Genomic DNA, 48,053 nt, shown 5'->3' on the forward strand with positions numbered 1-48,053 from the left:
GGTCAATTCACAACGTTAATTTTTTAAGATTCAGCATACTTTAAGATTAGGATTGGTTAATCTTTGCACCTCAAGGTGGGTCAGTATTAACCATTAATCCCGGGTCAGTTTTAAGTATAAATCAACAGATGTGAAAACATGTTGGGTTCTCTTTCTCGTGCAGTGCACGCTGTGTAATCCAGCGGTGACAGATTTCACCAATCAAGGATAGGTTGAGCAAAGAATCCTACCTAGTCCTGCCACTACCGTTGCCAGTGTTTGGACATCGTGCCGGCCAAAGTGGATTTACCACCTTGTCTAAACGGCACTCACCCCCTTGGGGTTCAAATCCCTCTCAGAAAACTGTGAATATAAAAAACACCCTTTCGGGTGTTAACGTCAAAATTAATGGCGGAGAGAGAGGGATTTGAACCCTCGGTACGCTTGTGACGCACACACGCTTTCCAGGCGTGCTCCTTCGGCCGCTCGGACATCTCTCCTTGTTGGTTGTCGCAGAATATTATTATACATAGGTATATCCTTAATGTCAATCCCAATGGTATAATTGTGTTGGAAATCAGGATTAAAAAACCATTTAGGAGGAGTTCAGATGTCTTTGATCAAAAAAGTTCAAATTGGCATTCATTTTTTTGTGGGGTTGGGTGCGTTGTTTGGCGGGTATACTGCAATTTCTGACCCAACGGGTAAATCTATAGGTTTAGATGCTGAGGTGGCTTTAAGGTATGGGCCGTTTGACGATTTCTTGATCCCTGGTTTGTTCCTGTTTGTAATAATTGGTTTGGGGAATTTATTCGTTGGGTATTTAGGTATTGGAAAAAGCAGGTTATTTTCATTTGCATCCTTTGCTCAAGGAGCGGTATTGGTTTCATGGATAGTGATACAATGTTTGATTCTTGCTGATGTCAACGTTCTTCATGGAATATTTTTTGTCATTGGAGGCGGCATGGTGTTTTTCGGTGCAAAAGAAATGCTGTCAAAGAAATAGAACAATGGACGCTGGTTGATTGCTACGGATTTTTCTTGCAATTTGAGATTTATATGGTACAATTCTTATGTGGCGTAAGCCGCCGGTATAGTTTGTGACCCCTAGGGGTTTACATACATTTTTGCCGTGCTAGATGGGGAGTTAGCGGTGCCCTGTACCTGCAATCCGCTACAGCAGGATTGAATTCCCGTCAGAGGTTGTTTCAATGAATGTTCGTTTCGTCTTAAGTGGTGTTGAGAGTTGGGCCCTGTGCAATAGATACTTGTGAACCCCGTCAGGTCCGGAAGGAAGCAGCGGTAAGCAGGGATTCTATGTGCCGCAGGTCTACCTGGCTTGAGCCAACTGATTCGGTACGCTTCATTGGGACATTCGAAGACGGGTGCACGGCTTTTATTTAAAGAACTCGAGAAGTTCTTTTTTTGTATTTAAGGGAAAGAATAATTCAAATACATTTAAGGAGCTATTAACCTTTGGATGTTATAATGTTATAATATTTTCAATAGTTGACAAGGAGCGGATTGATGGATTACATAGCTTTATACAGAAAGTACCGTCCAAAAACCTTCAGTGACATGATTGGCCAGGGGAACGTAGTGTCGATCTTGAAAAATCAGATCATCATGAATAAAATAGCTCATGCATACTTGTTCAGTGGGACCAGGGGGACAGGCAAAACTTCGGCTGCCAAAATATTCGCAAGGGGAGTAAATTGCCCTGAATCTGTAGACGGAGAACCATGCAACAATTGCAAGACCTGTCTGGAACTTGAATCCAACAGTGTGATGGATATAATTGAAATCGATGCAGCCAGCAACAGGGGCGTCGACGAAATCAGAGATTTAAGGGACAAAGTCAAGTATATGCCGGCAGTTGGCAAATACAAGGTCTATATTATAGACGAGGTGCACATGCTCACGGCAGAAGCATTCAATGCGTTGCTTAAAACTCTGGAAGAGCCACCGCCTCACGCAATTTTTATATTGGCGACCACTGAACCCAATAAACTTCCGGCTACCATATTGTCAAGATGTCAGAGATTCAACTTCAAGAGACTCACTGCGGATGAAATCAAGAGTCGAATGACTTACGTTGCCAATGACGTCGGGATCCAGATCGAAGAGGAGGCTTTGGAACTTATTGCAAAAAATGCAGACGGCGCAATGAGAGATGCCTTGAGCATATTGGATCAATGCATAGCCATAAGCAGTGATAGTCTGATAGAATATGAAGAGGTCAAGGCGACACTCGGGATAACGGATAACGAAATCGTATATTCCATGATTGAAGCGGTATTGAATAAAGATGCGACAAGGGCCCTGGAAAATCTCGAGTCTGCATATAATGCGGGAAAAGAAATGACACAGCTGATACATCAACTTATTGCAGGGTTCAGGGATGTTTTGATCTACGGAATAACCGACGACTCAAATTTAATGATGGAGCTGAAAGACCAAAGTCTGAATTTGTTCAAGGATATAAAGTCGCTTGATCTTGATCTGATCGGAAGGATCATAGAGATACTGGCGGACAGAGAGAATAAACTTAAATACACATCATTACCCAAGATACTTATGGAAGTTACATTGATAAGATTGTGTACCCTAGAAAATAGCGGCAACAGAGAATTGGAAAGGGATCGATCAATTAATAGCCGATCTGATTTCAGTAAGGATAACAACAAAAGAACAAACATCGGACACAATATAAATGAAAACCGAAAACCCTATGCAACAGACAAACCTGTTGCAAAAAACAAGGGAGTCACAGGGAATCCGGATAATATCGAGTCAAATCCATCGAGTTCCAAAAAACTTTCAAAAGAGGAATATCAGTCATTTTTGAAGCACATCAGCAAAGAGAAGAAAATTGCGGGTATGTCCCTGAGTGTTGGAAAACCAAGTATAACTGATGCTGTTATAACTATATCTTTTGCAGAATCTGAAGATTTTCACTATACAAATGTTCTCAATGAATCGGATTATCTGCAAGCGGAAGCAAGAAAAATATTCGGAAACGATGTAAAAATCAAATTTGTATTGTCAGCCAGTGATGATTATCTGGTAAAGGAATTGCCGATAGATCTTTTTGGTGAAGACAAGGTTGAATTTAAATAATTATCTTAGGAGGAAATTAACATGGCAAGAAATAAATTCCCGGGTGGAGCGGGCAACATGAACAACATGATGAAGCAGGTACAAAAAATGCAGCAGGAAATGCAAAGAGTACAGGCTGAAGTACAGGAAAGAGAAGTGGAGGCTACAGCAGGAGGGGGCGCCGTCAAAGCAGTTGCAACCGGTAAAAAAGAGTTGGTTTCAATAAAAATCGATCCTGAAGTAGTTGATGAAGACGATGTCGAAATGCTTGAGGACATGGTCCTTGCAGCTGTAAATGAAGCACTGAGAAAAGCTGAAGAAATGGTATCTCAGGAAATGGGAAAAGTTACAGGTGGAATGAATATTCCAGGATTGTTTTAACGGCAAATAGAACTTTTCAGAGGTGAAAAATGGACTATTATTCAGATTCTTTGACTAAATTGATAAACGAACTTTCAAGACTTCCCGGAATAGGGAACAAAACCGCTCAAAGGCTGGCCATGCACTTGCTGAAGGTTCCCAAAGAAGAGTCAGAAGCCCTGGCTAATTCAATAATCGAAGCAAAAAATAAGGTGAGATACTGTAAAATATGTTTTAATATAACTGATAAGGAAACATGCAGGTTTTGCAGCGATGAAAAAAGAGACGAGAAGACTATTTGCGTGGTTCAAGAACCCAGGGACATAATAGCCATTGAAAAAACCAGGGACTACCGGGGAAAATATCATGTGCTCCAGGGTGCCATCTCTCCGATGGACGGGATAGGGCCCAACGACATTAGGATCAAGGAACTTCTCGTCAGACTGCAGGAAGTGGAAATCGATGAAGTAATAGTTGCCACCAACCCAACCATTGAAGGTGAGGCAACGGCCATGTACCTATCCAAACTGATAAAACCTTCGGGTATCAAAGTGACCAGGATAGCTCACGGAATCCCCGTAGGTGGAGATTTAGAGTATGCCGACGAGGTGACGCTGGCAAAATCTTTCGAAGGCAGACACGAAATATAACAGGACAATAACGACACTTAGCGACTCCGCCCGAATAAACACAAGGACGGAGTCGTACTTTTAAGTCATGGATTTTGGATTCCATGTTGTAAATTAGGGGTGAAAATATGAATAAATTTGTAGTCACTTCGGATTACGAACCGAAGGGCGATCAGATAAATGCAATTAAAGAGCTGGCAAAAGGATTGGAAGACGATCTGAAATATCAAACTCTTCTGGGAGTAACCGGTTCAGGAAAGACATACACCATGGCAAAGGTAATTGAAAAAGTTCAAAGACCCACATTGATACTGGCACACAACAAAACGCTGGCCGCCCAGTTGTATAGTGAGTTCAAGACTTTTTTTCAGGAAAACGCAGTTGAATATTTTGTAAGTTATTACGATTATTATCAGCCTGAGGCATACGTGCCCCAGTCGGACTTATATATAGAGAAAGATTCTTCAATAAACGATGAAATCGACAAACTCCGCCACTCAGCTACTGCAGCCCTGTTTGAGAGGCGGGATGTGATAATAGTTGCAAGTGTATCTTGTATTTACGGTCTGGGTAGCCCGATCGACTATGAAAATCTTGTGGTTTCCTTGAGACCGGGCATGGAAAAGGACAGAGACGAAGTAATAAGGAAATTAGTTGACATTCAATATGCAAGAAATGACATGAGTTTTACCAGGGGAACTTTCAGAGTCAGAGGGGACGTTCTGGAAATTTTTCCGGCTGCCTCCAGCGATAGTGCAGTTAGAGTAGAATTTTTTGGTGATGAAATTGAAAGGATAACTGAAATAGATGTTTTGACGGGTGAAATCAAAGGCGTCAGAAATCATATATCCGTATTTCCCGCGTCTCATTATGCGACCACTGAAGAAAATCTGAAGGTTGCCATAGATTCCATAAGAAAGGAACTTTCGGAAAGACATCAGGAGCTTTTGGATGAAAATAAATTGGTGGAGGCACAAAGACTTCTCCAACGTACAAATTATGACATGGAAATGCTGAAGGAAATGGGATTTTGCAATGGAATAGAAAATTACTCCAGGCACATCACCGGACTTCCGCCGGGCAGTCCACCTTTTACTTTGATAGATTATTTTCCGAAAGATTTTCTGTTGATCGTGGACGAGTCTCATGTTACCATACCGCAGGTCAGGGGAATGTATGCCGGAGACAGGTCTAGAAAGCAAAACCTGGTGGATTACGGGTTTAGGTTGCCTTCTGCATTAGACAACAGACCTTTGAATTTTCAAGAATTTGAAGGAAAGATCGATCAGGTGATTTTCACCACTGCTACACCCGGCCCATATGAGAATGAAAAGAGTCAGAAACTGGTGGAACAGATCATCAGACCAACAGGGTTGGTGGATCCGGTGATCATGGTCAGACCTACAGAGCATCAGATAGACGATTTGATAGGAGAAATCAACAAAAAAATTGATAAAAAACAGCGTGTGCTGGTGACCACATTGACAAAGAAAATGGCGGAAGATCTATCTGACTATATGAAAAACGTTGGAATTAAAGCAAAGTACCTGCATTCCGACATAGATACGCTTGAAAGAATAAAGATCATAAGGCAATTGAGATTGGGTGAATTTGACGTATTGATCGGCATAAACCTGCTTCGAGAGGGTTTGGATATACCAGAAGTGGGCTTGATTGGAATTTTGGATGCGGACAAAGAAGGTTTTTTAAGGTCGGAAACTTCACTTATTCAAACCATAGGCAGAGCGGCCCGTAATGTAGATGGTATCGTAATAATGTATGCCGACAAGTTTACGCCTTCCATGGACAAGGCTATAGGCGAGACTGAAAGAAGAAGAAAAATCCAGGAAGCTTACAATAAAGAACATGGGATCACACCTCAGTCCATTTCAAAAAAGATACATGACGAAATTCATGCGACTAAAGCGGCAGAGGAACAGGCTGGGTATCAAACCATAGAGGAAGCCATGGAGACCGGAGAAAAAACCATAGAGGATCTTCAGGAAGAAATGATGCTTGCGGCGGAAAATCTGGAGTTTGAAAAAGCTGCAAAGATTAGGGATCAGATAATCAAGATCCAAAAATCAAAGGGCTGAGAAAGGAAAAACAAATGGACAGAATAAATATAGTTGGCGCTAAAGAGCACAACTTGAAAAATATAAATATTACGTTGCCCAGGGATAAATTTATAGTGTTTACCGGTTTGAGCGGTTCAGGAAAATCATCTTTGGCATTTGACACCATATACGCAGAGGGACAGAGGAGATACGTAGAATCACTGTCTTCTTATGCCAGACAATTTTTAGGGCAAATGAACAAACCGGACGTAGATTACATAGAGGGACTTTCTCCGGCGATTTCGATAGACCAAAAGACTACAAATAGAAATCCAAGATCCACTGTAGGTACCGTAACGGAGATCTATGACCACTTGAGACTTCTGTACGCCCGAATGGGTATTCCACATTGTCCAAAGTGCGGGAAAGAAATATCGTCTCAATCGGTGGATCAGATTGTTGAGTCAGTTCTGAACCTTCCGGAAGGTGAAAAGTTTCTGATACTGGCACCGATTGTCAGAGGGGAAAAGGGTCAGCATAAGAAGCTTATTAACGCCATAAAGAGAGACGGATTTATAAGGGTGGTGGCAGACGGAGAGTTATACGACCTTAATGAAGAAGAAATTGAACTGGACAAAAACAAGAAGCACAATATTGAAATAGTGGTGGACAGGCTCAAAAACAGGGAAGGCATATCAAAGCGGTTGACCGATTCGATAGAAACTGCACTGAAACTTGCAGACGGTATGGTATACATCGATGTTGTAGACGGAGAAAGACAGATCTACAGCGAAAAATTTGCCTGCCCCGATTGCAACATAGCCATAGACAAGCTGGAGCCCAGAATGTTTTCTTTCAACAATCCCTTTGGAATGTGTACGCACTGTAACGGCCTGGGTAGTCACAAACAAGTTGATCCCGATATGCTCATAAGAGACAAAAGCCTTTCCATAAACAAGGGTGCATTGAATTTTTTCGGTGCAAGTGATGAGAGCACATATTACAATGCGATAGTTTCGGAATTGGCCAGGCTTTATGATTTTTCGATGGACGAACCTATCGGGGATGCTCCTGAAGATTTTATGAATGCTTTACTCTACGGTGATGAACGTCCGCTTAATATAAATTTCAACTCATATTTTGGAGGTTGGAAGGAACGAGAAGTTTATTTTGAAGGTCTTATAAACAATATGGAGAGAAGATACAAGGAATCTTCGTCAGATTACATAAGAGACAAGATCGAAAAATACATGTCGGACACCCCGTGTAACGTATGCAAGGGAAAAAGACTTAATGAAAATAGCCTTGCTGTGACGATAAAGGGAAAAAACATCATAGAGACAACAGATTTATCCATAAGTGAATGTTATGGATTTTTCGACAAGATCCAGTTGACACCCAGGGAAGCAATAATATCTGAACAGGTATTGAAAGAGATAAAAAGCAGGATCAAGTTTCTCATGGATGTAGGTTTGGATTACCTTACATTGTCCAGAAATGCGGGTACTCTTTCAGGAGGCGAGTCACAAAGGATAAGGCTGGCCACGCAGATAGGATCAGCACTGGTAGGGGTATTGTATGTATTGGACGAACCCAGCATAGGCCTTCATCAAAGAGACAACAATAGACTTCTTGCCACACTAAGGAATCTTACCAATTTGGGCAACACTCTAATAGTGGTTGAACATGATGAAGATACCATAAAAGAAGCAGATCACGTAGTGGACATCGGCCCCGGTGCAGGGATCCATGGGGGAGAGATCATTGCTGAAGGAACCTGGGAAGAAATCATGAAAAACAAAAAATCAATTACCGGCCAGTACCTTTCAGGGGAGAGATCCATTCATGTTCCCGAAAAAAGGAGAGAAGGAAACGGTGAATTCATAGAAATCATCGGCGCCGCTGAAAATAATTTAAAAAATATCAACGTGAGTATCCCATTGGGCAAGTTCGTTGCAGTCACGGGTGTTTCCGGTTCAGGAAAAAGTACACTGATCAATGAAATTTTGTACAAGGGTGTAAATCAAAAGATAAACAGATCTTGGACAAAAGTTGGGAAACACGAAGAGATAAGGGGGATCGAACACGTAGATAAAATAATCGACATCGATCAATCACCCATAGGGCGAACCCCAAGATCGAATCCTGCTACTTACACGGGTGTGTTCGATTTTATCAGAGATCTATTTTCCCAGACGCCTGAAGCAAAAACAAGAGGTTACAAAAAAGGACGATTCAGTTTCAATGTGAAAGGTGGAAGGTGCGAAAACTGCAGCGGAGACGGTATCATTAAAATCGAAATGCACTTTCTTCCCGACGTGTACGTTCCATGCGAGGTCTGCAAAGGAAAGCGTTACAACAAGGAAACCCTTCAGGTCAAGTACAAAGGAAAAAACATATCGGAAATTTTGGAAATGTCGGTGGAAGAGGGGGTTGACTTCTTTCAGAATATCACCAAGATCAAAAACAAGCTCCAAACTCTATACGATGTTGGCTTGGGATACATTAAACTGGGGCAACCATCCACTCAGCTATCCGGCGGAGAAGCACAAAGGATCAAACTGGCTACAGAATTGAGCAAACGGGGGACGGGAAAGACATTGTACATATTGGACGAACCGACTACCGGACTTCACATGGCAGATGTGGACAAGCTTATAACTGTTTTGAACAAGCTGGCTGATGCAGGAAATACCATAGTGGTAATCGAACATAATCTGGATGTAATAAAAGTAGCGGATCATGTGATCGATCTGGGCCCCGAGGGTGGATTCAGAGGCGGCAATGTGATAGCTGAAGGAACGCCTGAAAAAATTTCAGAAAATAACGAATCATTCACGGGACAATTCCTTAAGAAGATGTTACAATAGTTGACACTGTATCTTGGGAGGATCAATAAATGGAAATGAATAATATTGGTGAAAAATTAAAAAGTTTTGTCGCTGCAAAAAAAGTATGGGTGGTAATCGTTGTTGCAGCATTGTTGATATCGGCTGCAGTGATGGCTCCTATGATTATCAACAGAATCAAGTTCAACGAATTGGGACTGGAAAAAACAAAAAGCGTAACATTTTTGACTTATTCGAAAGATCCGTTCAGCTCAAGCGTGATTTCTTCTAAAATTTTGGGAAGCAAGGGCAAAAGTCTTGAGCTTTCCAAAGCAGTTATGAACGGTCGGATCCCTCTGTACAAAAAGGGCACAAAGGGAAGAGAACTGCTGTTTTTCCATCTTAAAGACGGGAAAAGTGTCAGTGCTTACGTCGATGGCGAATGGCTGGGATTCAATTATGGAAGATTGTGGATAGAAGCGGAAGGGTTGGATACCTATTACAAGTTGATGGAAGAAGAAGAATTGGTTGAGATAAAAGAATTGACTTACGAATAAACATAAATCCTGAGGTTTGATTTTTCAAAGCCTTATATGATATAATGTTTTGGTTAACGCTGTTGATTAAGAAGAAATATATACAAATATATAAATTTAGGAGGATTATTATGGGTTCGAGTGTTGAAAAAATCGAAAAAAGTGTAGTAACGATGAAGATAGAGGTTTCTGCCGAGGATTTCAAAAAAGCCGTAACTAAAGCTTATCAGAAAAACAAGGGCAAATTCTATATCGACGGATTCAGAAAAGGAAAGGCACCACAAAAAATTATTGAACAAAGATATGGGAAAGAAGTATTTTATGAGGACGCTCTGGATTTTGCATTTCCTGATGCTTATCTGAAAGCCATCGAAGAAAACAAGATAGATGCGGTTTCCAGACCATCGATGGAAAGTATCGACAAGATCGGAGAAGACGGACTTGAAATGACCATTTCAGTTGCGATCATGCCGGAAGTGGAATTGGGAGAATACAAGGGATTCGACCCGGGAGATCTTGCTTATGAACCGACAGAGGAAGACATAAATGTAGAAATCGAGAAAATGCAGGATCAGAATTCAAGATTGGTTTCAGCAGCTGAAGGAGAAAAAGCAAAATCAGGGGACACTGCAATAATCGATTTTGAAGGTTTCAAGGACGGAGTTGCTTTTGAAGGCGGCAAAGCTGAGGACCACAGTCTTGTTCTTGGAAGCGGAATGTTCATCCCCGGTTTTGAAGATCAATTGATAGGAACTGCTAAGGGAGATGAAGTCGAAGTAAACGTGACATTCCCTGAAGAATACCAAGCTGAAGATTTGGCCGGACAGGATGTTGTGTTCAAAGTTGCAATAAAAGACATCAAGACAAAAGAAGTGCCGGAACTTGATGATGAATTTGCAAAAGACGTCAGCGAATTCGATACTTTGGAAGAACTAAAAGAAGACTTGAAGAAAAAAATCAAGGACGACAAGGAAAAGGAATTGTTGGAGATCGCAAAGGTAAAAGCTGTTGATGCAGCTGTTGAAAATGCGAAAATGGAGATCCCGGATCAAATGATTCAAGAAGAAGTAGACAAATCTTTGCGTGACTTTGAATATCAGCTTAAGATGCAGGGTATAAGTATGGAAGACTACTTTACATACACCAACATGAGTGAAGAAACTTTGATTGGACAAGTCAAAGAAGATTCACACAAGAAACTTTCAAGAGATCTTGTTTTGACCAAAATTACAGAGACTGAAGTAATCGAAGCTTCAGAAGACGAAATCACAGCAGAAATCGAAGAACAGGCAGCCATGTACAATATGGATGTGGAGAAGTTCAAAAGCACTGTTACAGAAGATCAAAAGAAGTATTTTGCCGACTCTGTAAAAAGAAAGAAAACCATTGAGTTTCTTGTAGACAATACAAAAAAATAATAAATTAACGTGAGGAGTGATTTTATGGAAATGAATTTAGTACCTATGGTAGTCGAACAGACCGGCAGAGGTGAAAGGTCATACGATATATACTCCAGATTGCTTAAAGAAAGAATTATTTTCCTAAATGGAGAAGTAAATGATGTAAGTGCAAGCCTTACAGTGGCGCAACTCTTGTTTTTGGAAGCTGAAGACGCTGACAAGGATGTACAAATTTACATCAACAGTCCCGGTGGTTCAATAACTGCGGGAATGGCTATATACGATACAATGAATTTTATCAAGTGTGATGTATCCACTATTTGCATAGGGATGGCGGCTTCCATGGGAGCATTCCTGCTTGCAGCAGGTAAAAAGGGAAAAAGATACGCCCTTCCAAACAGCGAAGTCATGATACACCAGCCATTAGGCGGTGCTCAAGGCCAGTCTGTAGATGTGCAGATATATGCCAATAGATTGATAAAAACTAGAGAAACGATCAATAAAATTTTAAGTGAAAGAACCGGTCAGCCAATTGAAGTGATAAACAAGGATACTGACAGAGACTTCTTTATGTCTGCTTCTGAAGCGAAGGAATACGGCATAATCGACAAGGTGATTACCTCAAGAAAATAGCAACCGGTTGCGAGAGGTGAAATAATGTCAAAAAATGATGACGGTAAACAGCAGATAAGGTGTTCTTTCTGCGGAAAGACCCAAAGCCAGGTCAAGCGTATGGTGGCTGGACCCGGAGTATACATATGCAACGAGTGCATAGAACTTTGCCAGGAAATTATCGAAGAGGAGTTTATTCCGGATCAGTTCTTTGAAATGACAGATGTACCTACTCCGCAGGAAATCAAGAATTATCTGGATGAATACGTGATTTCCCAGGAAAGAGCAAAAAAATCTCTGGCTGTGGCAGTTTATAACCATTACAAGAGAATCAACCTGAAGGAAGAGTCGGAAGACGTTGAAATCCAAAAAAGCAATATACTTCTTTTAGGCCCGACGGGCTCGGGAAAGACTCTGTTGGCACAAACATTGGCTAGAATGCTCAATGTACCATTCGCCATCGCAGATGCCACTTCGCTGACGGAAGCCGGCTATGTAGGTGAAGATGTGGAAAACATCTTATTAAAACTGATCCAGGCTGCTGATTACGATATAGAGAAAGCTCAGCGGGGGATAATCTACATAGACGAGATAGACAAAATCGCAAGAAAGAGCGAGAATCCATCCATAACAAGAGATGTAAGCGGAGAAGGAGTTCAACAGGCTTTATTGAAGATCCTTGAAGGGACTACGGCCAATGTACCACCCCAGGGTGGAAGAAAGCATCCACATCAGGAATTTCTTCAAATCGACACTACAAATATCCTATTCATAGTAGGTGGGGCATTTGACGGTATCGAAAGGATAATCTCCAAGAGGACCGGAAACAAGGCCATGGGTTTCAATGCTGAGATAAAAAGCAAAAAGAATTTTGATTCCAGTGCACTGTTGAAGCAGATAGAACCGAGAGATCTTTTGCAATTCGGATTGATACCGGAATTTGTTGGAAGGATCCCGGTTATTACGACCTTGGAACCGTTGGATGTCGATGCGCTCATAAGGATATTGACTGAACCTAAAAATGCGCTTCTAAAACAATATCAAAAGATGCTTGAAGCTGACGGCGTTGAACTGGTTTTCGAAAAAGATGCGCTTAAGGCAATAGCCCAGAAGACCATCAAGCATGAAACTGGAGCCAGAGGATTAAGAGGCATCCTTGAGAATTTGATGCTGGATGTAATGTACGATATCCCTTCAAAAAAGGATATTGTAAAATGCGTCATTTCCAAGGATACCGTGAACAAGGGGAAAGAGCCACTTTTGGTTTACAAAGACAAAAAAGACGACAAGGACGCCAACGAAGAGAGCGTATCCTGACAATTTGAACTGCAAGATTAAAAGCAATCATGCCTAATGATTGCTTTTTCTTTAAAATTCCTTTAAATGTAAATTTAATTTGATGACTCGATTGAAAAAAACATATACAATGGTATAATGATTAAACCACAATAACCTTAGCGAAAGCGGGGAGGAGAAATAATGAACAAACCTGATACGCAAATAAATCCTATACATTTGGATAAGATCGATGAACTTCCTCTCATTCCACTGAGAGGATTGATCCTTTTTCCTGAAATGATCATCCATTTTGATGTAGGCCGAGATAAATCCATAAAAGCTTTGGAGGCAGCCATGACCCTAAATCAAGAAGTGGTGCTGGTTGCACAAAAAGACTTGGAGGTGGAGGACCCTAAACCTGAAGATATCTACCCGATAGGGACTAGAGCCACCGTGAAGCAGTTGTTAAAGATGCCGGGCAACTTGACCAGGGTTCTGGTTGAGGTTCAAAACAGGGTTAAAATTGAAGAATATCTAAGTCAGGAACCTTATTTTGAAGTCAAGGTGGAGGATGTTTTACCGATGCCGGTACAAAACAAAGAAACCAAAGCCTTGATGCGCATGGTAAGACAGGCGTTCCTGGAATATATAAACCTTACCAGAAAAGCCACGCCTGATTTGATGATGGGTATTGAAGGCATTGACAGTCCCGATGAATTGGTGGACATGGTAGGAGCAAATCTTCTACTTGAGATTGAAGAAAGCCAAGACATACTTCAGGAAATGCACCCGATAACCAGATTGGAAAAAACATACGAGTACCTTGTCAAGGAACTTGAACTATTGGAAATCGAGAAAGATATCGACGACAAAGTAAAAAACCAAATGGACAAGCAGCAAAAAGAGTATTTTTTGCGAGAACAGATAAGGGTCATTCAGGAGGAGTTGGGAGAAGGCCACGGCGGTGCTACAGGAATCGTGGAAACCTATCTAAAAAAACTCTACAAGTTGAATTTGGCGGACGATATAAAGAAAAAGGTGGAAGACGAGATCTTCAAACTGAACAAGATACCTTCAGGAAGTTCTGAAGCGGGTGTTGTTCAAACATACGTTGAATGGGTTTTGGATCTGCCATGGAACAAGGAAACAAAAGAAACCATCGATATTAAAAAGGCTAGAGAAATTCTTGACAAGGATCATTACGCTTTATACAAGGTAAAGGAGAGGGTGCTGGAGTATCTGGCAGTCCTGAAATTGTCAAATCAGTTGAAAGGACCCATTTTGTGTCTGGTGGGGCCGCCGGGAGTCGGCAAGACTTCCATAGCCAAATCCATAGCCAAAGCTTTGGGAAGAAAATTTGCAAGAATGTCTCTTGGTGGGATGAGAGATGAAGCAGAAATCAGAGGGCACAGAAGAACTTACGTTGGAGCAATTCCAGGTCGCATAATATATAACATGAAGCAGGCTGGAAGCAGAAACCCGTTGTTCCTTCTGGATGAAATCGACAAGATGAGCCAGGATTTCAGGGGAGACCCTGCATCTGCACTGTTGGAGGTTTTAGATCCCGAACAAAATTCCACATTCACGGACAATTACCTGGAGCTTCCATTCGACTTGTCAAAGGTCATGTTCGTCACCACGGCGAATACGGTTTCCACAATACCCAGACCATTGCTTGACAGAATGGAAATAATAGAAGTGTCTGGATACATTGAAGAGGAAAAACTGAATATTGCAACAAAATACCTATTGCCAAAGCAATTGAAGAATCACGGATTAAAAAAGAGCAATATAAGCATAAGCGACGAAACAATCCGGGATGTTATAAATTATTACACAAGGGAGTCTGGAGTCAGGGAACTTGAGAGACAGTTGGCCAGGATCTGCAGAGTTGTGGCGAAAGAAATCGTTGAAGAAGATAAAAAGCGCGTTACAATAAACCCCAAAAACATAGAAAAATTCCTAGGTCTGAAAAAATTCAGATATGAAAAAGTTGAAGGAGAAGCAGAAATCGGATTGGTGAACGGCCTTGCGTGGACGTCTGTAGGTGGAGATACTTTGCAAATAGAAGCTGTATCCATGCCTGGGAAAGGCACTCTGGATCTTACGGGACAACTTGGAGATGTTATGAAGGAATCTGCAAAAGCCGGAATAAGCTATATAAGATCCAAAGCGGCGGAATTCGATCTGGACCCGGACTTTTATAAAAACCTGGATATACACCTGCACGTCCCGGAGGGAGCCATACCCAAAGATGGTCCTTCTGCTGGTATTACCATGACAACTGCACTGTTTTCGCTTTTGACCAAAAAACCGGTGCCGCAAAACCTGGCTATGACCGGAGAAATAACCTTGAGAGGACGAGTCCTTCCCATAGGAGGGGTCAAAGAAAAACTTCTTGCAGCGCACAGAGCTGGGATAACCAACATAATCATACCCAAGGAAAACGAGAAGGATCTTGAAGAAATCCCAGGAGATATCCTTGAAAAGTTGACTATCAATACGGTGTCTTCCATGGAAGAAGTTATCAAGATAGTGTTTGGCGGTAGCAAAAAATGAAAATAAACAATGTAAGCATTATTACCAGTGCCGTCAGACCGGAACATTATCCTGAACACGATTTGCCGGAGATACTGCTTTTGGGAAGATCTAATGTGGGCAAGTCCTCTTTCATCAATACCATCATAAATAGAAAGGCTTTGGCAAGGACAAGCTCCCAACCCGGAAAAACAAGAACGGTCAACTTTTACAATGTGGAAGACAGGTTTTGTTTTGTGGACATGCCAGGGTATGGATACGCAAAGGTTTCCAAATCTGAGAGGCAACAATTCAAGAAAATGATCCAAGACTACATAGAAACTCGGGACAACTTGGTTATGGTGGTCCAATTGATAGACTTCAGACACAAGCCTACCGAAGACGACCAGGCTATCAACGATTGGTTGTACGACAATGACATAGTTCCACTGGTTGTAGCGACCAAGTTGGACAAGGTCGGAAAGAATCAAAGAAGCAAGAATCTGAATCAGATAATCAAAACATTTGAGCTGGAAGACGGTTCAGACATCGTTCTATTTTCGGCGGAGACAAAAGAAGGCAAAGACACAGTAGAGAATATTATCGAAGAAGTGTTGGAAGTTCTGGAATCAGAACAGGAAGACTGAGAACTGACCTCGCCGGGGATTTTGACCTTGAGCGAGGTTGTTTTAATTTATAGCTTTCGGATATAATTAAGTATACGGGAAATTGCGGAAAGGTGATGGGGATGGATTTTTTCGAGACTGCTTTCAAGATAGCAAAAAACCATGGATTTGAAATGACCGGAGCCTATTCGCCTGAGAAGGAGACATTTTTGGCAAACAAATTTTCAGAGAGAAAGAAAAAGGGTCACATAGTCTTTTTAGGTTCCGAAAATGAAAATATAATGTTTGATCCCAAAAAATACTGGGGAAAATGCAAGTCGGTGATATCTCTTGCTTTATCGTACAATATAATTCCAAAATGCACTGAAACAAACGACTCGGGAATGATGTCGAAGGTTTCATCGGGGATCGATTATCATCACGTGATTGGAGATAAATTGAAAGCGGTTGTACGTGAGTTGAAAGACATATACCCCCATTTTGATTGTGTATTCCAGGTCGATGTGGGTCCTTTGAGCGACAGGGCGGCTGCTTGGCACTCCGGTTTGGGGTTTTATGGGAAAAACAGTTTTGTGATCAATCCTGATTATGGCAGCTGGATTTTTCTCGCACAAATACTTACTGATCAAGAATATCAACTTGAAAGTGTAAAAATCCCTGATGGATGCAAAGAGTGTAAAAATTGTATAAAAGCTTGTCCAACAGGCGCCATAAAAGAAAATTATGATTTTAATGGAAAACTTTGCATTTCATATCTTACCCAGAAAAAGGAAACGTTGACGCTGAGCGAGAGAAGAGCAATGGGCAAGCACTTGTATGGCTGCGACATTTGCCAAGAGGTGTGTCCCTATAATAAAAAGTCCAAAGAAGGAAAAGAAAAAAGTTTTTTTTCAGATTGTTCAAAAAGATATCCTGAATTGAAATACGTGCTAAAGCTAGATAAAAACAGCTATGAAAATTATTACAAGAAGACTTCGTCGGCATGGAGAGGAAGAAGATTGCTCCAGAGAAATGCAGTGATCGTCTGCGGAAATATTAGAAACAAGGAAAATCTCGAACTTTTACACCAAACCGTTAAAGATCCCAGACCTGAGATAAGATTATATTCCTTGTTCTCTCTGGCTGAATACGGGGAAGATCAAAAGCCCCTTATAGAAAGACAACTTGGGCAAGAAGATGAAGATTTTAAAATCAAATATAATGATTACAAGTGAGGGGGTGTGCCTGTGAGCAGCATAGTCATAGAAACTATAATGGGACAAAACAGGATAGCTGTGGTGGGAGACGAAAAACCCGGTCAGATAGATTATTTTTTTACAGAAAGAGAGAGCGACTGGAACAGTTACGGTGAAATCCATATGGGAAGGGTCGAACAAATAAAACCGGGCATGCAAGTCGCATTTGTAAATTTTGGAGCTGAAAAAAACGGGCTTTTGCATGTCTCCGACATTCATGGCAATTACGAAAAAATGCCCGTAGAAAAATTGCTCAAAAGCGGACAGGAGATAATAGTCCAAATCAAAAAGGAAGCAGTAGGAACCAAGGGAGCTAGATTGACTACAAAATATTGGCTGCCAGGACACTATACTGTATTGTTGCCAACTGACGACAGAGTATACGTTTCAAAAAAAATCAGACGCAAAGACGTTTCAGAAAATTTGAAGGAATTTGCCGAAAGCGTAATCCCGGAGGGAATGGGTTTGATACTCCGGACCGAAGCAAAAGACGGAACCCATGAAGTGATTCAAAAAGAAATAGAATACTTGTGTTCGAAGTGGAGAAATATAAACAGAAACATACATATGGCGCCGAAACTTTTGTACAAGGATAGAGGTCCCGTCATAAATGCCATAAGAGATTACTACACGGTCAATACAGAAGAGATCGTATTAAACAGTGAAGTTTACCTGGAAGATATAAGGGAATATTTTAAATTTTATTTTCCGGAGGACATCCACAAGATTCGTATGGCGGGAAAATTGAACATATTTGAAGAGTTGAACCTTGAAAAGCAGATAAATGAATTATATGCGAGAAAAGTATGGCTGAAAAGCGGAGGATACATAATAATCGATCATACCGAAGCCTTCCACGTCATAGATGTCAACAGCGGCAAATTTACAGGAGGCAAAGATCCCGAAGAGACGGTGCTAAAGATAAATCTCGAGGCCACTGAAACAATTGCAGATCAGATGAGGTTAAGAAACCTGAGTGGGATAATCCTCATCGATTATATAAATATCGAAAGCGAAGAAGCAAAAAAAGCGATAATTAAAAAATGGCATCAGATGTTGAAACGGGACAAGGTAAGATTCAAAGTGGTAGGGTTTACGGAACTTAGCATACTTCAGATCACAAGGAAGCAGCAAGGGAAGTCCATAGCCAACATCAACAGGCATATATGTCCGGTTTGCAACGGAACAGGGGAGATTTACAATCAAGAGGCTTTCTTCTATAAATGCCTGTCGAAGCTTGAAAGTGATATGGAACTCCTTGAACATAATATATTCAAGATATTGATAAGTCCCCACCTCAAAGCGGTTATGGATGACATTGAGTATTTTGGGACGGGTCTGACATTTAACCGAATGTTGGAAGATTTTTACGGCGTAAAGGTCAATTTGGAGGTCGACATAAACAACGAGTTTGACCAGATTTTAATTTTGCCGCAAATCGATTGACTTGAAGGGTCCAAGGTGGTATACTGTTACGGTGTATGAAGCCGCTCTGAAGAGGTTGTAACTTCCTTCGGGAGACCTATGAAGGCGAGACTGGATTGAGGAGGTGTAAGTAATGTATGCTGTTATAAAAACAGGTGGAAAGCAATATTGTGTAAAAGAAGGCGATGTTATTCAAGTTGAAAAACTGAATCTTGCTGAAGGTCAGACTACTGTAGATTTTTCTGAGGTATTGGCTGTAAACAACGGAAACATGGTGGTGGGAACGCCTACTGTAGAAGGAGCTGTTGTAAGCGCAGAGGTCCTTGGTAGTGGCAAAGGAAAGAAAGTTGTCATCTACAAGTACAAATCAAAGAAAGATTACAGAAGAAAACAAGGCCACAGACAACCGTTTACCGAGGTTAAGATCACAGGAATAAACGCTGGAAAAGCTGAGTAATATTATGATTGAATGTAATTTTCAAAGAGAAGACGGGATGATAAAATCCCTGGTTGTAAATGGGCACAGCGGCTACGATGATATCGGAAAAGATATTGTATGTGCGGCAGTGTCGACACTGACTATTTCGGCTATAAACGGATTGTTGGAATATGTTAAGCTTGACTTTTACTATAAAGTCAACGAAGACGGATTTGCTGAATTCAGGATTCCGGAAATATATGACGACAAGCAATTTATTAAAACAAAAGCCATACTGGAAACCCTTTATTTGGGGCTTAAGAGTGTGGAAAGTGAATACGAAAGTTATGTGAAAGTTGTAGGTTGAATGGAGGTGGAACCTATGTTAAAAATGAATCTTCAGTTATTTGCCCACAAAAAAGGGGTAGGTAGTTCAAGAAACGGACGTGACAGTGAGTCTAAGCGTCTGGGAGTAAAAAGAGCAGATGGACAATTTGTATTGTCAGGGAATATATTGGTTAGACAAAGAGGTACAAAAATCCACGCTGGCAACAACGTAATGCGAGGCGGAGATGATACACTGTTTGCTGTAGCAGACGGAGTCGTTAGATTCGAGAGAAAAGGAAAAGACAAAAAACAAGTCAGCGTATATCCTAAAGATGCGATGTAATTCAAATGACCACCTTCTACAAGGTGGTTGTTTTTATAAATGGAAAGAGTGGTATAAATGTTTGTAGATAGAGTCGAGATATCGGTAAAAGCCGGAAATGGCGGCCATGGTATCGTTGCGTTCAGAAGAGAAAAATATGTTCCAAACGGAGGACCGGCCGGCGGTGACGGTGGTAACGGAGGAAATGTCATTTTTAGGGTGGATCCCAATTTAAGGACCCTGATTGATTTCAGATATAAGAGAAAGCATGCCGCTCAAGCCGGTGAAGATGGCGGGAACAGCAATAGAAGCGGAAAAGCCGGTGAGGATCTGATCATAGGAGTTCCGCCGGGAACGCTTATAAAGGATAAGGAAACTGGCGGGATCATAGCCGATCTGACGGATGTTGGAGAGGAAAAGATAGTAGCCAAGGGTGGAAAAGGCGGAAGGGGCAATCAACATTTTGCAACTTCTACCAGACAGGCACCAAGGTTCGCAGAAGGTGGAACCAAGGGCGAAGAGCTGAAAGTTGTACTTGAACTAAAATTGTTGGCTGACGTAGGACTCCTTGGATATCCAAATGTGGGCAAGTCTACTTTTTTGTCGGTTGTGTCCAAGGCAAAACCTAAAATAGCCGATTATCCCTTTACCACTATTGTTCCCAACCTGGGTGTAGTAAGTTATAAGGATGGAACAAGTTTTGTCCTTGCCGACATACCGGGACTTATTGAAGGAGCAAACGAAGGAGCGGGACTTGGGCATCAATTTTTACGCCATGTGGAAAGAACTAAGATGTTGATACACATTCTTGATGTTTCAGGTCTCACAGGCAGAGATCCTTTGGAGGATTTTGAAAAAATCAACGGGGAACTTAAAAAACATAATGAAAAATTAGCTGCTAGAAAACAGATAGTTGCCTTGAATAAAACCGACCTGGTTGCTGACGCCGGCGAGTACGAAAAAATTAAGAGTGAGTTGGAAAAACGCGGATACGAGGTTTTTGTCATTTCAGCCGCAACAATGGATGGAATAGACAAGGTCATAGATCGAACCGTCGCCTTGCTGGATGAAATCGGAGAAGTGGAACCCATTTTTGACGAGGAAGAAATGGCTGAAAAAGTTTATAAATTTGAGTCAGATCAGGAGTTTACGGTAAGAAGGGAAAATGAAGCCTTTGTAGTAGAGGGAGAATTCCTTGAAAAGTTGTTGTTGTCGGTAAACTTTGAAGATTATGACTCTGTTGCATATTTCCAAAAGATCCTCAAAGAAAAAGGTGTATTCGAGGAGCTTGAAAGAAGAGGCATAGAAGAAGGTCAGACAGTAAAAATACTCGATATAGAGTTTGATTATATAAAGTGATAAACTAATGGAGGTTAACAAAAATGTTAACAAGCAAACAAAGAAGTTTTCTCAGGTCTTTGGCAGTAAATGAGCCTGATATCCTGCATGTAGGCAAGGAAGGTGTAACCGCCAACTTGGTGGTTCAGGCAAAAGATGCATTGAAAAGCAGAGAACTGATAAAAGGCAAGGTACAGCAAAATTGTCTGGAGGAAGTCAGAGATATAGCAGAACAACTCTCCAGATCTACAGATTCTGACGTGGTTCAAACAATAGGAAATAAGTTTGTCTTGTACAAGCGAAACCATATGGAACCCAAAATAGAGTTACCGAAAACCAAAAAAAAATAATTGAGGAGCATTGGAATGAAAAAGTCGAAAATAGGTATTTTAGGCGGAACATTCAATCCAATCCACTACGGACACTTGCTTCTGGCGGAATCGGCAAGAGACAGACTTGATTTGGACAAGGTTATTTTCATCCCTACCGGAAACAATCCATTGAAAACAACCGATTACGACATCGATGCCGCCCATCGCTACGAAATGACAAAAAGAGGAATTTCCGGAAATGATAATTTCGCGGTCTCAGACATTGAAGTGAAAAGAGAAGGTTACACGTATACCATAGACACGCTTAAAGAGCTTAAGAAGTCGTATCCTGATGATGACATATACTTTATTGTGGGAGCTGACATCGTATTCGAGATCGATTCGTGGAAAAGAGCAGATGAGGTATTGAAAATGATAACACTCGTAACCACGTTTCGCCCTGGTTACGATCAGGAAAAGCTCGACAGAAGAGTTGAAGAACTTCGTGAAATATACAGTACGAGGATAATGAAACTTTTTGCACCGGAAATGGATATTTCATCATCGGAAATAAGATCCAGGGTAAAACACGGTTACTCGATCAAATATCTCTTGCCTGATGAGGTGGAGAGTTACATATACGAAAATAATTTGTACAGGTAGGTATCCATGGATTATAAAAAACTCAAAGGGAAAGTAAAAGAAATGATATCCCATAAAAGGTATGTTCATACCCTGGGAGTAGTGGAATCGGCTATAGATCTGGCTGACAGGTATGGCTGTGATATTGAAAAAACAAGGATCGCAGCCCTTTGTCACGACTGTGCAAAAAACTTGACAAGAGAAGAACTTTTGGAAAAATCTGAAAGATATGGCTTGGATTTGGATGAAATCGTTTTTTACGAAACACAACTCATGCACGGACCTGTAGGGAGTGCAATAGCAAAATTTGAGTTGGGAATCGATGATGAAGAAATCATTTCGGCAATTTCACATCATACCACAGGCAAGAAAGAAATGGGACTACTTGAAAAGATAATCTATCTTTCAGATTTTATAGAACCGGGAAGAGATTACACCGGTGTTGAGGAATTAAGAAAACTTTCCATGGTGGATTTGGACAGGGCGCTGATAATGGCTTTTGACAATACAATCAGGTATGTTTTATCCCTGAACTCTGTCTTGCATCCTAATACCATTGAAGCAAGAAATAATTTGATAATGAAGATAGGAGGATGAAAATTGGATCAGAAAACAAATGAGTTCGCATTGAAAATCAAAGATTGGATAGAGGCGAAAAACGGGACTGAAATCGAAATAATAGATGTTGGCGAACTGACTACAATGACGGATGCATTCGTTATTGCAAGCGGATCTTCAACGATAAATGTAAAAGCAATTGCAGAACACGTTGAGGAAATGGCATCAAAAGAGGGAACCGAGCCTTTGAGTTATGAAGGAAGACAAGGTGGAAGATGGATACTTATCGATTTCAACAGTGTCATAGTTCATATATTTCTCGACGAAGAAAGAAAATTCTACGACTTGGAAAGACTTTGGACCGACGGGAAGAGGATCTGACGAAACACACGACCAACAACTAAACTAGGAGGTTATCGATGAAGTCATATAATTACAAGACTATTGAGGAAAAGTGGCAAAAGATATGGGAAGAGAAAGAAATCTTTAAAGCTGTTGATTTTTCAGATAAGCCGAAATTTTACGGTCTGGTTGAGTTTCCCTACCCATCAGGTGTAGGTCTTCATGTTGGACACGTTAGAGCCTACACTTCTTTGGAGGTGATTTCCAGAAAAAGAAGACTGGAAGGTTACAATGTGCTTTTCCCAATCGGTTGGGATGCGTTTGGTCTTCCCACTGAAAACTATGCCATACAAACTGGAAGACATCCAAGGCTTGTTACTGATGAAAATATAAAGGTATTTACACAGCAGCTTAAGGAGATAGGATATTCCTTCGACTGGGACAGAACTGTAGATACTACTGATCCAAATTACTACAAGTGGACACAGTGGATATTTTTAAAGTTGTTCGAGAATGACTTGGCTTTTAAAAACAAAACATACGTAAATTTTTGCAACGACTGCAAGGTGGTGTTGGCAAACGAAGAATCTCAGGATGGAGTTTGCGACAGATGCGGAAGCGAAGTCGTTCAAATGGAAAAGGACGTATGGTTCTTGAAAATAAGGGAATATGCGGAGAAGCTTTTAGAAGGTCTTGACACTGTCGACTTTCCTCAAAGGATCAAGTTGGAGCAGGAAAACTGGATCGGCAAGTCCACTGGAGCAGAAGTTGATTTCGAGATCAATGGTGTAGATGACAAGCTGACTGTTTTCACTACGAGACCCGATACTTTGTATGGAGTTACATTCATGGTAGTCGCTCCAGAACATCCTCTTATAGAAAAGTACAATGACAAGATAGAAAATACCGACGAAATAAAACTTTACCAGGAGCAGGCAAGAAAGAAGACTGAATTTGAAAGAGTGCAGCTTGCGAAAGATAAAAGCGGAGTTGAAATCAAGGGAATAAAAGTCAAGAATCCATTAAATGGAGAACTTGTTCCCATATGGGTGGCAGATTACGTAATGATGGGATATGGGACAGGAGCAATAATGGCTGTTCCAGGTCACGACACCAGAGACTGGGAATTTGCCAGAAAGTTTGATATCCCCATTGTCGAAGTCATTGGCGGAGGCAACGTTGAAGAGGAGGCCTTCACTGATATTGAAAAAGGGATCCTAGTCAATTCGGATTTGATCAATGGACTCAATGTGCAGGATGCAAAAACCAAAATCATGGATCATCTTGAAAGCAGTGGTTTGGGAAAAAGAACGGTCAACTACAAGATGAAGGATTGGGCTTTCAACAGGCAAAGATACTGGGGCGAGCCGATACCCATCATACATTGTTCAAAATGTGGAATGGTAGGTGTGCCTGAAGATGAACTGCCGGTGATGTTGCCGGAAGTCGACAACTACAAACCGACTGAAACAGGAGAGTCCCCACTTGCACTTATTGAAGACTGGGTGAATACCACTTGTCCCAAGTGCGGAGGAGAAGCCAAGAGAGAAACTGACACCATGCCCCAATGGGCGGGTTCAAGCTGGTATTTTCTAAGATACATGGATGCACGCAATGATAAAAGATTTGCAGGGGAAGACAAGCTTGATTACTGGCAACAGGTAGACTGGTACAATGGTGGAATGGAGCATGTTACCAGACACCTTATATACTCAAGATTCTGGCATAGATTCCTTTACGATCTGGGATACGTACCTACACCGGAACCATACGCAAAGAGAAGTGCCCAGGGACTGATACTCGGAGCTGATGGAGAAAAGATGTCCAAATCTAGAGGTAATGTTATAAATCCCAGGGATATCATAGGAGAATATGGTGCTGATACGCTCAGGACCTATATCATGTTTATAGGTGATTATGAAAAGCCTGCGCCATGGTCTGACAATGGTGTCAAGGGTTGCAAGAGATTTCTGGATAGATTGTGGAAACTTCAAGAAATACTTGAAGATGGAGATAATTATTCTAAAGAGAATGAAGTCTTGATGAACAAAACCATCAAAAAAGTTACCGAAGATTATGAAAATCTAAAATTCAACACCGCAATAGCAGCCATGATGAGCATGATCAACGAGATCAACGCCAAAGGTTCCATAAACAAAAGAGAATTTTCGGACTTGTTGTTGTTGTTAAATCCCGTTGCACCGCATATTACGGAAGAATTGTGGCAACTTGCAGGCAACGAGGGAATGCTTCATGAAAGGTCGTGGCCCGAATTCGATGAATCTAAAACAGTTGAAGATATCATTGAAATGGCTGTGCAAATTAATGGAAAAGTCAGAGGAAAGATCATGCTTCCATTGAAGAGTACACAGCAAGAGGCAAACAAGATTGCAATGGAAGATGACGTGATCAAGTCTTATGTAGAAGGCAAATCCATAGTAAAAGAGATATTTGTTCCCGGAAGAATATACAATATTGTTGTAAAATAAACAGGAATAACAAAATGAAACCAAGCAAGACGTCTGAAAATTCGGAGCTTACAGCCGACAGACGTCTTTTTTATTTTTAAAAATAAAAAAAAATTATGAGACATGGTTAATAAATTGACTATCAACTAATTCATTTCAAAATTGTAAATGTTTTCATACTCGCGTTGTGTTATAATCGGTTTTGAGAAGAGGAAAGGAAAGAAGACAATGAATATAGTATTATTCGAACCGGAGATTCCGCAGAATACCGGTAATATAGCCAGGACATGTGTTGTTACAGGAAGCAGGCTTCACCTGATAGAACCCATGGGGTTTAGAATTAATGAAAAGCAGGTGAAAAGAGCGGGATTGGATTACTGGGATCTTCTAGATTTGGAAATTCACCGCGACTTTGGTGCTTTCGAGGAAAAATATGCAGGCAACACCTTTTATTTCATGAGCACGAAAGGGGACAAATTCTACAGCGACATCAAATTTGAAGAAAATGACTTCATAATCTTCGGAAAGGAATCGGCTGGTCTGCCTCAGGAGATCCACGAAAAATATTCTGAAAACAGGTTCAGGATCCCCATGGTAAAAAACGAAAAAGCCAGATCTCTAAACCTGTCAAACAGCGTTGCCATCGTTCTGTACGAATCACTCAGGCAAAGAGGTTTTAATAATTTAGGATAGTCAAATACTTAACGAACTATTTGTTGCTGTTTTGTAAATTTTATTTTAAATTTCTGTTAAATTTGATATTATTATTTACTGTACGAATATTGAATGGAGGTTGTTTATGACAACGGAGATGATTATTACTCTGATCGGTGGACTGGGTTTGTTCATATACGGAATGAACGTAATGTCGGACGGACTTAAAGCCGTAGCCGGAGACAGGGTAAAAAAACTATTGGAAGTTCTGACCAACAACAGAATAATGGCTATTCTTGTTGGAACGGTGGTTACTGTAATTGTGCAGAGTTCAAGCACCACAACTGTTATGATAATAGGTTTTGTAAATGCCGGAATAATGAATTTGTTCCAGGCAGCAGGTGTTATATTGGGTGCCAACATTGGTACAACTATAACAGCCCAGATGGTGGCATTGAAAGTGGACCACTTTGCACCAGCTTTCATTGGAATAGGAATGCTGGTAATTCTTCTTGCAAAGAAGAAGAGGCAGAGACAGATCGGAGAAGTCATCCTTGGTTTTGGTATCCTGTTTATGGGTATAGGCTTAATGTCGGATACATTAAAGCCACTTAGAGACAATGAGGCATTTGTTGACATACTAATTTCATTCGGACAAAATCCGGTACTTGGTTTGTTGGCCGGGTTGGGAATAACAGCCATAATTCAAAGCAGTAGCGCCACCATTGGTCTTTTGCAGGCCATAGCGTTGTCAGGAACATTCAATGCTGTTGACGGAATATCTACTTTGGCAATAATTGTACCAATACTTTTGGGAATGAATATTGGAACCTGTGTAACCGCAATGCTGTCGAGCATAGGGACGACTATTACTGCGCGAAAGGCAGCCATAATTCACCTTGCCGTCAACATAGTCGGTTCAGTTTGGGTTATGCTCCTAATGGGGGCGATCACCTTGATAATAAAAGGCGACAATCCAATATACGTATTTATACAATCCATTTCAGGCTACACAGTAATCGATGGCATGAGAGTGCATGACGTAACAAAGGAAATCGCAAATACGCATACGCTGTTCAATATTGCCAATACAATAATTCTTTATCCTTTCATGGACCCTATTGTCAGGTTTATAGATAAATTGATACCTGATAAAACAGAGCACGACGAAAAAGGCCCTCACCTGGATAAGCGTCTTTTGGAAAACCCGTCCGTGGCTCTTGGCCAGGCAGTAAAAGAAATCACAAGAATGGGAAGGCTGACGAACAAAAATCTTCATACTTCCCTTGAAGCCATTTTGCAAAAGGATGAAGCCAAGTGTGAAAAGGTGTTCAGAAGAGAGAAGGTCATTAACGACTTTGCAAAAGAAATAACTCAGTTCCTGGTTCTCCTCTCAAATGAAGAACTGCCTGAAGGAAAACAGAGTCAGATGATGGACATGTTCAGTTGCGTCCACGACATAGAAAGAATCGGAGATCATGCTGAAAACTTGGCCGAGTTGGCTCAGTACAGGATAGACAACAAGGTAAGTTTCAGCGACATGGCTGTGGATGACTTGAAAAAGATGATGGATATGGTTGAAAAAGTATGCCACGACGTTGTAGAAGGACTGGAAGAAGGCGATTCAAAAGCAGCATTAAGCACTATAAAGCTTGAAGATGAAATCGACGAAATGGAAGAGAAATTGAGAATAAGCCATATTTCCAGACTTAATGAAGGAGTCTGCAATGCACCTTCAGGAATCATTTTCCTGGATGTTGTCAGCAATCTGGAAAGAATCGGAGACCACGCAACAAATATTGCCGAATATATTTTAAACTGATATAGGAGGGTGTTAAATGAGCTACGATCTATTAATTATAGGCGGAGGGCCTGCCGGACTTTCTGCAGGACTTTACGCCAGCAGGGCAAACCTGAAAAATCTAATACTTGAAAAAGGGGACGCAGGCGGTCAAATAGCCAGTACCAGCGAAGTGGACAACTATCCTGGATCCATAAAGAATGCCACTGGCCCCACGTTGTCGATGCGAATGAAGGAACAGTGTGTTGAATTCGGATCTGAATTTAAAAAAGAAGAATTCATTGACTTGAAAAAAGACGGAAAAATTTTCAAGGTGAAAACGGACAAAGATGAATACGAAGCAAAGACGGTCATTATCGCCACTGGTGCCGATCCAAAAGAAATTGGATGCAAAGGCGAAAGAGAATACAGGGGAATGGGTGTTTCATACTGTGCCACTTGTGACGGATTCTTTTTTAGAGATCTGACGGTTGCGGTTGTAGGAGGCGGAGATTCAGCTTTGGAAGAAGGAATGTTTCTGACGAAATTCGCCAAAAAAGTATACATTATTCACAGGAGAGATGAATTAAGGGCTGTAAAATCCATTCAAGACAAGGCTTTTGCGAATAACAAGATTGAATTTGTTTTTGATTCGGTTGTTGAAGAAATCAAGGGCGATGGTGTCGTCAATGGAATCACCGTAAAAAACGTTAAAACCGGAGAATTGACTGACATGGCCGTAGATGGAGTATTTGTATATGTAGGATACAAACCTAATTCGGCAAAGTTCAGAGATTTTGTGGAATTGGATGAGACGGGTTTTATAATTGGAACCGAGGAAATGACAACTACAACAGCCGGTTTATTCGTTGCCGGAGACATAAGAAAAAAAATGCTCAAACAGGTAATTACTGCAGCTGCGGATGGTGCCATAGCTTCGGTAAGCGCGGAGAAGTACGTGGCAGAAAATTTTGAGTAAGCATAAAATTGGCGCTCAGCTCATATTCAGTTCTGAATGGGAGTGGGCGCTTTTTGTTTGAATACCTTTAGTTTTCATTTGTTTAAAACTTCAGAGAGGAGAACGTGACATGAAAATGAATTTTGACCTGTCCATGCGGCAAAAGCAAAAACAGGTATTAACGACCAAAATAATTCAAACAATTAATCTTTTGCAGTATAACACTATGGAACTGCAGAAATACATTGATATGCAGATGGAAGAAAATCCCCTCCTGGAAATTGATGAGAGTTATGAGCCTAATGAGGAAAATGAAATCAATTGGGTGGAATTTATAAAAAATACGTACACATACAGGGATGAAAATGAATTTACCGACGAAGAAAAAGAGCATCCGGAAAATTTCATCGCAACAGAACAGACGCTTAAAGAGGTTTTGATAGAGCAGCTCCACGTAAGAAAACTTTCTGAGCAGGAACGAATATTGGGAGAATTCATAATAGATTTCATCGATGACAACGGATATTTAAGCTTGAGCTCCGAAGAATTTTCCCAAGTCGTAGACGCAGAGCCTGAAATGATCGAAAAATTAACAGATCTAATAAAAACTTTCGAACCCAAGGGAGTTGGAGCTCGAAACCTTGCAGAATGCTTGAAGATACAAGTTGAGGATCAAATCAAAAATGATCCCAAAATAATCAGGCTGCTGGACGAACATTTGGAAGACATGGCTTACAACAGGGATCGAAAAATACTGAAGGATCTTGACATCAGTGCTGAAAAACTGGAAGAATACAAATGTATTATAAAGTCTCTAAATCCCAGACCTGGACTTGAATATGGTTCTGAGGAACCCAGATACATAATACCAGACGTTTTTGTAGAGCTTGAAGGTGATGAAATTAAGATCAAACTCAACAGGTATCAAGTTCCAAGGTTGAGGATCAACAATTACTACAAAAATCTCATAACAAAGAGCGATGATGCTAAAACAGTTGAATTCGTAAAGACAAGGCTGGATTCGGCGGGGCATTTGATCAAAGGGCTTCTTCAACGAGAATCTTCAATAGAAAGGATTTCCAAATTGTTGTTTCAAAAACAGATAGACTTTCTAAAAAACGGAGAAGCACACATGAAACCTGTCACAATGAAGGAAATTGCCGATGAGTTGGAAGTTCACGAATCCACGGTCAGCAGGACAATAAAAAACAAGTATGTTCTATGTGAAATGGGAGTATACCCGCTCAAACACTTCTTTACTTCAAAAATTGCAACTGAAGACGGTGAGGATGTATCGTCATCGAAAATAAAAGAAAAAATCAAAGATTATATTGCCAGTGAAGACAAACAAAAACCGTTGAGTGATCAGAAAATCGCCGACAAATTAAAAGAAGAAGGTTATGAAATTTCTCGTAGGACGGTGGCTAAGTACAGAGAAGAATCGGGAATAATGTCCACCAGAGAAAGAAGGCAGTAATCCTTGCGCTTATAACCCCAAAAAGCCTTGCAATAGGTTAAAATATCGTATATAATTACATTATGACCCAGCGGGACAAAAATATCCCATTAAAAAGTTTGGGGGGATTTATTTGGATAAAAATCAATTTATCGAAATACAAAAACAAATCCTGCCTGAAGTGGTAGAATTGATGGAGCTTAGATTTAACATCCTGGCAGAGCTAAAGGAAAACCAACCTGTTGGCAGAAGACATCTCGCAAATATCTTGAATGTCAGTGAAAGGCATATAAGAAATGAGATCGATTTTTTTTCCAAGGAAGGCTTTGTTAATGTTGAAAGACAAGGAATTTTATTGTCACCTCTTGGAGAAGGCATTTTGGATGACTTGAAAGAAGTGATTTACGCTTACAAAAATTTTGACGCTTTAGCCGAGAAATTAAGGTCGATTCTGGGTATACGAAAAGTATTTATCGTACCGGGAGATTGTGAGACTAGCAACACTGTATTGGATTTTATGGGTCAAAAGGCCGCAAGATATGTCAGTGGTCTTATAAAAGCCGATTCAGTTATCGGTCTTACTGGAGGAAAATCAGTTGCTTCAGTAGCAGCAAACATGCCACAGCTGAATTTTCCCAAGGCAACGGTAATACCGGCAAGAGGCGGAATAGGAAAGAGTCATTCCACTCAAGCCAACAGCATAGCATCCTTGATGGCAGCCAAGATCGGTGCTCAAAAAGAGATGATGTATCTGCCCGACAATATCGACAAGGACATTTTGGAAGCACTGAAGAACGATCCTCAGATCAAAGAGGTTTTTGACAGGCTAAAAGAAATCGACATTTTGATTTTTGGTATTGGAAGAGCCGATGTCATGGCCAAGGCAAGAAAACTTTCCCAAGATAAAATTTCTGAATTGGAGAAGCTGAATGCAGTATCTGAAGCCTTCGGACATTTTTTCGATCAGGAAGGGAAAATGATTTTTCCTTCAAGTAGTGTTGGAATCACAATTGAAGGGTATAAGAACATTGAACATGCTGTGGCCGTTTCAGGCGGAGCAGCAAAAGCAAAGGCAATAATAGCAGTTTCAAAGGTCAAGAAAGACATGGTTTTAGTAACAGATGAGAGCGCTGCAAAAAAAATTTTTAATATAATTTAAGGAGGAATTTTTAATGACAGTAAAAGTTGCGATTAATGGTTTTGGAAGGATAGGACGTTTGGCGTTCAGATTGATGTTTGACGATCCGAGTTTTGACATAGTGGCGATTAATGACTTGACAGACGCAAAATCCCTGGCTTATTTATTGAAATACGACACGTCACAAGGAAAATACAAGACAGATTCCATATCTGCAGGCGATGGTTTCATAACTGTAGATGGAAAAGAAATCAAGATTTCTGCAGAAAGAGATCCTGAGAACCTTCCATGGGGAACACTTGATGTAGATGTAGTAATAGAGTCTACAGGATTCTTCGCTACAAAAGACCTTGCTGAGAAACACATTAAAGCGGGAGCAAAAAAAGTACTGATCAGTGCTCCAGCGAAGGGAGACCTTAAAACTGTAGTTTACAATGTAAACCATGAAATATTGGATGGATCGGAAACTGTAGTGAGTGGTGCTTCTTGTACTACAAACTGTCTGGCACCTTTTGCAAAAGTGCTAAATGACAAATTCGGATTGGAAAGCGGTCTTATGACTACTATCCATGCTTACACAAATGACCAGGCTACTTTGGACGGTCCTCACAAGGACTTGAGAAGAGGTAGAGCGGCAGCGGCAAATATCGTTCCTACAAGTACAGGAGCGGCAGCAGCTGTAGGTCTGGTACTTCCGGAGCTTAACGGTAAACTTGACGGAGGCGCAATGAGAGTCCCTGTAACTACTGGATCATTGGTAGATCTTACTGTCAAGCTTTCAAAGAAAACAACTGCAGAGGAAATCAATGCTGCAATGAAAGAAGCGGCAAACGAAACTTTGGGATACACTGAAGAGCCTATAGTATCTTCAGATGTTATTGGAATCAACTTTGGTTCATTGTTCGATGCATCTCAAACTAAGGTGCTTGAAGCTGACGGCGAGCAATTGGTAAAAGTGGTTTCTTGGTACGATAACGAAATGAGCTATACTTCCCAACTAGTTAGATTGGCGAAATTTGTAGCAGACATGGTAAAATAATCTAGTCTTATATAGAAAGGGAAGGGGATACCCTTTCCTTTTTCTACTATATTATCTGTTTTAACGCGTGACTGTTAAAAATTATTGTTATTCAAACTGAAGGCGTTTGTGCGAAAGGAGTATTAAAATGGCAAAAAAGAGCATCATGGATATCGATTTAAAAGGTAAAAAGGTTCTTATGCGAGCTGATTTCAACGTACCACTCGACGGAGAGACTATAACTGACAACACAAGGATAACGGCCACATTGCCAACAATTAATTATATTTTGGAAAACGGCGGCAAGCTGATTTTGATGTCACACCTTGGCAGGCCCAAGGGATCTCCAGATCCTAAATATTCATTGGCCCCAGTTGCGGCAGAATTATCAAAACTTCTTGAAAGACCTGTAATGTTCGCTTATGACGACGAAGTCGTCGGAGAGAATGCAAAAAAAGCAACAGCCAACATGCAGGAAGGAGACGTGGTTCTTCTTCAGAACACCAGGTTCAGAAAAGAAGAGACCGACAACGATCCTGGATTTTCAAAAGAACTTGCTTCACTTGCGGACATCTTTGTAAATGATGCTTTCGGAGCTGTTCACCGAGCTCATGCTTCTACTGCAGGAGTTGCCGATTATATACCTGCTGTATGTGGTTTGTTGATAGAGAAAGAACTCAGATTTTTGGGAAGCGCACTGGATGACCCACAAAGACCTTTTACTGCAATACTTGGAGGTGCAAAGGTTTCCGACAAGATTGGAGTAATCAATAATTTGATGGAAAAAGTCGACAATCTAATAATCGGCGGGGGGATGGCGTATACTTTCCTGAAAGCGATGGGACACGAAATCGGCACCTCATTATTGGAGGAAGACAAGATTGAATTGGCGAAAGAACTTATGGAAAAAGCAAAGGAAAAGAAGATCAATCTTTTGCTTCCTGTAGACATAGTGGTTGCCGAAAAATTCGCAGCAGATGCAAACCATAAAACCGTCAAGGTAGATTCCATACCTGCGGATCATATGGGGCTAGATATTGGCGGTGAGACGGCGAAGATCTTTGCCGACACAATAAAAGGATCCAAGCTTGTTATATGGAACGGACCTATGGGAGTGTTTGAGTTTGAAGCATTTGCAAACGGAACGATTGCAGTTGCCAAAGCCATGGCTGAATCGGATGCCACTACCATCGTAGGCGGAGGAGACTCGGCATCAGCAGCTGTAAACCTGGGTTTTGCCGACAAGATGACTCATATCTCCACTGGCGGAGGGGCATCGTTGACATTTTTGGAAGGAAAAGCATTGCCGGGGATAGAAATTCTACAAGATAAATAAGGGGGAAACTTACTTGAGAAAACCTATAATAGCAGGAAACTGGAAAATGAACAAAACTGCAGCAGAGGCCAGAACTTTGATCCAAATGTTGAAAAACAAAATTGACACCGACAAGGTAGAAGTTGTAGTGTGTCCTACTTTCACGTCTATCGGAGCGGTAATAGAGGAAATTGAAGGAACCAAGATCGGTGTTGGAGCTCAAAACATGCACTTTGAGAACTCGGGAGCTTTTACTGGTGAAATCAGTGCAGACATGCTTGTTGAGGCAGGAGTCAAATATGTGATCATCGGCCACTCCGAGAGAAGACAATATTTCAATGAAACAGACGAGACAGTAAACAAAAAGCTCGTTAAGGCAATAGAAAAGAAATTGGTTCCCATAGTATGCGTGGGAGAATCACTGGAACAGCGGGAAGCAGGACAGGAAAAAACAATAGTTACAAATCAGGTCAAAGCGGCATTTAAAGATGTTTCGGGATCTGATGCACCTAAAGTTGTAGTTGCTTATGAACCCATATGGGCCATCGGAACAGGTAAAACGGCCAGCAGTGAACAGGCGGAAGAAGTCTGTGGATGGATAAGAAATACTATTGAAGAAATGTATGACAATAAAGTTTCTCAGGCTGTAAGGATACAATACGGCGGAAGCGTAAATGCAAATAATGTGAATGAACTTATGGGAATGGAAAACATAGATGGAGCACTGGTAGGCGGTGCAAGCCTTAAAGAGGACTTTGCAAGCCTTGTAAACTATGAAGCTTGATATGCTTCAGAAAGGGGGACGTAATGCTAACAGCTATTATCATTCTTGACGGATATGGATATTCGGAAAATGTGGAGGGCAATGCCACGGTTGCTGCAAATACGCCCTTGCTCGACAAGTTGTGGTCGGAAAAACCACACTCATTTATCAAGTGCAGCGGGAGAGATGTTGGTTTGCCCGATGGACAGATGGGTAACTCTGAAGTAGGCCATTTAAACATGGGTGGCGGAAGGATAGTATACCAAGAGTTGACGAGAATAACAAAATCCATAGAAGATGGAGACTTTTTTGAAAATGAAAATCTCGTGGGCGCAATGGAATATGCGTTGAAAAACGACAAAGCACTGCACATCATGGGACTTCTTTCAGACGGAGGCGTACACAGCCACAATACTCATCTCTATGCGTTGCTGGAGTTGGCCAAGAAAAAAGGCCTGAAGAAAGTGTACGTTCATGCTTTTCTTGATGGAAGGGATACTCCACCAAATAGCGGTTTGGGATATATCAAAGAATTAAATGAAAAAATCAGAGAGACAGGTATAGGGGAAATAGCATCCGTTTCCGGAAGGTATTATGCCATGGACAGGGACAACAGATGGAAGAGATGCATGCAGTCCTACGATGTGATGACTGCCGGTTTGGGTGGGATCTACTGCGATTCTGCTGAAGAAGCCGTTCAATCATCATACGATGACGGTACTACAGATGAATTCGTTTTGCCTTCTGTTATAGTTGAAAATGATAAACCCGTAGGACTTATTAAAAGCGGAGATTCTATCATATTTTTCAACTTTAGACCCGACAGGGCAAGACAGATGACAAGGGCATTGACCGAAGAAAACTTTGACGGCTTTGAAAGAAAAACTGGATTTTTAAATGTCAACATGGTGACGATGACGATGTATGACAAATCTTTGGAGAACTTGAAGGTTGCCTTTACACCACAATCAGTGAATAATACTCTTGGTGAATACATGAGTCAAAAGGGTCTGAAACAGCTAAGGATAGCAGAGACGGAAAAATATGCGCACGTCACATATTTCTTTAACGGGGGTGTGGAAAAGGAATATCCTTTGGAAGACAGGATCCTGGTTCCATCACCACAGGTAGCCACATACGATTTAAAGCCTGAAATGAGTGCTGAAGAGGTGACTGACAAGGTAGTTGAGGCCATAGAGAACAACGATTATTCTCTGATAGTCCTCAATTATGCGAACTGCGACATGGTTGGGCACACAGGTGTGTTCGAAGCGGCAGTCAAAGCTGTGGAAACCGTGGATCGATGCCTGGGAAGGACACTGGAGGCCATAGAGAAAAAGGGCGGGATAGCGCTCATAACTGCAGACCACGGCAATGCCGAGCAGATGATCGATCCTGTTACAAAAAAAGTCTTTACTGCTCATACTACCAATCCGGTCAAGTTGATCTTGTTTGGAAATGATGATTTGAAATTAAAGGACGGAAGACTTGCTGACATAGCACCAACAATACTTGATCTTCAAGGCCTTGAAAAACCTGTTGAGATGACAGGAGAAAGCCTTATTGATAAATAAACAAATTTGAAGGGAGCACTAAAAAATGACAATAATAAATGATGTTTTTGCAAGAGAAATTTTGGATTCAAGAGGAAATCCGACTGTTGAGGTCGAAGTAACACTGGAATGTGGTTCCATCGGAAGAGCTGCTGTTCCGTCGGGAGCCTCGACAGGAGCTTTCGAAGCTGTAGAATTGAGAGACGGAGACAAGAACAGATACATGGGAAAAGGCGTTTTAAAGGCAGTGGAAAACGTTAATGAAATTATTGCCCCGGAAATAGTAGGACTTAATGCCCTGGATCAAGTTGGCATCGATCAGATCATGATCGACTTGGACGGAACTCTTAACAAGGCTAAACTTGGCGCAAATGCCATACTTGGTGTTTCCATGGCTGTGGCTAGAGCAGCTGCTGACGCATTGGGATTGTCACTATACCAGTACATTGGAGGAGTAAATGCCAAGAAACTTCCTGTACCCATGATGAACATCCTTAACGGTGGAGAGCATGCCGACAACAACGTTGACATCCAGGAATTCATGGTTATGCCCGTAGGTGCCGAATCTTTCAGAGAAGCACTGAGAATGTGTGCGGAAATATTCCACAACCTTAAAAAAGTACTTAGCTCAAAAGGTCTTAATACCTCAGTAGGTGACGAAGGTGGATTTGCTCCAAACCTTACTTCCAACGAAGCTGCACTTGAAGTTATAATGGAAGCCATTAAAGCTGCAGGATTTGTTCCAGGAGAGCAAGTTTGCCTGGCAATGGACGTTGCTGCCACTGAAATGTTCAAAGAAGACGGAAAATATCATTTGGTAGGCGAAGGTGTAGTCAAGACCGCTGAAGAAATGGTAGATTTCTACGAAAAGATGATCGATAAATATCCTATCATCTCAATCGAAGACGGTTTGTCTGAAGATGACTGGGAAGGTTGGAAGTTTATGACTGACAGACTTAAAGACAAGGTTCAGCTTGTTGGCGATGACTTGTTTGTTACAAACACCGAAAGACTTGCCAAAGGAATCGAAATGGGAGTTGCCAACTCGATACTTGTAAAAGTGAATCAGATTGGAACCATCACTGAGACTTTGGACTCCATTGAGATGGCAAAAAAAGCAGGTTATACTGCTGTAGTATCCCACAGATCAGGTGAGACTGAAGATACTACGATCGCAGACCTGGTTGTTGCGGTCAATGCTGGTCAGATCAAGACGGGTGCACCATCAAGGACTGACAGGGTGGTAAAATACAACCAATTGCTTAGAATAGAAGAAGAACTTTGGGATTCAGCTCAATATGACGGCATAAAAACATTTTACAACCTAAAAAAATAACATATATAACAGAGCATCTCTCTTGAGGTGCTCTGTTTAAGTAAATGTGACATACTAAATGAAAATAAATTTTTCCAAAATAAAATTGATATTCCCATTTGCCTATGTTACAATACATATGTTGACCGTTAGGGGAGGTAAGAAAATGGAAACTTTATTATTGGTATTGATCGTATTGTCCAGCATCGTGCTGATCGCAAGCATATTGCTTCAACCAGGAAAAAGCGCAGGTCTTTCAGGATCTATCGCAGGTGGAGCAGAAACTCTTTTCGGAAAGAAAAAGGCTAAAGGCTATGAAGCCATGCTTGAAAGAGCCACTACGATTTCCGCTGTTGTATTTATGTTAGCTGCATTTATATTTTCAATAATTTAGAGCATTTACTAAAGGAGGAAATTAACACGATGGAATTATTGTATTTTGCCCCAGCAGTGGGAGCTGTCGCTCTTTTATTCGCTTTGTATCTATCAAATAAGGTAAGCAAAGTAGATGAAGGAACAGACAGAATGAAAGAAATCGCATCTTATATTCAAGAGGGTGCAATGGCTTTTCTAAGAAGAGAATACAAATATATCGCCATATTCACTGCGATCTTGTTTGTAGTCCTTTCTGTGACGCCGGGTCTTGGGATCAAGACTGCCATATCGTTCCTTGTGGGAGCGTTCTTTTCTGTTTTAGCAGGATTTTTCGGTATGAAGGTTGCCACAAAGGCAAACGTCAGAACTGCGAATGCTGCAAGAACTTCCGGTATGAACCAGGCACTAGGTGTAGCATTCTCAGGCGGAGCCGTCATGGGTATGAGCGTTGTTGGTCTTGGAATCATCGGAGTAAGCGTTTTGTATTTAATTTTCAAAGACGCTACCATCATCACTGGATTTGGCTTGGGAGCCTCTTCCATAGCTCTTTTCGGACGTGTAGGCGGAGGGATTTACACAAAAGCTGCAGATGTTGGAGCTGACCTTGTAGGAAAAGTTGAAGCAGGTATTCCTGAAGACGATCCAAGAAACCCTGCAGTTATTGCAGACAACGTTGGTGACAACGTTGGTGACGTTGCAGGAATGGGATCTGACCTTTTCGAGTCATATGTCGGATCTTTGATTTCGGCAGTTACGCTTGGAGCCATCGTGTATGGAATTCAAGGAGTTTTGTTCCCGGTAATATTGTCATCCATAGGTATTTTAGCTTCCATTATTGGAACATTCTTTGTAAGGGGCGGAGACAAAGGCGATCCACACAAAACTTTGAACAATGCTACTTACGTAAGCGGAATCATAATGGTGATTGTAGCTTTCGTACTTGCCAAGTACTTCTTAGGCGACATTAGCGACAGCAACGGAACCGGTGAGTTCATAGCTATACTTTCTGGTCTTGTTGTAGGGATCGCAATTGGAAAAATTACGGAAGTATACACTTCAGAAGATTATAGTTCAGTAAAGAAAATAGCTCAGCAAAGTGAAACAGGTGCTGCAACCACTATAATAAGTGGTTTGGCTGTAGGAATGTACTCAACTGTTCTTCCAATCGTGGGTATCGTAATAGCCATCTTGGCTGCATACCTGTTCGCAGGAATCTATGGAATCGCTTTAGCGGCCGTAGGTATGCTTTCTATCGTAGGTATCACTATTGCTGTAGATGCTTATGGCCCAATATCTGACAATGCCGGTGGTATTGCTGAGATGGCGGGACTTCCAAAAGAAGTAAGAGGAATCACTGACAAACTTGATGCTGTAGGAAACACTACTGCCGCTATTGGTAAAGGTTTTGCAATTGGATCAGCTGCCCTTACTGCATTGGCATTATTCGTATCTTACTCACAAGCTGTAGGTTTGGCAAAAATAGATTTATTGGATCCATTTGTTATTGCAGGATTGTTCCTTGGAGGAGCAGCTCCATACTTATTCTCAGCTCTTACAATGGAGGCTGTAGGTTCTGCGGCCAACGAAATGATCGAAGAAGTAAGAAGACAGTTCAAGACTATTCCTGGAATCATGGAAGGTACTGGAAAGCCTGATTATGCTACTTGTGTTGACATTTCTACCGCAGCAGCTCTTAAGAAGATGATCGTTCCTGGCCTTATCGCAGTATTACTGCCTCTTGGAACAGGATTACTTCTTGGCAGCGAAGCTTTGGGCGGATTGCTTGCAGGCGCTCTTGTGTCAGGTGTCCTTATGGCTATTCAAATGGCTAACTCCGGTGGAGCTTGGGATAATGCCAAGAAATACATCGAGGGTGGAGCGCATGGCGGAAAAGGAAGCGAAGCTCACAAAGCGGCTGTTGTTGGAGATACTGTAGGAGATCCGTACAAGGATACTTCAGGTCCTTCAATCAATATCCTTATAAAGCTAATGACAATCGTTTCTTTGGTATTTGCACCATTGTTTATGAGATAAATCAGATCACAAAGTCGCAGGATCATTCCTGCGGCTTTTTTAAATTTACGGGAAAATTTATATATGTTAAACTATATATTGAGGAGTACAAGATGGAGAAGGAATATGTTTTAATATATATGGCAGTAAATATTTTTGCATTATTGGTCATGGGGTACGATAAAAGAATGGCCATTAAGGGCAACAGTCGCATATCGGAGAGATTTTTAATTTCTATTTCGGTTTTTGGAGGTGCCTTGGGAACTTTGCTTTCCATGAAAGCTTTCCGACACAAGACGCTGAAACCAAAGTTCAGGATCGGGGTTCCGGTAATATTGACAGTGCAGATGCTGATATGTTTCTTATATTTATCAAGATAAAAATATCGAGTGTAAATCGATTGAGGGGTGCGCAATGAAAATTAAGGAAGTAATAATAGATTTAATCAAAAGTGACGAGTACAAGCCTATGGGTTACAAGGATCTTATGTATGTAATTGGCATAAAGAGCAAAAAGGAAAGAAATGACTTTAAAAAAGTCTTGGATAGAATGGTATCTGAAGGCGAACTCGTGAAAAATAAAAAAGGAAAATACATTGTGCCCCCAAAAGATGTTTACGTTAAAGGTACTTTGCAGGGGCATGCCCGGGGTTTTGGTTTTGTCATCCCTGACGATGCCATAACTGGAAGCGATATATTTGTTAGCGCATCAAATTTGAATGGAGCTTTGGACAAGGATAAAGTCCTTGTTAAAATAATCAAGAAAACTGAGAAACGTGACGAAGGAGAAATTTATCAGATAATAGAAAGAGGACATCAAAAGATCGTAGGTACTTACGAAAAGAATAGAAATTTTGGGTTCGTAATACCTGACAATGACAAGCTGTGCAAAGACATATATATACCAAATTCAGCAACCATGGGGGCAAAAGACGGAGAAAAGGTAGTTGTTGACATCACGGCATGGTATGAAAATAAAAATCCTGAAGGCAAAATCATCGAAGTACTGGGGGGACCTGGTACCAAGGGAATAGAAATAGTATCCATCATAAGGGAGTACGACTTTAATGTGGAATTTCCCGATGAAGTATTGGCGGAGACAAATAAAATACCAGACAAGGTCGACCTGGCTGAAGTAGAAAATAGAAAAGACTTGAGAAATACAAAGATGGTCACTATAGACGGAAAAGATGCAAAAGATCTTGATGACGCTATTTCCATAAAACGATTGGACAACGGTAATTTTTCCCTTGGGGTGCATATTGCAGATGTCAGCCATTATGTAGGTGAAAAAACTGCGCTTGACAGAGAAGCATATGAAAGGGGAACCAGCGTTTATCTTGTGGACAGGGTCATACCAATGTTGCCGCAAAAACTATCCAATGGTATCTGCAGTCTCAACGCAGGTGAAGATAGGCTTGCATTTACTTGTGAGATGGAGATCGACAAAAAGGGGAAGGTAATATCTCACGAAATATTCAAATCAGTTATCAAGATCGATGAGCGGATGAACTACGAAGATGTCACAGACATCTTACTTGAAGAAAACAAAGAGCTTATAGACAGGTATTCAAATTTCATTCAGGAATTTAAGGATATGGAGGAACTCGCAAATATTCTCAGGGTGGAAAGAAGAGACAAAAGGGGTGCCATTGATTTTGATTTTCCCGAGTCAAAAATAATACTTGATGAAAATGGCAAAACTGTAGATGTTGTACTATATGAAAGAACAATCTCTCATAAGATTATCGAAGAGTTTATGTTGGTGTGTAATGAAACAGTAGCAGAATTTATGTTTTGGTCAAATTTGCCGTTTTTGTACAGGATTCATGAAGACCCTTCAACTGAAAAACTCGATGCACTCAGGGATTTTTTGACAAATTTCGGATATAAGCTCCAAAAAGGTAAGGAAATAAAACCAGCAGCTATTCAGGAATTGGTAAACAGCATAGAAGGTACAAATGAAGAAGATTTCTTGTCCCGACTTATACTCAGGGCAATGCAGCAAGCCAAATATTCTCCGGAAAATCTTGGTCATTACGGTTTGGCTGCAAAATACTATTGCCACTTCACTTCGCCCATAAGAAGATATCCTGATCTAATGATACATAGAATAATGAGCCAAATGATAAAGGATCAGTTGACTGAGAAAAAAATCAAGAAGTACAATAAAACTATGCAGGAAATTGCCGATCATACATCAATGCGTGAAAGACTGGCAGAAAAGGCAGAAAGAGACACGGACGATCTCAAGAAAACCGAGTATATGGTTGATAAAATCGGAGATGAATTCGAAGGTATCATATCCAGCGTCACATCATTCGGTTTTTTCGTGGAACTTAAAAACACTGTCGAAGGTTTGGTCAGGGTTCAAGATTTTAATGACTACTTCGTATATGATGATAAAAATCACAGATTTATAGGGGAAAGAACAAAAAAACAGTACAGACTGGGAGATCCCATAACAGTAAAGGTCAGTAATGTCAGCATACCACTTAGACAAGTGGACTTTACGGTCGTTGACAAAGAAGCTGAATAGCCATATAATTATGTGATGTGGTCTGTTTAAAGATTTAGAGGTGCAGTTATGAAGATGGAAACCAAAACAATAGCACAAAATAAAAAAGCCAGGCACGACTTCTTTATCGAAGACACTTTTGAGGCTGGGATAGAACTTTTTGGCACAGAGGTAAAATCTCTGCGAGCCGGCAAGGTAAATCTTAAGGACAGCTATGCCGATGTTCACAACGGAGAGTTGTATATCTATAATCTGCATATAAGTCCTTACGAGCAGGGGAATATCTTCAATAAGGATCCACTGAGAATTAGAAAACTTCTTATGCATAAAAGGGAGATAAACAAACTCATGGGGTTGAAGCAGACTCAAGGATACACCCTTGTTCCATTAAGTCTTTATTTCAAGGGAAGCAAGGTTAAAGTTCAGCTGGCTTTAGCAAAAGGAAAGAAAGTATACGACAAGCGACATGATATAGCAAAGAAAGATGCTGAACGTAGAATGCAGAAGGCGACCAGAGTAGACCGCAGAAGCGAATAGTTTCTTTGTCATTCAGAGTTCACATTGCCGTCATTCTGAGCAAAGTGAAGGATCTACTCCTATACTATGGATCGTCATCCTGAGCACAGCGAAGGATCTACTCATCGTCTTAAGCCACATTAAAGATATTTATGATATCATCAGCTTACAACCAATATGGGGGCGCAATGGCTTCGACGGGGGTTTTGAAGCAAGAGAAGCGAGTCGATGTGCCAAACATCGTTAAAATTGGCAAACTAAATATAAACGCTAAAAATAATAATTACGCTTTAGCTGCGTAAGCAGCTTTCGTCCGACCCAGAAGACCTGCGATCAGGGATCCGGGCGTCAAATTAGCAGGGAACCGTTTCACAGGGTGTCTCGACTGTAAAACGAATAATTGAGGCTGGTCCGATTGGAATTCTGTCACTGGAAGTCCAAAAGGCGAGATTAAATAAGTGACTGCACTCGGAGAAACTCTTGTGAATTGGCTTTCGGACGCGGGTTCGATTCCCGCCGCCTCCACCAATATTTTCTATAATTGTAATAATATAACATATGCCGCATCGGCTTGTAGATGCGGTTTTTTTGTGTTTCTGATAGTTTGTGTAATTTAACAATATATAACAAATATTGTCTTTCTGCATCAATACCGAGGTTTTAACTTCGAAACCAGAATAAAGACTGCATTTAGTGATATAATTTATTCTAGTGATCAAAATATAGATACGTAAAAATGTAAAGGAAGAGAGCTGGTTGTGTGAAAAAGAAAAGTATAGAAGATGAGGTCAAAACTCTTCCAATTCATGAATACTCATTTTTTAAATCAGAAGATGTTGTTTTTTCTGATGAAGTTAGAGATTTATGTGAAAAAAATACGTGTGGAATGTATGGAACTAATTGGGCTTGTCCTCCCGCCGTTGGAACTACCGAAGAATGCCGCAAAAGATGTAGTCAATACACTGATGTATTTATGTTTACAACAGCCACAAAGATGAAAAACAGCTATGATATTCAAGGATGGTTGGATGCCAGAAAAGAGCATGAAAAATTGACCGACCGAGTGGGGCTAGTTTTTAGAGAGAATTATGAAGATTCATTGATTTTATCGACAGAAGGCTGCTCGGTCTGCAAGAACTGTACATATCCCAAGGATCTTTGTCGTTACCCGAACAGAATGTACCCAGCCACAGAAGCATATGGAATTCTGGTGATGAAACAAGCCCAAGTATGTAATATAAAATATAATAATGGGCTGAATACCGTTACGTATTTTAGTATGATATTTTTTAATCCTGTCGAAAAGTCATGAGTGTGAACTTGGATGGTAAACACTAAACTAGACAGTTTTCCTAAGATCTGAACATATAACTTCAATGTTGTTAACGTACCTAGAAGTTAATGAACAAGAGTGTTTTTGCTATAAGGATATATTAATCGAGAAGATGGATTTCATATCTGTACACATAAAACATATTAAGGCCATTGACTTCTGTCCATAATTTTGGCATACTTGGGTCGGGTCGAAAATAGGTGGCTTTATCTATTTGCTGTGCTACACTGTACGCTCCGCCTCCGCCGATATTTTCTATAATTGTAATAATATTACATGTGCCGGATCAGCTTGCTGATGCGGTTTTTGTTTTAAGAAAGATTTCAATAATGAAAAATTATAGAATGGAATTTTTACAAGTGTTATAATATTGATATTGTAGAAAGCATTTCTTTACAAGATTTAAATTTTTGAGGAGGGTTTTATGGATATAGAATATTTAAGAGAGTGCATTATATTAGCAAAATACTTGAATTTCACAGCAGCAGCAGAGATTGTTCATATTACACAACCTGTTTTAAGTAGACATATAAAAGATGTAGAAGAAAAAATTGGAGTTAAATTGTTTGTTCGAACTAAACACTCTGTTCATATAACTGAGGAAGGTAAGTACTTTATTGAGTTAGCAGAAGTAATCGTTAAAACTTTTGATCAAATGATGGACAAGATGGAATCAATTAAAACTGGTTTTTCTTCCAATCTCCAGATTGGCATACTTTACTACGCAGTTGATCAATATCTTTCGCCCGTACTTGATAAGTTTAAAGATATATATCCAAATGTAAATATAAACATATTTCCATCGTATCCTATACCCGTCATTGAGAATCTTCTAAGTGGGAATTTCGATTTAGGAATTATTTTGAAATTAAATTTTTTAGGATCTGAAAGACTTGAATTTCAGGTTGTTAAGCGTGAGCAACTTATAGTTGCAATTAGACATGATCATATTTTGTCAAAGAATGAAACGTTGTGTTTGGAAGATTTAAATAATGAGATATTTTTGGATATCGATGACTTTTTCTTCAATAGTTATTCAAGATATATATATCAGCTTTGTAATAAATATGGACTAATTATTGAAAAGCGTAAATTAGTAAATAATTTAGAAGCCGCGATCCTTGCCGCTCAATCGGGAGAAGGAATATTAATATTGCCATCTCAGTTAAGGGATATTCCGTTCTCAAAATTAAAATATATTCCGATTTCTAATGAAGATTGTTTCATTGATATGGCAATTGCACACAAACCTGAAAATCAAAATATCGCAATAGCGCCATTTATTGATTTGTGTAAAAAGGTTTTAAAGTAGAAGTTAAAGGCTAAAGCAAAATTTGAGTTAACAAAATTGCAGCTTGCAAAGATAAATTATCTTTGCAAGCTGCAATTATTATTTATTGTAGTAGAAGATTTGTTTTATTTAAAACCATAAGGAATTGTGCTCGTATCCACATGCTCATTTCGGTCTTCATCTATGTATGGATACTTTGCAACGACAGCCTCAATTTTCATCTGATCAGTACCGGGATCACCCCAAAGGACATTTACTTTTGTTCCTATTGAGGCAAACTTGGTTTCAATAGTAGCAAGTGAAAGCATTTTATGAAAATAAGGACTGAAGTACCTTCCCGAACTAGCACCAATTTCATTTCCATTTTTATCGAGTATTAAATCGCTGTGATACTCATTGCTCCCTCGAAAATTTGAGAAATCTTCAGCCCACTCCATTACAGATATATTTTTTGTTTCGTCAAAGTTAGCACGATATATACTTAATACACTTTCTGGATCCCATTCTAACATAGCTACTGTATACTTTGATTCATTGGATACTTTTTTTAAAGCTTCCTTACCAATAAAATCGTGATCAAAATTTACCCAGTTGCCCCAACCGAGATCGTATGGAGTACGAAGCTGCAATTTATGATTAGCAGGAAGGCTTCCAGTGAAACTGGGCATTGCTAATTGAGTAAGATCAAGTCCCATGAAGTATTCAACCATGCCCTCACGTCCAGCGAAAGGGAAGTGTACTGTCACTTGCGGAAATCCTGCTTCGGTGTGAACCACACGATAGGCATGCCTTCCAAGTTTAACGAGTCCAAAAGATTTACCAGCTTCTAATATGGCTTCATATACCGGAAGAGCATCTTCAATTTTGCCATGCACTTCATACGCTAATTTACCAGCCATGCCGATTCGATAAATCATTACATCTTTGCCGGCGATCTTTGTATACTTATATCGTAAGAACCCTATATCATGAAGGTTTTCACCGCAAGCAGCTTCTAAAATCTCAAGGTTTCGCGGTCCACCCATTTGGTAACCAAATACTTTGCCTGTTAGATTTTCAGTAGTAACATCGTAATCACCGGATTTTATGGCGAATTCCAAATAGGGCCATAACCAGTAAGTAATCACTTCATTTTCAGCGACATGCTGAGCAAGACCGTGGATAATGATATGACCATTTTCGTTGCACATAATTAAGTGTTTTGATCTCCCAACAGGAAAGTTCTTAAAACTATTGACACTATGATCAGCGAGAAGTTTTATTGCATCAGGCCCCTTAATTTTGTATGTGTTAATTGGATTAAGTCCAGCATGAATATAGCAGGATTCATGCCAAGATAAGCATTCCTTGTACCATCCGTCATACTCAAATGGATGAAAACCTCCAGAACCAGCTGGAGTGATCATACCACCTTCACTCATTACATAGGTAAATACTTCTGGGTCATACGGAACGTAAGGAGTGTGTTTTACTAGTGTTTTTTCTTGCATTTTTGTTTCCTCCCTTTCAAGAATATAATATAACTAAATTTCTTTTGCCTAGATTTGATCAGATTAAGAAGATAGACACCAAAAATAGTTATAAATTGATTATAGATTATAAATATATTATTTTGAAATTCTAAATATGCATTATCAATGTAAAAAATAAAGTATGTATTAGTATTGAACACCGTCAACTGTCCTAAAAGTAATACACAACAGATAATCTGGAGATAATTCGAATAAAATTGCTTTGGTAAAGTTTTATATCAGGTTTATTTTGTTTTGTGTTATTATTGTATAAAGAAAAGTCTGTACAATACTCTAAGTTCAATTTTGAGGTCAAACTAGTTTGAAATAAAGGGGGACAAAATGCAATATTATTTTCCTGGAGATTTTTCGAGATTTGAATCATATTTCGCAAGTTTAGAACATGAAGAACGTCTTTATCGAAAAAATGAAGATTTAAAAAAGCTTGGAGATGATTTTGATGATCTATTCTATATCTTGAGTGGGACACTAGCGGCATCTTTTAGTCATGAAAGTGGGAAAGTGAAATCGTATTCTTTTTATGGAAAAGGCTACTTTGCTCCACTTTACCACCCTGGAAACTGGGAAGAGATGAAAGCATTGAGGTTAAAAGCTATAAGCAATATGCGGGTGTATGCATTTGATCGTAAATCTTTTTTTAAGTATTTAAAAGAGAACGAAGATTTATGTGATGAAATGTTTCGAGCATACATGAATTTGGTTACATTTTTAATACTAGAGAGCACTAACCAAATATTCAATAGTGGAATACAAAAAATCAGTAATTTTTTATACATTTATCTTGATAATTTGAACAACTCATCAAATGTAATTAACCTCACACAATATGAAATCATGGAATTTGTGGGATTGAATCGTGCAAACCTTGCGAAGTATCTAAAAATTTTAAGAGAAAAAAGAATAATTGATACGCAACGAAATCAACTTGTCGTTATTGATAAGGAAGGTCTAAAGGAGTATTGCACAATTTTGATACATGGAGAAGAAGCGTATCAGTAATTTTTGATGATCAGGTTGGGATTCAAGTCTAAAATAATAAAAATGCATAAAAAATATAAAAAACGTTTCTATGTCTTTTAAAAGATATTGAACGTAAGCGGTCAATAATCGCATGGATTTTAAAATTTACTTTAACATGAGACAATAGGTTACATCAAAGTACTTTTATAGTCAGTAAAGCAACTCTGTTGACTTTAAAAGTTGTGAAAGGATGATACCT

General features: G+C 40.3%; 42 protein-coding genes, 1 tRNA gene and 2 other RNA genes. 43 read left to right on the forward strand and 2 right to left on the reverse strand.

Going from position 1 to position 48,053, the window contains the following annotated elements; all coding sequences use genetic code 11:
* Positions 1–388: 388 nt before the first annotated feature.
* Positions 389–479 (reverse strand) — tRNA-Ser (locus IWB18_RS08595).
* Positions 480–589: 110 nt separating this feature from the next.
* Between IWB18_RS08595 and IWB18_RS08600 the strand changes: the two genes are divergently transcribed.
* From IWB18_RS08600 to IWB18_RS08805, 42 genes are all read left to right on the forward strand, one after another.
* Positions 590–985, forward strand: coding sequence for a hypothetical protein (locus IWB18_RS08600; RefSeq protein ID WP_195683220.1), 396 nt, complete (start codon positions 590–592; stop codon positions 983–985).
* Between the two features lie 124 nt (positions 986–1,109).
* An RNA gene (gene ffs / locus IWB18_RS08605) (signal recognition particle sRNA large type) lies at positions 1,110–1,372 on the forward strand.
* Between the two features lie 134 nt (positions 1,373–1,506).
* Entirely contained in the window at positions 1,507–3,099 is a 1,593-nt protein-coding gene (gene dnaX, locus IWB18_RS08610) for a DNA polymerase III subunit gamma/tau (RefSeq protein ID WP_195683221.1), read from the forward strand.
* A gap of 21 nt (positions 3,100–3,120) precedes the next feature.
* Positions 3,121–3,459, forward strand: a complete 339-nt coding sequence (locus IWB18_RS08615) for a YbaB/EbfC family nucleoid-associated protein (RefSeq protein ID WP_195683222.1) — start codon at positions 3,121–3,123, stop codon at positions 3,457–3,459.
* A 29-nt stretch (positions 3,460–3,488) separates the two neighbouring features.
* Positions 3,489–4,088 (forward strand): recombination mediator RecR, encoded by a 600-nt coding sequence (gene recR, locus IWB18_RS08620; protein ID WP_195683223.1) that lies wholly within the window; start codon positions 3,489–3,491, stop codon positions 4,086–4,088.
* A gap of 107 nt (positions 4,089–4,195) precedes the next feature.
* On the forward strand, positions 4,196–6,163 hold the full coding sequence (gene uvrB, locus IWB18_RS08625) for an excinuclease ABC subunit UvrB (protein WP_195683224.1): 1,968 nt from the start codon (positions 4,196–4,198) through the stop codon (positions 6,161–6,163).
* 14 nt (positions 6,164–6,177) lie between these two features.
* Positions 6,178–8,994: an excinuclease ABC subunit UvrA gene (uvrA, locus tag IWB18_RS08630; protein WP_195683225.1), complete on the forward strand. Its 2,817-nt coding sequence runs from the start codon at positions 6,178–6,180 to the stop codon at positions 8,992–8,994.
* Between the two features lie 29 nt (positions 8,995–9,023).
* Positions 9,024–9,509 carry a hypothetical protein gene (locus tag IWB18_RS08635; RefSeq protein ID WP_195683226.1) on the forward strand — a complete coding sequence of 162 codons (486 nt, stop codon included), beginning with the start codon at positions 9,024–9,026 and terminating at the stop codon, positions 9,507–9,509.
* A gap of 110 nt (positions 9,510–9,619) precedes the next feature.
* Positions 9,620–10,906 (forward strand): trigger factor, encoded by a 1,287-nt coding sequence (tig, locus tag IWB18_RS08640; RefSeq protein WP_195683227.1) that lies wholly within the window; start codon positions 9,620–9,622, stop codon positions 10,904–10,906.
* Between the two features lie 30 nt (positions 10,907–10,936).
* A complete protein-coding gene (clpP, locus tag IWB18_RS08645) occupies positions 10,937–11,521 on the forward strand; it encodes an ATP-dependent Clp endopeptidase proteolytic subunit ClpP (protein ID WP_195683261.1) in 585 nt (194 codons plus the stop codon).
* Between the two features lie 24 nt (positions 11,522–11,545).
* Entirely contained in the window at positions 11,546–12,817 is a 1,272-nt protein-coding gene (gene clpX / locus IWB18_RS08650; protein WP_195683228.1) for an ATP-dependent Clp protease ATP-binding subunit ClpX, read from the forward strand.
* 162 nt (positions 12,818–12,979) lie between these two features.
* Positions 12,980–15,337, forward strand: a complete 2,358-nt coding sequence (lon, locus tag IWB18_RS08655) for an endopeptidase La (RefSeq protein WP_195683229.1) — start codon at positions 12,980–12,982, stop codon at positions 15,335–15,337.
* Positions 15,334–15,942 carry a ribosome biogenesis GTP-binding protein YihA/YsxC gene (yihA, locus tag IWB18_RS08660; protein ID WP_195683230.1) on the forward strand — a complete coding sequence of 203 codons (609 nt, stop codon included), beginning with the start codon at positions 15,334–15,336 and terminating at the stop codon, positions 15,940–15,942. Before lon ends, yihA begins: the two co-directional genes overlap by 4 nt.
* Before the next feature lie 101 nt (positions 15,943–16,043).
* Positions 16,044–17,135, forward strand: a complete 1,092-nt coding sequence (gene queG, locus IWB18_RS08665; protein ID WP_195683231.1) for a tRNA epoxyqueuosine(34) reductase QueG — start codon at positions 16,044–16,046, stop codon at positions 17,133–17,135.
* Positions 17,136–17,147: 12 nt separating this feature from the next.
* Complete coding sequence (locus tag IWB18_RS08670; protein ID WP_195683232.1) at positions 17,148–18,602, forward strand: Rne/Rng family ribonuclease; 1,455 nt, start codon at positions 17,148–17,150, stop codon at positions 18,600–18,602.
* Positions 18,603–18,714: 112 nt separating this feature from the next.
* Entirely contained in the window at positions 18,715–19,038 is a 324-nt protein-coding gene (gene rplU / locus IWB18_RS08675) for a 50S ribosomal protein L21 (protein WP_195683233.1), read from the forward strand.
* Between the two features lie 4 nt (positions 19,039–19,042).
* Entirely contained in the window at positions 19,043–19,366 is a 324-nt protein-coding gene (locus tag IWB18_RS08680; protein WP_195683234.1) for a ribosomal-processing cysteine protease Prp, read from the forward strand.
* A gap of 15 nt (positions 19,367–19,381) precedes the next feature.
* The gene (gene rpmA / locus IWB18_RS08685; RefSeq protein ID WP_195683235.1) at positions 19,382–19,669 is read left to right on the forward strand and encodes a 50S ribosomal protein L27; all 288 of its coding nucleotides are present in this window, start codon (positions 19,382–19,384) and stop codon (positions 19,667–19,669) included.
* A gap of 57 nt (positions 19,670–19,726) precedes the next feature.
* The gene (gene obgE / locus IWB18_RS08690; RefSeq protein WP_195683236.1) at positions 19,727–21,007 is read left to right on the forward strand and encodes a GTPase ObgE; all 1,281 of its coding nucleotides are present in this window, start codon (positions 19,727–19,729) and stop codon (positions 21,005–21,007) included.
* Between the two features lie 23 nt (positions 21,008–21,030).
* Complete coding sequence (gene yhbY, locus IWB18_RS08695) at positions 21,031–21,336, forward strand: ribosome assembly RNA-binding protein YhbY (RefSeq protein WP_195683237.1); 306 nt, start codon at positions 21,031–21,033, stop codon at positions 21,334–21,336.
* A 15-nt stretch (positions 21,337–21,351) separates the two neighbouring features.
* On the forward strand, positions 21,352–21,960 hold the full coding sequence (gene nadD / locus IWB18_RS08700) for a nicotinate-nucleotide adenylyltransferase (protein ID WP_195683238.1): 609 nt from the start codon (positions 21,352–21,354) through the stop codon (positions 21,958–21,960).
* A 6-nt stretch (positions 21,961–21,966) separates the two neighbouring features.
* Positions 21,967–22,536: a bis(5'-nucleosyl)-tetraphosphatase (symmetrical) YqeK gene (gene yqeK / locus IWB18_RS08705; protein ID WP_195683239.1), complete on the forward strand. Its 570-nt coding sequence runs from the start codon at positions 21,967–21,969 to the stop codon at positions 22,534–22,536.
* Positions 22,537–22,539: 3 nt separating this feature from the next.
* A complete protein-coding gene (gene rsfS / locus IWB18_RS08710) occupies positions 22,540–22,878 on the forward strand; it encodes a ribosome silencing factor (protein ID WP_195683240.1) in 339 nt (112 codons plus the stop codon).
* Positions 22,879–22,916: 38 nt separating this feature from the next.
* Positions 22,917–25,328 (forward strand): leucine--tRNA ligase, encoded by a 2,412-nt coding sequence (leuS, locus tag IWB18_RS08715; protein ID WP_195683241.1) that lies wholly within the window; start codon positions 22,917–22,919, stop codon positions 25,326–25,328.
* A 207-nt stretch (positions 25,329–25,535) separates the two neighbouring features.
* A complete protein-coding gene (locus tag IWB18_RS08720) occupies positions 25,536–26,000 on the forward strand; it encodes a tRNA (cytidine(34)-2'-O)-methyltransferase (RefSeq protein ID WP_195683242.1) in 465 nt (154 codons plus the stop codon).
* 106 nt (positions 26,001–26,106) lie between these two features.
* Entirely contained in the window at positions 26,107–27,783 is a 1,677-nt protein-coding gene (locus IWB18_RS08725) for a Na/Pi cotransporter family protein (protein ID WP_195683243.1), read from the forward strand.
* A gap of 16 nt (positions 27,784–27,799) precedes the next feature.
* Positions 27,800–28,720: a thioredoxin-disulfide reductase gene (gene trxB / locus IWB18_RS08730; RefSeq protein ID WP_195683244.1), complete on the forward strand. Its 921-nt coding sequence runs from the start codon at positions 27,800–27,802 to the stop codon at positions 28,718–28,720.
* Between the two features lie 109 nt (positions 28,721–28,829).
* Positions 28,830–30,176, forward strand: coding sequence for an RNA polymerase factor sigma-54 (rpoN, locus tag IWB18_RS08735; protein ID WP_195683245.1), 1,347 nt, complete (start codon positions 28,830–28,832; stop codon positions 30,174–30,176).
* A gap of 112 nt (positions 30,177–30,288) precedes the next feature.
* Positions 30,289–31,314: a sugar-binding transcriptional regulator gene (locus IWB18_RS08740; RefSeq protein ID WP_195683246.1), complete on the forward strand. Its 1,026-nt coding sequence runs from the start codon at positions 30,289–30,291 to the stop codon at positions 31,312–31,314.
* Between the two features lie 13 nt (positions 31,315–31,327).
* A complete protein-coding gene (gap, locus tag IWB18_RS08745) occupies positions 31,328–32,332 on the forward strand; it encodes a type I glyceraldehyde-3-phosphate dehydrogenase (RefSeq protein ID WP_195683247.1) in 1,005 nt (334 codons plus the stop codon).
* Between the two features lie 121 nt (positions 32,333–32,453).
* Complete coding sequence (locus IWB18_RS08750; protein ID WP_332310682.1) at positions 32,454–33,647, forward strand: phosphoglycerate kinase; 1,194 nt, start codon at positions 32,454–32,456, stop codon at positions 33,645–33,647.
* Positions 33,648–33,660: 13 nt separating this feature from the next.
* Positions 33,661–34,410 (forward strand): triose-phosphate isomerase, encoded by a 750-nt coding sequence (tpiA, locus tag IWB18_RS08755; RefSeq protein ID WP_195683249.1) that lies wholly within the window; start codon positions 33,661–33,663, stop codon positions 34,408–34,410.
* Positions 34,411–34,433: 23 nt separating this feature from the next.
* Positions 34,434–35,963 (forward strand): 2,3-bisphosphoglycerate-independent phosphoglycerate mutase, encoded by a 1,530-nt coding sequence (gene gpmI, locus IWB18_RS08760; protein ID WP_195683250.1) that lies wholly within the window; start codon positions 34,434–34,436, stop codon positions 35,961–35,963.
* A gap of 25 nt (positions 35,964–35,988) precedes the next feature.
* Positions 35,989–37,278: a phosphopyruvate hydratase gene (gene eno / locus IWB18_RS08765; RefSeq protein ID WP_195683251.1), complete on the forward strand. Its 1,290-nt coding sequence runs from the start codon at positions 35,989–35,991 to the stop codon at positions 37,276–37,278.
* Between the two features lie 145 nt (positions 37,279–37,423).
* Positions 37,424–37,651: a preprotein translocase subunit SecG gene (secG, locus tag IWB18_RS08770; protein WP_195683252.1), complete on the forward strand. Its 228-nt coding sequence runs from the start codon at positions 37,424–37,426 to the stop codon at positions 37,649–37,651.
* Positions 37,652–37,680: 29 nt separating this feature from the next.
* The gene (locus IWB18_RS08775) at positions 37,681–39,666 is read left to right on the forward strand and encodes a sodium-translocating pyrophosphatase (protein WP_195683253.1); all 1,986 of its coding nucleotides are present in this window, start codon (positions 37,681–37,683) and stop codon (positions 39,664–39,666) included.
* Positions 39,667–39,758: 92 nt separating this feature from the next.
* The gene (locus IWB18_RS08780; protein ID WP_195683254.1) at positions 39,759–40,025 is read left to right on the forward strand and encodes a DUF1294 domain-containing protein; all 267 of its coding nucleotides are present in this window, start codon (positions 39,759–39,761) and stop codon (positions 40,023–40,025) included.
* 34 nt (positions 40,026–40,059) lie between these two features.
* Positions 40,060–42,183 (forward strand): ribonuclease R, encoded by a 2,124-nt coding sequence (rnr, locus tag IWB18_RS08785; protein WP_195683255.1) that lies wholly within the window; start codon positions 40,060–40,062, stop codon positions 42,181–42,183.
* 48 nt (positions 42,184–42,231) lie between these two features.
* The gene (smpB, locus tag IWB18_RS08790) at positions 42,232–42,699 is read left to right on the forward strand and encodes an SsrA-binding protein SmpB (protein WP_195683256.1); all 468 of its coding nucleotides are present in this window, start codon (positions 42,232–42,234) and stop codon (positions 42,697–42,699) included.
* A gap of 158 nt (positions 42,700–42,857) precedes the next feature.
* Positions 42,858–43,206: a transfer-messenger RNA gene (gene ssrA / locus IWB18_RS08795) on the forward strand.
* Between the two features lie 232 nt (positions 43,207–43,438).
* On the forward strand, positions 43,439–43,990 hold the full coding sequence (locus IWB18_RS08800) for a DUF2284 domain-containing protein (RefSeq protein ID WP_195683257.1): 552 nt from the start codon (positions 43,439–43,441) through the stop codon (positions 43,988–43,990).
* A gap of 445 nt (positions 43,991–44,435) precedes the next feature.
* Positions 44,436–45,323 (forward strand): LysR family transcriptional regulator, encoded by an 888-nt coding sequence (locus IWB18_RS08805; RefSeq protein ID WP_195683258.1) that lies wholly within the window; start codon positions 44,436–44,438, stop codon positions 45,321–45,323.
* Positions 45,324–45,427: 104 nt separating this feature from the next.
* Here the strand turns inward: IWB18_RS08805 and IWB18_RS08810 are convergent, their stop codons facing one another.
* Positions 45,428–46,792 carry an aminomethyl transferase family protein gene (locus IWB18_RS08810; protein ID WP_195683259.1) on the reverse strand — a complete coding sequence of 455 codons (1,365 nt, stop codon included), beginning with the start codon at positions 46,790–46,792 and terminating at the stop codon, positions 45,428–45,430.
* A 363-nt stretch (positions 46,793–47,155) separates the two neighbouring features.
* Between IWB18_RS08810 and IWB18_RS08815 the strand changes: the two genes are divergently transcribed.
* Positions 47,156–47,833, forward strand: a complete 678-nt coding sequence (locus IWB18_RS08815) for a Crp/Fnr family transcriptional regulator (protein WP_195683260.1) — start codon at positions 47,156–47,158, stop codon at positions 47,831–47,833.
* Positions 47,834–48,053 lie beyond the last annotated feature (220 nt).

The sequence above is a fragment of the Alkalibacter mobilis genome (genome assembly GCF_015594845.1).
GTDB classification, from domain to species: domain Bacteria; phylum Bacillota; class Clostridia; order Eubacteriales; family Alkalibacteraceae; genus Alkalibacter; species Alkalibacter mobilis.

What these genes read in the sequence shown, in the direction of transcription:
- IWB18_RS08815 (WP_195683260.1), top strand. Translation starts at nt 47,156, where the DNA reads ATGCAATATTATTTTCCTGGAGATTTTTCGAGATTTGAATCATATTTC.
- smpB (WP_195683256.1), top strand. Translation starts at nt 42,232, where the DNA reads ATGAAGATGGAAACCAAAACAATAGCACAAAATAAAAAAGCCAGGCAC.
- queG (WP_195683231.1), top strand. Translation starts at nt 16,044, where the DNA reads ATGGATTTTTTCGAGACTGCTTTCAAGATAGCAAAAAACCATGGATTT.
- IWB18_RS08600 (WP_195683220.1), top strand. Translation starts at nt 590, where the DNA reads ATGTCTTTGATCAAAAAAGTTCAAATTGGCATTCATTTTTTTGTGGGG.
- uvrB (WP_195683224.1), top strand. Translation starts at nt 4,196, where the DNA reads ATGAATAAATTTGTAGTCACTTCGGATTACGAACCGAAGGGCGATCAG.
- nadD (WP_195683238.1), top strand. Translation starts at nt 21,352, where the DNA reads ATGAAAAAGTCGAAAATAGGTATTTTAGGCGGAACATTCAATCCAATC.
- clpX (WP_195683228.1), top strand. Translation starts at nt 11,546, where the DNA reads ATGTCAAAAAATGATGACGGTAAACAGCAGATAAGGTGTTCTTTCTGC.
- rplU (WP_195683233.1), top strand. Translation starts at nt 18,715, where the DNA reads ATGTATGCTGTTATAAAAACAGGTGGAAAGCAATATTGTGTAAAAGAA.
- IWB18_RS08725 (WP_195683243.1), top strand. Translation starts at nt 26,107, where the DNA reads ATGACAACGGAGATGATTATTACTCTGATCGGTGGACTGGGTTTGTTC.
- gpmI (WP_195683250.1), top strand. Translation starts at nt 34,434, where the DNA reads ATGCTAACAGCTATTATCATTCTTGACGGATATGGATATTCGGAAAAT.
- IWB18_RS08780 (WP_195683254.1), top strand. Translation starts at nt 39,759, where the DNA reads ATGGAGAAGGAATATGTTTTAATATATATGGCAGTAAATATTTTTGCA.
- rpoN (WP_195683245.1), top strand. Translation starts at nt 28,830, where the DNA reads ATGAAAATGAATTTTGACCTGTCCATGCGGCAAAAGCAAAAACAGGTA.
- trxB (WP_195683244.1), top strand. Translation starts at nt 27,800, where the DNA reads ATGAGCTACGATCTATTAATTATAGGCGGAGGGCCTGCCGGACTTTCT.
- yihA (WP_195683230.1), top strand. Translation starts at nt 15,334, where the DNA reads ATGAAAATAAACAATGTAAGCATTATTACCAGTGCCGTCAGACCGGAA.
- eno (WP_195683251.1), top strand. Translation starts at nt 35,989, where the DNA reads ATGACAATAATAAATGATGTTTTTGCAAGAGAAATTTTGGATTCAAGA.
- IWB18_RS08680 (WP_195683234.1), top strand. Translation starts at nt 19,043, where the DNA reads ATGATTGAATGTAATTTTCAAAGAGAAGACGGGATGATAAAATCCCTG.
- IWB18_RS08635 (WP_195683226.1), top strand. Translation starts at nt 9,024, where the DNA reads ATGGAAATGAATAATATTGGTGAAAAATTAAAAAGTTTTGTCGCTGCA.
- yqeK (WP_195683239.1), top strand. Translation starts at nt 21,967, where the DNA reads ATGGATTATAAAAAACTCAAAGGGAAAGTAAAAGAAATGATATCCCAT.
- tig (WP_195683227.1), top strand. Translation starts at nt 9,620, where the DNA reads ATGGGTTCGAGTGTTGAAAAAATCGAAAAAAGTGTAGTAACGATGAAG.
- clpP (WP_195683261.1), top strand. Translation starts at nt 10,937, where the DNA reads ATGAATTTAGTACCTATGGTAGTCGAACAGACCGGCAGAGGTGAAAGG.
- obgE (WP_195683236.1), top strand. Translation starts at nt 19,727, where the DNA reads ATGTTTGTAGATAGAGTCGAGATATCGGTAAAAGCCGGAAATGGCGGC.
- yhbY (WP_195683237.1), top strand. Translation starts at nt 21,031, where the DNA reads ATGTTAACAAGCAAACAAAGAAGTTTTCTCAGGTCTTTGGCAGTAAAT.
- gap (WP_195683247.1), top strand. Translation starts at nt 31,328, where the DNA reads ATGACAGTAAAAGTTGCGATTAATGGTTTTGGAAGGATAGGACGTTTG.
- IWB18_RS08720 (WP_195683242.1), top strand. Translation starts at nt 25,536, where the DNA reads ATGAATATAGTATTATTCGAACCGGAGATTCCGCAGAATACCGGTAAT.
- dnaX (WP_195683221.1), top strand. Translation starts at nt 1,507, where the DNA reads ATGGATTACATAGCTTTATACAGAAAGTACCGTCCAAAAACCTTCAGT.
- secG (WP_195683252.1), top strand. Translation starts at nt 37,424, where the DNA reads ATGGAAACTTTATTATTGGTATTGATCGTATTGTCCAGCATCGTGCTG.
- lon (WP_195683229.1), top strand. Translation starts at nt 12,980, where the DNA reads ATGAACAAACCTGATACGCAAATAAATCCTATACATTTGGATAAGATC.
- IWB18_RS08615 (WP_195683222.1), top strand. Translation starts at nt 3,121, where the DNA reads ATGGCAAGAAATAAATTCCCGGGTGGAGCGGGCAACATGAACAACATG.
- IWB18_RS08775 (WP_195683253.1), top strand. Translation starts at nt 37,681, where the DNA reads ATGGAATTATTGTATTTTGCCCCAGCAGTGGGAGCTGTCGCTCTTTTA.
- leuS (WP_195683241.1), top strand. Translation starts at nt 22,917, where the DNA reads ATGAAGTCATATAATTACAAGACTATTGAGGAAAAGTGGCAAAAGATA.
- rnr (WP_195683255.1), top strand. Translation starts at nt 40,060, where the DNA reads ATGAAAATTAAGGAAGTAATAATAGATTTAATCAAAAGTGACGAGTAC.
- IWB18_RS08805 (WP_195683258.1), top strand. Translation starts at nt 44,436, where the DNA reads ATGGATATAGAATATTTAAGAGAGTGCATTATATTAGCAAAATACTTG.
- recR (WP_195683223.1), top strand. Translation starts at nt 3,489, where the DNA reads ATGGACTATTATTCAGATTCTTTGACTAAATTGATAAACGAACTTTCA.
- rpmA (WP_195683235.1), top strand. Translation starts at nt 19,382, where the DNA reads ATGTTAAAAATGAATCTTCAGTTATTTGCCCACAAAAAAGGGGTAGGT.
- uvrA (WP_195683225.1), top strand. Translation starts at nt 6,178, where the DNA reads ATGGACAGAATAAATATAGTTGGCGCTAAAGAGCACAACTTGAAAAAT.
- IWB18_RS08810 (WP_195683259.1), bottom strand. Translation starts at nt 46,792, where the DNA reads ATGCAAGAAAAAACACTAGTAAAACACACTCCTTACGTTCCGTATGAC.